At 68.9% G+C, this 57,671-nt stretch carries 42 protein-coding genes and 3 pseudogenes (2 of these 45 cut by a window edge); 32 read left to right on the forward strand and 13 right to left on the reverse strand.

What is annotated here, in order from left to right:
- Window positions 1-188, reverse strand: the beginning of a protein-coding gene (locus tag FS845_RS20640; RefSeq protein WP_144638830.1) for a DUF2214 family protein. The gene continues 265 nt to the left of window position 1, outside the view; 188 of the gene's 453 nt are visible here — the first part of the coding sequence; the start codon lies at window positions 186-188; the stop codon falls past the left edge of the window.
- 57 nt (window positions 189-245) lie between these two features.
- On the reverse strand, window positions 246-1,148 hold the full coding sequence (locus FS845_RS20645) for a LysR family transcriptional regulator (RefSeq protein WP_144638832.1): 903 nt from the start codon (window positions 1,146-1,148) through the stop codon (window positions 246-248).
- Window positions 1,149-1,274: 126 nt separating this feature from the next.
- Between FS845_RS20645 and FS845_RS20650 the strand changes: the two genes are divergently transcribed.
- Genes FS845_RS20650 through FS845_RS20665 form a run of 4 tightly spaced genes read left to right on the forward strand, consistent with a single transcriptional unit; the run spans window position 1,275 to window position 5,999 of the window.
- Window positions 1,275-2,258 (forward strand): Bug family tripartite tricarboxylate transporter substrate binding protein, encoded by a 984-nt coding sequence (locus tag FS845_RS20650; RefSeq protein WP_260986378.1) that lies wholly within the window; start codon window positions 1,275-1,277, stop codon window positions 2,256-2,258.
- 8 nt (window positions 2,259-2,266) lie between these two features.
- Complete coding sequence (locus FS845_RS20655) at window positions 2,267-3,835, forward strand: M81 family metallopeptidase (protein ID WP_144638835.1); 1,569 nt, start codon at window positions 2,267-2,269, stop codon at window positions 3,833-3,835.
- Complete coding sequence (locus FS845_RS20660) at window positions 3,832-4,995, forward strand: DSD1 family PLP-dependent enzyme (protein ID WP_144638837.1); 1,164 nt, start codon at window positions 3,832-3,834, stop codon at window positions 4,993-4,995. Before FS845_RS20655 ends, FS845_RS20660 begins: the two co-directional genes overlap by 4 nt.
- Window positions 4,996-5,006: 11 nt before the next feature.
- Window positions 5,007-5,999, forward strand: a complete 993-nt coding sequence (locus tag FS845_RS20665; RefSeq protein WP_144638839.1) for an ornithine cyclodeaminase family protein — start codon at window positions 5,007-5,009, stop codon at window positions 5,997-5,999.
- Between the two features lie 24 nt (window positions 6,000-6,023).
- Here the strand turns inward: FS845_RS20665 and yfcF are convergent, their stop codons facing one another.
- Window positions 6,024-6,653, reverse strand: coding sequence for a glutathione transferase (gene yfcF, locus FS845_RS20670; protein WP_144638841.1), 630 nt, complete (start codon window positions 6,651-6,653; stop codon window positions 6,024-6,026).
- 614 nt (window positions 6,654-7,267) lie between these two features.
- Between yfcF and FS845_RS26960 the strand changes: the two are divergent.
- A pseudogene (locus tag FS845_RS26960) lies at window positions 7,268-7,914 on the forward strand (RNase A-like domain-containing protein).
- Between the two features lie 9 nt (window positions 7,915-7,923).
- The gene (locus tag FS845_RS20680) at window positions 7,924-8,280 is read left to right on the forward strand and encodes a contact-dependent growth inhibition system immunity protein (protein ID WP_144638845.1); all 357 of its coding nucleotides are present in this window, start codon (window positions 7,924-7,926) and stop codon (window positions 8,278-8,280) included.
- A 206-nt stretch (window positions 8,281-8,486) separates the two neighbouring features.
- Here the strand turns inward: FS845_RS20680 and FS845_RS20685 are convergent, their stop codons facing one another.
- A complete protein-coding gene (locus FS845_RS20685) occupies window positions 8,487-10,769 on the reverse strand; it encodes an NADP-dependent malic enzyme (RefSeq protein ID WP_144638847.1) in 2,283 nt (760 codons plus the stop codon).
- 214 nt (window positions 10,770-10,983) lie between these two features.
- Between FS845_RS20685 and FS845_RS20690 the strand changes: the two genes are divergently transcribed.
- Window positions 10,984-13,017 carry an OPT family oligopeptide transporter gene (locus FS845_RS20690; protein WP_144638849.1) on the forward strand — a complete coding sequence of 678 codons (2,034 nt, stop codon included), beginning with the start codon at window positions 10,984-10,986 and terminating at the stop codon, window positions 13,015-13,017.
- Window positions 13,018-13,129: 112 nt separating this feature from the next.
- Here FS845_RS20690 and mdeB read toward each other — a convergent pair whose 3' ends face one another.
- A complete protein-coding gene (mdeB, locus tag FS845_RS20695; protein ID WP_144638851.1) occupies window positions 13,130-15,829 on the reverse strand; it encodes an alpha-ketoglutarate dehydrogenase in 2,700 nt (899 codons plus the stop codon).
- A 135-nt stretch (window positions 15,830-15,964) separates the two neighbouring features.
- On the opposite strand from mdeB, the gene FS845_RS20700 reads away from it, so the two are divergent.
- The 11 genes from FS845_RS20700 to FS845_RS20750 all read left to right on the forward strand — a co-directional run bounded on the left by FS845_RS20700 (window position 15,965) and on the right by FS845_RS20750 (window position 30,665).
- The gene (locus tag FS845_RS20700; protein WP_144638853.1) at window positions 15,965-16,435 is read left to right on the forward strand and encodes an Lrp/AsnC family transcriptional regulator; all 471 of its coding nucleotides are present in this window, start codon (window positions 15,965-15,967) and stop codon (window positions 16,433-16,435) included.
- A 381-nt stretch (window positions 16,436-16,816) separates the two neighbouring features.
- Complete coding sequence (locus tag FS845_RS20705) at window positions 16,817-19,687, forward strand: 2-oxoglutarate dehydrogenase E1 component (RefSeq protein WP_144638855.1); 2,871 nt, start codon at window positions 16,817-16,819, stop codon at window positions 19,685-19,687.
- A 42-nt stretch (window positions 19,688-19,729) separates the two neighbouring features.
- The gene (odhB, locus tag FS845_RS20710; RefSeq protein WP_144638857.1) at window positions 19,730-20,965 is read left to right on the forward strand and encodes a 2-oxoglutarate dehydrogenase complex dihydrolipoyllysine-residue succinyltransferase; all 1,236 of its coding nucleotides are present in this window, start codon (window positions 19,730-19,732) and stop codon (window positions 20,963-20,965) included.
- Between the two features lie 118 nt (window positions 20,966-21,083).
- Entirely contained in the window at window positions 21,084-22,511 is a 1,428-nt protein-coding gene (gene lpdA / locus FS845_RS20715) for a dihydrolipoyl dehydrogenase (protein WP_144638859.1), read from the forward strand.
- Between the two features lie 218 nt (window positions 22,512-22,729).
- The gene (gene zapE, locus FS845_RS20720) at window positions 22,730-23,824 is read left to right on the forward strand and encodes a cell division protein ZapE (RefSeq protein WP_144638861.1); all 1,095 of its coding nucleotides are present in this window, start codon (window positions 22,730-22,732) and stop codon (window positions 23,822-23,824) included.
- A 170-nt stretch (window positions 23,825-23,994) separates the two neighbouring features.
- The gene (locus FS845_RS20725) at window positions 23,995-24,276 is read left to right on the forward strand and encodes a DUF3649 domain-containing protein (RefSeq protein ID WP_144639177.1); all 282 of its coding nucleotides are present in this window, start codon (window positions 23,995-23,997) and stop codon (window positions 24,274-24,276) included.
- A 113-nt stretch (window positions 24,277-24,389) separates the two neighbouring features.
- Window positions 24,390-26,111: a PepSY-associated TM helix domain-containing protein gene (locus FS845_RS20730; protein WP_260986389.1), complete on the forward strand. Its 1,722-nt coding sequence runs from the start codon at window positions 24,390-24,392 to the stop codon at window positions 26,109-26,111.
- 4 nt (window positions 26,112-26,115) lie between these two features.
- On the forward strand, window positions 26,116-26,442 hold the full coding sequence (locus FS845_RS20735; RefSeq protein WP_144638865.1) for a DUF3325 domain-containing protein: 327 nt from the start codon (window positions 26,116-26,118) through the stop codon (window positions 26,440-26,442).
- Window positions 26,443-26,507: 65 nt separating this feature from the next.
- Window positions 26,508-27,839 (forward strand): tryptophan--tRNA ligase, encoded by a 1,332-nt coding sequence (locus FS845_RS20740; RefSeq protein ID WP_144638867.1) that lies wholly within the window; start codon window positions 26,508-26,510, stop codon window positions 27,837-27,839.
- A gap of 179 nt (window positions 27,840-28,018) precedes the next feature.
- Window positions 28,019-28,681: a transglutaminase gene (locus FS845_RS20745; protein WP_144638869.1), complete on the forward strand. Its 663-nt coding sequence runs from the start codon at window positions 28,019-28,021 to the stop codon at window positions 28,679-28,681.
- 22 nt (window positions 28,682-28,703) lie between these two features.
- The gene (locus FS845_RS20750) at window positions 28,704-30,665 is read left to right on the forward strand and encodes a LapD/MoxY N-terminal periplasmic domain-containing protein (RefSeq protein ID WP_144638871.1); all 1,962 of its coding nucleotides are present in this window, start codon (window positions 28,704-28,706) and stop codon (window positions 30,663-30,665) included.
- A gap of 180 nt (window positions 30,666-30,845) precedes the next feature.
- On the opposite strand, the gene tex is transcribed toward FS845_RS20750, so the two are convergent.
- The gene (gene tex, locus FS845_RS20755) at window positions 30,846-33,308 is read right to left on the reverse strand and encodes an RNA-binding transcriptional accessory protein Tex (RefSeq protein WP_144638873.1); all 2,463 of its coding nucleotides are present in this window, start codon (window positions 33,306-33,308) and stop codon (window positions 30,846-30,848) included.
- A gap of 201 nt (window positions 33,309-33,509) precedes the next feature.
- Here tex and FS845_RS20760 point away from each other — a divergent pair.
- Window positions 33,510-35,624: pseudogene (locus FS845_RS20760) on the forward strand (ATP-dependent DNA helicase); the annotation flags it as partial.
- A gap of 146 nt (window positions 35,625-35,770) precedes the next feature.
- On the opposite strand, the gene FS845_RS20765 reads toward FS845_RS20760, so the two are convergent.
- A complete protein-coding gene (locus FS845_RS20765; protein WP_186332370.1) occupies window positions 35,771-36,562 on the reverse strand; it encodes an outer membrane protein assembly factor BamD in 792 nt (263 codons plus the stop codon).
- A 107-nt stretch (window positions 36,563-36,669) separates the two neighbouring features.
- Here FS845_RS20765 and FS845_RS20770 point away from each other — a divergent pair, with 107 nt between their 5' ends.
- The 10 genes from FS845_RS20770 to FS845_RS20815 all read left to right on the forward strand — a co-directional run bounded on the left by FS845_RS20770 (window position 36,670) and on the right by FS845_RS20815 (window position 46,238).
- Window positions 36,670-37,632: an RluA family pseudouridine synthase gene (locus tag FS845_RS20770; RefSeq protein ID WP_144638877.1), complete on the forward strand. Its 963-nt coding sequence runs from the start codon at window positions 36,670-36,672 to the stop codon at window positions 37,630-37,632.
- The gene (gene pgeF / locus FS845_RS20775) at window positions 37,620-38,390 is read left to right on the forward strand and encodes a peptidoglycan editing factor PgeF (protein WP_144638878.1); all 771 of its coding nucleotides are present in this window, start codon (window positions 37,620-37,622) and stop codon (window positions 38,388-38,390) included. The genes FS845_RS20770 and pgeF overlap by 13 nt, the downstream gene beginning before the upstream one ends.
- 241 nt (window positions 38,391-38,631) lie before the next feature.
- The gene (gene phaC / locus FS845_RS20780; RefSeq protein ID WP_144638880.1) at window positions 38,632-40,257 is read left to right on the forward strand and encodes a class I poly(R)-hydroxyalkanoic acid synthase; all 1,626 of its coding nucleotides are present in this window, start codon (window positions 38,632-38,634) and stop codon (window positions 40,255-40,257) included.
- A 62-nt stretch (window positions 40,258-40,319) separates the two neighbouring features.
- The gene (gene phbB / locus FS845_RS20785) at window positions 40,320-41,057 is read left to right on the forward strand and encodes an acetoacetyl-CoA reductase (protein WP_144638882.1); all 738 of its coding nucleotides are present in this window, start codon (window positions 40,320-40,322) and stop codon (window positions 41,055-41,057) included.
- A gap of 116 nt (window positions 41,058-41,173) precedes the next feature.
- Complete coding sequence (gene phaR, locus FS845_RS20790; protein ID WP_144638884.1) at window positions 41,174-41,737, forward strand: polyhydroxyalkanoate synthesis repressor PhaR; 564 nt, start codon at window positions 41,174-41,176, stop codon at window positions 41,735-41,737.
- Window positions 41,738-41,883: 146 nt separating this feature from the next.
- Window positions 41,884-42,420 carry an iron transporter gene (locus FS845_RS20795; protein ID WP_144638886.1) on the forward strand — a complete coding sequence of 179 codons (537 nt, stop codon included), beginning with the start codon at window positions 41,884-41,886 and terminating at the stop codon, window positions 42,418-42,420.
- Window positions 42,420-42,770: a cupredoxin domain-containing protein gene (locus tag FS845_RS20800; protein ID WP_144638888.1), complete on the forward strand. Its 351-nt coding sequence runs from the start codon at window positions 42,420-42,422 to the stop codon at window positions 42,768-42,770. Before FS845_RS20795 ends, FS845_RS20800 begins: the two co-directional genes overlap by 1 nt.
- A 24-nt stretch (window positions 42,771-42,794) precedes the next feature.
- Entirely contained in the window at window positions 42,795-43,640 is an 846-nt protein-coding gene (locus FS845_RS20805; protein WP_144638890.1) for an FTR1 family protein, read from the forward strand.
- A gap of 48 nt (window positions 43,641-43,688) precedes the next feature.
- Window positions 43,689-45,152, forward strand: a complete 1,464-nt coding sequence (locus tag FS845_RS20810; RefSeq protein WP_144638892.1) for a 4Fe-4S binding protein — start codon at window positions 43,689-43,691, stop codon at window positions 45,150-45,152.
- 213 nt (window positions 45,153-45,365) lie between these two features.
- Window positions 45,366-46,238: a PhzF family phenazine biosynthesis protein gene (locus FS845_RS20815; protein WP_144638894.1), complete on the forward strand. Its 873-nt coding sequence runs from the start codon at window positions 45,366-45,368 to the stop codon at window positions 46,236-46,238.
- 24 nt (window positions 46,239-46,262) lie between these two features.
- Here FS845_RS20815 and FS845_RS20820 read toward each other — a convergent pair.
- Window positions 46,263-46,660 (reverse strand): annotated as a pseudogene (locus FS845_RS20820) (type II toxin-antitoxin system MqsA family antitoxin).
- 177 nt (window positions 46,661-46,837) lie between these two features.
- Here FS845_RS20820 and FS845_RS20825 point away from each other — a divergent pair.
- Complete coding sequence (locus FS845_RS20825; RefSeq protein WP_144638896.1) at window positions 46,838-48,409, forward strand: multicopper oxidase family protein; 1,572 nt, start codon at window positions 46,838-46,840, stop codon at window positions 48,407-48,409.
- Window positions 48,410-48,577: 168 nt separating this feature from the next.
- Here FS845_RS20825 and FS845_RS20830 read toward each other — a convergent pair whose 3' ends face one another.
- The 5 genes from FS845_RS20830 to cphA (FS845_RS20850) form a co-directional block, all read right to left on the reverse strand.
- The gene (locus FS845_RS20830) at window positions 48,578-48,913 is read right to left on the reverse strand and encodes a BON domain-containing protein (RefSeq protein WP_144638898.1); all 336 of its coding nucleotides are present in this window, start codon (window positions 48,911-48,913) and stop codon (window positions 48,578-48,580) included.
- 12 nt (window positions 48,914-48,925) lie between these two features.
- Window positions 48,926-49,087, reverse strand: coding sequence for a DUF1328 domain-containing protein (locus FS845_RS20835; RefSeq protein ID WP_082852992.1), 162 nt, complete (start codon window positions 49,085-49,087; stop codon window positions 48,926-48,928).
- A gap of 33 nt (window positions 49,088-49,120) precedes the next feature.
- A complete protein-coding gene (locus FS845_RS20840) occupies window positions 49,121-49,321 on the reverse strand; it encodes a CsbD family protein (protein ID WP_066126222.1) in 201 nt (66 codons plus the stop codon).
- A gap of 337 nt (window positions 49,322-49,658) precedes the next feature.
- Window positions 49,659-52,259, reverse strand: a complete 2,601-nt coding sequence (gene cphA / locus FS845_RS20845) for a cyanophycin synthetase (RefSeq protein ID WP_144638900.1) — start codon at window positions 52,257-52,259, stop codon at window positions 49,659-49,661.
- An 88-nt stretch (window positions 52,260-52,347) separates the two neighbouring features.
- Entirely contained in the window at window positions 52,348-54,969 is a 2,622-nt protein-coding gene (cphA, locus tag FS845_RS20850) for a cyanophycin synthetase (protein ID WP_144638902.1), read from the reverse strand.
- A 276-nt stretch (window positions 54,970-55,245) separates the two neighbouring features.
- Between cphA (FS845_RS20850) and FS845_RS20855 the strand changes: the two genes are divergently transcribed.
- Entirely contained in the window at window positions 55,246-57,516 is a 2,271-nt protein-coding gene (locus FS845_RS20855) for an ABC transporter transmembrane domain-containing protein (protein WP_144638904.1), read from the forward strand.
- Window positions 57,517-57,526: 10 nt separating this feature from the next.
- On the forward strand, window positions 57,527-57,671 hold the 5' end (the start) of the coding sequence (locus FS845_RS20860) for a DUF1854 domain-containing protein (protein WP_144638906.1). The gene runs 326 nt beyond the window's last position; the window shows 145 of its 471 coding nt (coding positions 1-145); the start codon lies at window positions 57,527-57,529; its stop codon lies beyond the right edge, outside the window.

A 57,671-nucleotide genomic window follows, 5' to 3' on the forward strand; every position in this document is an offset into this window, starting at 1 on the left:
AGGCGCAGCACGCCGGAGGCCAGCACGGCGATGGCCGACAGGGCATACAGGCGGTCGTACACGACCAGCCGCCGCACGGTGGCCGGCTGCATGTCGGGCCGCAGCAGGACCGCCTCGGCGGTCAATACCACGACCAGTACGAACAGGGCCAGGAAATGGAACCAGGCGAGCAGGGCGTCCAGCAGCATGGGGGCTCCGGGAAAAGAGGCGCTGCCTGTTTTACCATGGGGGTGGTGTGCCGGCGCCTACAGCCACGGCGCCCCGTCGCCCATCTCGTGCAGCAGTTTCAGGAACTGCTCGGTGCGCGCCGAGCGCGCCTTGCGCGAGGCCACCAGCGCCACGATGTCGGCATCGGGCAGGCGCCAGCCCGGCAGCAGCGCCACCAGCCGGCCCTGGCGCAGCAAGTCGGCCACGTCCCATTCGGAACGCACCAGCACGCCCATGCCCGCCTGCGCCCATTGCCGCGCGGTGCCGCCGTCGTTGCAGGCCAGCGCGGGCTCGATGCGCAGCGTGGCGGTGGCGCCGTCGTCGTGATGGAAGCGCCACAGCGTGACGTCCTCGTCGTTCTCGCGCAGGGCGATGCAGTCGTGCTGTCGCAGTTCGTCGGGGTGGCGGGGCGTGCCGCGCCGCTTCAGGTAGGCGGGCGCGGCGCAAAGGATGCGCCGGTTGCGCGCCAGGCGGTGCATGACCAGGGCGGAGTCGCGCAGTTCGCCGATGTGGATCAGCACGTCCCAGGTGTCCGCGGCCAGGCTGGCGGGCCGGTCCGACAGCAACAGGGTGGCGGTGATCTCGGGATGCAGGCGGCGAAAGCGCGCGATGACGGGCGCCACGTACTGCTGCCCAAAGCCCAGCGGCGCCACCACCTTCAGGTGGCCGGACACCTGGCCGCGACGGCCGGCCAGCGCATCGGCCAGACCGTGGATGTCGCTGCAGATACGGCGCGCGCGTTCGGCCAGCAGCTCGCCTTCGTCCGTCAGCGCCATGCGGCGGCCCGAGCGGTCGATCAGGCCGATGCCCAGGCGCTTTTCCAGGCCGCTCAAACGCTGCGTGACGGCGGACGGCGTCACGTCCAGCCGGCGCGCCGCGTCGGCCAGCGTGTGGGACGCGGCCAGCGCCAGGAAGAATTGCAGGTCGTCGCTGTTCAGCATGGTTAAGCCATGACTTAATCAATGATTAAGAAGTGATTAAACACCAAAGGTGACGGCAGTCGCATACTGGGCCATCCGAGACTTGTTTTTCCCTGAACCGCCGTATCCACCATCGAGAGACCTATCGTGCGACGCCTGCTTTCCGCAGTCCTGTTCCTGATCGCCACTTCCTGCCTGGCCACGGCCCCCGCGCGCGCGGCCGAGACCGACTGGCCCACCAGACCGGTCACCGTCATCGTGGCCTCGGCCGCGGGCGGCTCGGCCGACGTGCTCACGCGGCTGGTGCTGAACCGGCTGAGCGCGGCCACGGGCGCCACGTTCGTCGTCGAGAACCGGCCCGGCGCCGCAGGCAGCATCGGCATGATGCAGATCACGCGCGCCAAGCCGGACGGCTATACGCTGGGCTACGGCAACATCAACACGCTGGCGGTGAACCCGGCCCTGTTCAACAAGCTGCCGTACGACGCCAACAAGGACTTCGTGGTGGTCGGCCGCATGTTCGACGTGTACAACCTGCTGGTGGTCAGCGCCGACTCGCCCGCGCGCAGCGTGAACGACCTGATCGCGCTGGCCAAGTCCAAGCCCGGCGGCCTGTCGTATGGCGCCGCGGGCATCGGCAGCAGCGGCCACATGGGCGGCGAGCTGTTCAAGCACATGGCCGGCGTCGACGCCATGTTCGTGCCCTACAACGGCGATCCGGCCTCGCTGTCCGACCTGGCGGGCGGCCGCATCGACTACAGCTTCACCAACGCGTCGGTGGCGTGGCCGCTGGTGCAGAGCGGCAAGCTGCGCGCACTGGCCATCACCAGCCGCGACCGCGTGCCGTTCTTCCCCGACCTGCCCACGCTGAACGAATCCGGCCTGTCCGGCTACGAAAACGTCTCATGGGGCGGCCTGGTGTTCCCGCGCGGCACGCCCGACGCCATCGTGCAGAAGCTGTCCGGGCAATTGCAGAAGGTGCTGGCCAGCGACGGCCTGCGCGACGACCTGAGCAAGCTCAGCGCGCGTCCCGGCGAAGGCGACCGCGAGGCGTTCGTGCGCTACATCGCGGCCGAACAGAGGAAGTGGGCCGACCTCATCGATGCCGCCCACATCGAGAAGCAGAACTGACGCCGGCCATGAACACCTCTTCCGCATCCCCACGCATCGCCATCCTGGGCTTTGCGATCGAGTCCAACCGCTTCGCGCCGGTGTCGGACCGTGCCGATTTCGAGTCGCGCGCCTATCTCGCGGGCGAGGCCCTGCTGGCCGACGCGCGCAGCGCCGCGCCCGCCATGACGCCTGAGATTCCCGCCTTCTTGCGCGAGATGGACCAGCGCGGCGCCTGGACGCCCGTGCCCATCCTGTTCGCCAACGCCGAATCGGGCGGGCCGGTGGCGCATGCCTTCTTCGAGGACACGCTGGCGCGCTTCGAAGCGGGCCTGCGGACCGCGCTGCCCGTGGATGCGGTGTACATCTGCGAGCACGGGGCGGCCATCACCACCGAAGAACAGGATCCCGACGGCGTCGTCTTCGAACGCGTGCGCGCCATCGTGGGGCCCGACGTGCCTGTCGTGGCGACGGTGGACCTGCATGCCAACGTGTCGGACCGCATGGTCGAGCAGGTGGACGTGCTGATCTCGTACCGCCGCAATCCGCACACCGACATGGCCGAGCGCGGCGCCGAGGCGGCGCGGGTGCTGGGCGAGCTGATGGCGGGATTGCGGGTCGAGGTCGCGCACCTGCGCATGCCCGTGGTGGCGCCGCCCACGCAGCTGCTGACGGCGCCTGGCACGGGGCCGTACGCCGACATGATCCAGGCCGCCGAGGCCATGACCGATCCGCGCCTGGTCAACGTGTCGGTGGTCGGCGGCTTCGCGTATGGGGATACCTTCAAGAACGGCCTGACGGTGATCGTCACCACGCGCGGCGACGGCGATTTCGCGCGGCGCACCGCCGAGGGCCTGGCGGCGCACGCCTGGCGCGAGCGCGCCGCGTTCACGCCCGAGCTGGTGCCGCTGCCGGATGCCGTCGAGCTGGCGCGCCGCGCGGGCGAGGACGCGAACGCGCCCGCCGTGCTGCTGGCCGACGTGGCCGACAATCCCGGCGGCGGGGCGCGCGGCAATACGCCGTTCATCCTGCAGGCGCTGCTGGCGGGCGGTGTGCGCGAGGCGATCCTCGGCGTGGTGACCGACCCGGCGCTGGCGGCCGAGGCCCACGCGCTGGGCGAGGGCGCCGCGCTGACGGCACGCTTCAACCGCGACGAGACCACCGTGTACTCGGACGCCTTCGAGGCGCCCGCCACCGTGCTGAAGCTGCATGACGGTGGCGGGGTCGGTCGGCGGGGCCAACTGGCCGGCTGCCGCTACAACCTGGGCCCGTCGGTGCTGCTGCAGGTGGGCGGCGTGCGGGTCGTGGTGATCACCCACCGCCACCAGTGCCACGAGCCGAGCTTCTTCGAAATGTTCGGCGTGGACATCGGCGCCGCGCGCACCGTGGTGGTCAAGTCGCGCGGCCACTTCCGCGCGGCCTTCGACGAATTCTTTCCGCCCGCGCAAATCTACAATGTGGATGCCCCGGGCCTGACCTCGCCCTTGCTCAACCGTTTCGATTTCCGCCGCCTGCCACGGCCCGTCGTGCCCATGGATGCCCTGGACGACTGGACGCCGCGGGCGCGCCTGCTGGACCCTGACAGGAAGTTCTCATGATTCAAGACAAGACGGTGCACGCCCCGACGCTGCATTCCCTGGACACGCCCTGCCTGGTGCTGGACGAGCCGCGCATGGACGCCAACATCGAGCGGCTGAAGGCGCGCATGGCGCGGCTGGGTGTGGCGCTGCGCCCGCACCTGAAGACGCCGAAGTCCATCGAGGTGGCGCGGCGCGTGATGGCTTCGCCGGAGGGCCCCGCCACCGTTTCCACCCTGCAGGAAGCCGAGCAGTTCGCCCAGGCCGGCGTGCGCGACATCCTGTATGCCGTGGGCATCTCCGCGTCCAAGCTGGACCGCGTGCTGGCGCTGCGCGCCGCCGGCACCGACCTGACGGTGGTGGTGGACAGCCTGGCCGCCGCGCAGGCCGTCGCCGAGCGCTCGCGCGCCGAAGGCACGCGCATCCCCGCGCTGATCGAGATCGATTGCGACGGCCACCGCGCAGGCGTGCGTCCGGACCAGACCGAACAGCTGCAGGCCATCGGCCGCGCGCTGCACGAGGGCGGCGCCGAGCTGCGCGGCGTGATGACGCACGCGGGCGAGTCGTACAACTCGCGCGACGTGGACGGCATCCGCGCGATGGCCGAGCAGGAGCGCCGCGCGGCCGTGGACGCGGCCCAGGCGCTGCGCGCCGCCGGGCTGCCGTGCCCCGTGGTCAGCGTGGGCTCGACGCCCACCGCCATGTATGCCGAGAACCTGGAGGGCGTGACGGAAGTGCGCGCCGGCGTGTTCGTGTTCTTCGACCTGGTGATGGCCGGACTGGACGTGTGCAGGCAGGAGGACGTGGCGCTGTCGGTGCTGACCACCGTCATCGGCCACCAGCCCGACAAGGGCTGGATCCTGGTGGACGCCGGCTGGATGGCCATGTCGCGCGACCGCGGCACCTCGAAGCAGGCGGTGGACCAGTACTACGGCGTGGTCTGCGACCTGGAAGGCCGGCCGCTGGGCGACCTGGTGCTCAAGGACACCAACCAGGAGCAGGGCATCATCACGCTGCGCCCCGGCAGCCAGGCCGCGGCCACCGACGTGCCGCTGGGCACGCGCCTGCGCATCCTGCCCAACCATGCCTGCGCCACGGGCGCGCAGCACGACGCCTACCAGGTCGTGCGCGGCGCGTCGCCCGAGGTCGTGGGCACGTGGACGCGTTTCCGCGGCTGGTGAATGGGGCGGCCATGACGACGAACGGGCAAGACACGCTGCGGGTCCTGGACATGCATGCCGTGGACAGGCTGCTGGGCATGGACGAGGTGACCGAGGCCGTGACCGAGGCCTTCGTGCTGCACAGCCGCGCGCAGGGCCGCGTGTTCCCGGTGATCCGCGAACCGCTGCACACCGGGGGCGTGTTCGGCATCAAGGCCGGCGACGTCGCCAGCCAGGACCTGCTGGGCTACAAGGCCGCGGGCTTCTGGCCCGGCAACCGCCAGCAGGGCGGCGAGCCGCACCAGGCCACGGTGATGCTGTTCGATCCGGCCACCGGCCGGCCGTACTGCCTGCTGGACGGCAACGCCATCACCACGCTGCGCACGGGCGCGGCGGGCGGCCTGGGCTTGGCCCGGCTGGCGCGGCCCGAGAGCGCGTCGCTGGCCCTGTTCGGCGCGGGCGTGCAGGCGGCCATCCAGTTGCGCTTCGCGTTGCGCACGCTGCCGCATCTGAAGCGTGTGCGCTACATGACCTTCGACGGCAAGCCGGATGCGGCGTTCGAGAAGCGCTTCGACGGGCAGGTCGATCTGCGGCATGCCGTCGATGGCGATGCCGCCGTGGCCGACAGCGACGTGGTGATCACCGCCACGCCGGGCGCCAAGGTGTTGTTCCGCGCCGAGTCGGTGCGGCCGGGCACGCACGTCACGGCGGTCGGCTCGGACACCAAGGGCAAGCGCGAGCTGCCCGAAGGACTGCTGCCGCGTGCGCGCGTGTACGTGGACGACGCGGCGCAGTCGCGCCAGATCGGCGAGCTGCAATGGGCGCCGGATACGGCGTGCGTCGAGATCGGAGCGGTGCTGGATGGCGCGCAAGCAGGGCGTTCGGAAGACCCCGCGGAGATCACCGTATTCGACATGACCGGCATCGCGCTGCAGGATTTGACGGTGGCGCGCATGCTTTATCGGCGGGCGTCGCAGGAGGGTGTGGGCACCGTCATTCCTTGGCCCTGGCGGTCGAGGGGCTGAGCGCCACCTTGGACGGCTAGCTGCCTACAGCGGCGGCCGCTTCATCCCCACCCACTGCTGCACCGACGGGCGCTGCCACTGGCGGGCGGCGTATTCGACCAGCTGCTGCGGCACGGCCTCGCCATTGAGCACCAGGCGGTTCAGCATCAGCGCGAGGTCCGCGTCGGCGATGCTCCATTGCCCGAACAGGTTGGGCTGCCCGTGCGCCAGCAGCGACTCCGCGGCGGCGTACAGCTTCTGCGCGGCCGCCAGCGCGGCGCTGGACAGCGGCGTCTTCTCGGGCCGATAGAACACGACGACGGTGGTGCGCTCCTCGCGGATCGGCATCAGGTCGCTGCGCAGCCAGGCCTGGACCTGGCGCGCGCGGGCCTTCTGCTGCGCCTCGCGCGGATACACGGCGGTGGCGGGGAAGACGTCTTCCAGGTATTCAGTGATGGCGGAAGACTCGGACAGCGAGAAGCCGCCATGCAACAGCGTGGGTACGCGGCGCGTGAGCGAGGCGTCCGCGTAGTCGGGGCGCAGGTTCTCCTGCTTGCCCAGGTCGAGGGTCACGAGGTCGAAGGGCAGTCCTTTTTCCGTCAAGGCTACGAAGGCCGACATGGCGTAGGGGCTGGCGTACTGCGCGTCGACGTAGAGCCGTAGTTTGTCCTGCAAAGCATTCTCCTGGTGCCCGGGCCCGATGCGAGGGCCGGGCCTACTTTACCGGAGCCCGCGGGCGATGGCGCCGCGTCCCCACGACAAAGCGCAAGAATGGACAATCCCGCTTGTCGCGACGTTTCGCCGCCACGCGGCGCGACGGGGTGGCAGAACGGTTCGGCCGCATGAAAAAACGGCCCTGTGAACTGATCCCCGGAGATCTGACCTATGTCCAACTTTCGAAAGTCAGTTCACTGGAGTCCCATTTTGGGGCTTTGCGATCGATGGCAGTAGGACTCGGCCATGCGTCTTGGACATGTTTCAGTGCTTGCACAAGCGATGGCGCCCGGCAGACTTCACATCGCGAATTTTATTACTTGACCGGGCAATTTGATACGTCTGCTGCTGTTTTATTAATGACGTAAGGTGTTATTTTCTTCGACGGTTCTATTCGGTTAATGGGGGCGCTCGTGGACGAGGATGGCTTGACTGTCGTTTTGACACCGCCGCAATTGGCGATGGTTATTTCCAATGGCACCTTCGAGGAGCCAACTTTTTCCAACCGCGCCTGGGGGTCGGCTGGAGCCATTTTCGGGACATTGGAAGTGCTTGGAGGTGGCGCATTACTCTTGATGCCCGAGCCCACTACGCTTACCAAATTCGGCGGGGGCTTGTTGACGGCTCATGGTGCCGACACCTTCCAGGCCGGAGTTCGCCAGTCATGGACCGGACTTGAAACCAATACGTTGACGAACGACGGTGCTGCCGCGCTTGCGGAACTTCTCGGCGTGGATAGAGCCACAGCTGAACGCATCGGATGCGGCGTCGACCTGGTGGTCCCCTTGGCCGTGGCCAGCGGCTTGGCGGCAGCTAGGATTGCCGCAATACGAACCGGCAAGATCAGCTTGGCCGCACATGAAGCTTATGGAGGTCATACGATCGCACGGCACATTGGACTTACTGAAGCGCAACTCAGGGTCAGGCTTCGCGAGTACCCCCGATTGCCTGCGGTATCCAGCTTCGAATCGTTGGCGGATGCAGAAAGGGTGTAGCGTTGGGCTTGAGAGCCAATCGTTCTGCGATCACCAAATGGGCTCGGACTGCGACTCCTGGTTTCCCAGAGCCTTTTGTTTGGACTGCGCCGAGCCGTATAGGGATGGGCATTGTCCGAGAGACGGGCGAATACGTGCCTATGTCAAAGGTTCGTATCGTCTTGGTGAAAAAAGCCATTGATGGCAAGCTTTATTATGTATTGTCGGCATATCCGACTATTTTTTGACGCTTATCCATGAACAAGGCCGAATACGCACGCTTGAATAGCTTGGTGAATGGCTCTTTTTACCCGTACTGGGAAGACGATTACGATACGGAGGCCGAAGTTATCGACCGGTACATTCGAGCCAGCTGGCGAGATGATGTCGAACGGACAATCGAACAGATCGATCGGTATCTGAGCGAGCACCCGGCAGATTTGCTTGCGGCCTTCAATGCAGAGTTTGCTCCGATGTACATCATTGGCCAGACTGACGCCGAAGCCATGGCGTGGCTGCTCGGCGCGCGTGATCAATTACGCGCCCACATCGACCTCGCACCGCGCCGTCCCCCGCGGAGTTGGTTCTCGCGCATGCTGAACGGCAGATACTGAGAGCCCTGCGGCTGCCTCATCGCGGCCAAGCGCGTCGAGACCCCAATTTATAGCGCGTTTGCCTGCCGCCTGGGTGCAGCCCCATCGAAGGCCGGCAATCGGCCGGCCATCCACGATGCCTACCCAGCCTGGGCAAAAAAAGACGACCCGAAGATCGTCTTCCTTGCCGGGCGATCCGCGGCATGCCGCGGGTCATCCTGCCTGCATCACTGGCCCGCGCTTTCCTGCTGCGCGTCGACCACGGCCAGCGCGGTCATGTTGATGATGCGGCGCACGGTGGCGCTGGTGGTCAGGATGTGCACCGGGCGGGCGGCGCCCAGCAGGATCGGGCCCATGGCCACGCCGTTGCTGCCCGTCATCTTCAGCATGTTGTACGTGATGTTGCCGGTGTCCAGGTTCGGCATGACCAGCAGGTTGGCCGGGCCGTTCAGCGTGCTGTCCGGGTAGGCCAGCTTGCGGATCTTCTCGGACAGGGCGGCGTCGGCATGCATTTCGCCGTCGACTTCCAGGGCGGGCACGCGCTTCTGCACGATGCCGCGCGCTTCGGCCATCTTGCGCGAGGAGGCGGTGGGGCGGCTGCCGAAATTGGAGTGCGACAGCAGCGCCACCTTCGGGATCACGCCGAACCGCACCATCTCTTCGGCGGCCTGGATCGTGATGTTGGCGATCTCTTCCGCCGAGGGGTTCTCGTTGACGTGCGTGTCGGCCACGAACAGCGTCTGGTCGGGCAGCATCAGCACGTTCAGCGCGGCGTACGTCTGGCCTTCCTTGCGGCCGATGACCTGGTCGATGTAGCCCAGCTGGTTGTCGTACTTGCTGGCCACGCCGCACAGCAGCGCGTCGGCGTCGCCGCGGCGCAGCAGCATGGCGGCGATCAGCGTGTTGTGCTTGCGGATCATCGCCTTGGCGATCTCGGGCGTGACGCCCTCGCGGCCGCGCAGCTGGTAGTAGCCGTTCCAGGTTTCGTTGAAGCGGTTGTCGTCCTCGGGATCGACGATCTCGATGTTCTGGCCGGGGATCAGGCGCAGGCCGAACTTCTTGATGCGCATCTCGATGACGGAGGGGCGGCCCACCAGGATGGGCTGCGCAAGGCGCTCGTCCACCACGGTCTGCACGGCGCGCAGCACGCGCTCGTCCTCGCCGTCGGCATAGATGACGCGCTTGGGCGCCTTCTTGGCCTGGGCGAACAGCGGGCGCATCAGCTGGCCCGAGTGGTAGACGAAGCCCATCAGCTTCTGGCGGTAGGCCTCGATGTCTTCGATTGGGCGCAGGGCCACGCCGGAGTCGGCGGCGGCCTGGGCCACGGCGGGGGCGATCTGCACGATCAGGCGCGGATCGAAGGGCTTGGGAATGATGTATTCCGGGCCGAAGCTCAGCTCCTGGCCAGCGTAGGCGCGGGCCACTTCGTCGTTCTGCTCCGCCTCGGCCAGCTCGGCGATGGCCTTCACGCAGGCCAGCTTCATCTCTTCGGTGATGCGCGTGGCGCCGGCATCCATGGCGCCGCGGAAGATGAAGGGGAAGCACAGCACGTTGTTGACCTGGTTCGGGTAGTCCGAACGGCCCGTGGCGATGATGCAGTCGGGACGGGCTGCCTTGGCCACTTCCGGACGGATCTCGGGCTCGGGGTTGGCCAGGGCCAGGATCAGCGGCTGGCGCGCCATGGTCTTGACCATATCGCCCGTCAGCACGCCGGCGGTCGAGCAGCCCAGGAACACGTCGGCGCCGTCGACCACGTCGGCCAGCGTGCGCGCGTCGGTGCGCTGCGCATAGCGCTTCTTGTTGGGCTCCATGTTCTCTTCGCGGCCGTCCCAGATGACGCCGCGCGAGTCCGTCACGTAGATGTTCTCGCGCTTGACGCCCAGGTGCACCAGCAGGTCCAGGCAGGCGATGGCGGCGGCGCCCGCGCCCGAGCACGTCAGCTTGATCTCGCCGATGTTCTTGTTCACGACCTTCAGGCCGTTCAGGATGGCGGCGGCCGAGATGATGGCCGTGCCGTGCTGATCGTCATGGAAGACGGGGATCTTCATGCGCTCGCGCAGCTTCTTCTCGATGTAGAAGCACTCGGGCGCCTTGATGTCTTCCAGGTTGACGCCGCCCAGCGTGGGCTCGAGCGCGGCGATGATGTCGACCAGCTTGTCGGGGTCGTTCTCGGCCAGCTCGATGTCGAATACGTCGATGCCGGCGAACTTCTTGAACAGGCAGCCCTTGCCTTCCATGACCGGCTTGGCGGCCATCGGGCCGATGTTGCCCAGGCCCAGCACGGCGGTGCCGTTGGTGATCACGCCGACCAGGTTGGCGCGCGAGGTGTACTTCGACGCCGCGTCGCTGCCCTCGGCATGGATGGCCATGCAGGCGGCGGCCACGCCCGGCGAGTAGGCCAGCGACAGGTCGTCCTGGTTGGCCAGCGGCTTGGTGGGCGTGACGGAGATCTTGCCCGGGGTCGGATAGGCGTGGTAATCCAGCGCGAGCTTGGTGAAGTGTTCGTCCATGGGGTGCAGGGGAGGGTGACGGAGAAAGTCGGGCGCGCGAACGCGCGAGGGGTTCAGCAGGCGGGCGGCGCGCGGCGGGCGCGTCGCGACAGCAACGTATGAGGAAGGCGTATTTCAACAGAAAGCCGGGCATTGTGCTTGCTGCACCGCAGCGAGACGTGACGCAAAGCCCCTTTAGAATCGTTCGAATATCACCGTTGCGGAGTCCCTTTCCATGACCGATTTGCGCATCCCCGACGAGAAGACGCTGCCCGAGCTGACCGTGCGCGGCATCATCCTCGGGGCCTTGATCACCGTTGTGTTCACCGCGTCCAACGTATTCCTCGGACTGAAGGTGGGGCTGACGTTCTCGTCGGCTATTCCCGCCGCGGTCATCTCCATGTCGGTGCTGCGATTGTTTCCCGGCGCGAACATCCTGGAGAACAACATGGTGCAGACGCAGGCCTCGGCCGCCGGCACCCTGTCCTCGGTGATCTTCGTGCTGCCGGCACTGGTGATGCTGGGGCACTGGCAGGGCTTTCCGTTCTGGCAGACGCTGGCCATCTGCGCGGCTGGCGGCGCCCTGGGCGTGATGTTCACCATTCCGCTGCGCCACGTCATGGTGGTCAAGAGCGACCTGCCGTATCCCGAGGGCGTGGCGGCCGCCGAGATCCTGCGCGTGGGCAGCGCGGCGCGCGCCGAAGAGGCGGGCGGCGACAGGCGCGAGGGCGGCACCGGCATGGCCGACATCGTGGCCGGCGGCGGCGTGGCGGCCGTGGTCAGCTTCGCCGCCAGCGGCCTGCGAGTGCTGGGCGACGGCGCCAGCCGGTGGCTGGAACTGGGCGGCGCGGTGTTCCGCCTGCCGATGGGCTTTTCGCTGGCGCTGCTGGGCGCGGGCTACCTGATCGGCATCGTCGCGGGTCTGGCCATGCTGACCGGCCTGGTGATCGCGTGGGGCGTGGCCGTGCCGGTGCTGACCGCGCTGGGCACGCCCGCCGCCGGCCAGTCCATCGAGGCGTACGCCACCGGCCTGTGGTCCTCGCAGGTGCGCTTCATCGGAGCGGGCGTGATCGGCGTGGGCGCCGTGTGGACGCTGGCCACGCTGTTCGCGCCCATGGTCCGCGGCGTGCGCGCTTCATTCTCGGCGTTCGGCAAGCGGGGCGAGAGCCAGGACGGCCTGGCGCCCCGCACCGAGCGCGACCTGGGCGGACGCTGGATTCTGGCGGTGACGCTGGCGCTGGTCGTGGTGCTGGCCGCCGCGTTCTACCTGTTCCTGGCGGGCACGCCGCTGCCGGCAGGCCAGGAATGGCGCCTGGCCGCCTACGCCGTGGCGTTCGCCTTCATCTTCGGCTTCCTGGTGGCGGCCGCCTGCGGCTACATGGCGGGCCTGGTGGGCTCGTCGACCAGCCCGATCTCGGGCGTGGGCATCATGGCCATCGTGCTGGTATCCGTGCTGCTGCTGGCGCTGGGCAACGGTATGTCGGGCGACCAGGGCGCGCGCCAGGCCATCGCACTGGCCATCTTCACGACCTCGGCGGTGGTGGCGGTGGCCTCCATTTCCAACGACAACCTGCAGGATCTGAAGACCGGCTGGCTGGTGGGGGCGACGCCGTGGCGCCAGCAGGTGGCGCTGTTGATCGGCTGTGGCGTGGGCGCCGTGGTGATCTCGCCGGTGCTGGACCTGCTGTACCAGGCCTACGGCTTCGCCGACGCGCTGCCGCGCCCCGACATGGATCCCGACCAGGCCCTGTCGGCGCCGCAGGCCTCGCTGATGCTGGCCATCGCGCGCGGCATCTTCACGCATCAACTGAACTGGGACATGATCCTGATCGGCGTGGCCGTGGGCATCGCGCTGATCGGGCTGGACCAGATCCTGGCGCGCACCTGCCGCGTGGCGCGCATGCCCGTGCTGGCCGTGGGCATCGGCATCTACCTGCCGCCCACGGTGGCCTCGCCCATCGTGGTGGGCGCCGTGCTGGCCTGGTTCCTGGGCCGCGCGCTGAAGCGCCGCGCCGCCGCGCGCGGGCAGGATGCCGAGGAATACGCCAAGGCGCCGGAGCGGCGCGGGGTGCTGATCGCCTCGGGCCTCATCGTGGGCGAGAGCCTGGTGGGCGTGCTGATGGCAGTGCTGATCGGCGCCAGCGGCGGCCAGACGCCGGTGGCCATCGCCGGCGAGGGCTTCGCGGCGACCGCGGCGGGCCTGGGGCTGGCGGTGTTCGCGCTGGTGGCGGTGTGGTTCTGGCGCCGGGTGATGGGGATGGCGCGGTGAGACGCTTTTTGTCCCTGCCAGCGGTGGCGCTGTCCGAGATCGATTCGCCGGGGCCATCACGATCCTGGCCGTCCGGCATGAACGCGAAGACGATTTCTACTGACCGGTGCTGTCACGCCTCCCACGGCGGCACGCCGCGCGGGGCATCGTTCAGCAGGCGGTCGCGCAGGAGCGTGCGCGCGGCCGCGTGGCGTTCGTCGCCGCCGGCCAGCAGGTCCAGCGCCTGCAGCACCATCCAGTCGGCGCTGACCTCGAAGAAATCCCGCAGCCGCGCCCGCGTGTCGCTGCGCCCGAAGCCGTCGGTGCCCAGCACGCGGCAGGGCGCGTCTATCCAGGCGCGGATCTGCTCGGGCACGGCGCGCACGTAGTCGCTGGCGGCCACCACCGGCAGCGCCGCGTCGCCCAGGCATTGCGTGATCCAGGCGGGCTCGGCGCCGTCCGAGCCCAGCAGGCGCGCGCGGTCGGCATGGCGGGCGTCGCGCGCCAGTTCGGAATAGCTGGTGACGCTCCAGACCTCGGCGGCGATCTCGTGGTCGGCGGCCAGCCGCTGGGCGGCCTTCAAGGCTTCGCCGACCATGGGGCCCGCCGCCAGCAGGCGCAGCTGCGCCGCGCCTGCTGGCGCGTGCACGCGATGCATGCCGCGCACGATGCCTTGCCGCGCGTCTTCGTTGGGCAGGTCGGGCTGCGGCAGATTTTCGTTGGTGACGGTCAGGTAGTAGAACTCGTCGCGCTGCTCGTGCAGCATGCGCCGCATGCCGTGCTCGACCAGCACCGCGACCTCGTAGGCGAACGCCGGATCGTAGGCGCGGCAGTTCGGCACGGTGGCGGCGGCCAGGTGGCTGGCGCCGTCCTGGTGCTGCAGGCCTTCGCCGCCCAGCGTGGTGCGGCCCGAGGTGGCGCCGATCAGGAAGCCACGCGTGCGCTGGTCGGCCGCGGCCCAGATCAGGTCGCCGATGCGCTGGAAGCCGAACATCGAGTAGTAGATGTAGAACGGCAGCATGGGCAGGCCGTTGACCGAATAACTGGTGCCCGCCGCCGTCCATGACGAGATGGCGCCCGCCTCGGTGATGCCTTCTTCCAGGATCTGTCCGTCGCGCGCCTCGCGGTAGTACAGCACCGAGCCGATGTCCTCGGGCTCGTACAGCTGGCCTTGCGCGGAGTAGATGCCGATCTGGCGGAACAGGTTGGCCATGCCGAAGGTGCGCGCCTCGTCGGCCACGATGGGCACGATGCGCGGGCCCACGCAGGCGTCCTTCAGCAGAGCGGTCAGCATGCGCACCAGCGCCATGGTGGACGACATCTCCTTGCCGTTGGCGGCCAGCGCGAACTGCGCCCATTGCGTGGCGGGCGGCGTGGGCAGGGCGCAGTCGGGCGCGATGCGACGCGGCACGTGCCCGCCCAGCGCCGCGCGGCGCGCCTGCAGGTGGCGCATCTCGGCGCTGTCGGGGGCCGGGCGGAAGAACTTCAGCGCCAGGCAGTCGGCATCCGAAATGGGCAGGGAGAAGCGGTCGCGGAAGGCCAGCAGCGCGTCGCCGTCCAGCTTCTTCTGCTGGTGCGTGGTCATCTTGCCCTGGCCGGCCGTGCCCATGCCGAAACCCTTCTTGGTCTGCGCCAGGATGACGGTGGGCTGGCCGCGGTGCCGCACCGCGCGATGGTAGGCGGCGTGGATCTTGGCCATGTCGTGGCCGCCGCGGCGCAGCCGGTCGATGGCCTCGTCGGACCAGTCTGCCACCAGCGCCGCCAGCTCGGGGTCGCGGCCGAAGAAGTGCTCGCGGTTGTAGGCGCCGTCATTGGCGGCGTAGGTCTGGAACTGGCCGTCGACCGTTTGCGAGAAGGCGCGCGCCAGGGCGCCGCTGGCGTCGCGGCGCAGCAGGGTGTCCCAGTCGCCGCCCCACACCAGCTTGATGACGTTCCAGCCCGCGCCGGCGTACAGGGTTTCGAGTTCGTCGATGATGCGGCCGTTGCCGCGCACCGGGCCGTCCAGGCGCTGCAGGTTGCAGTTGACCACGAAGATCAGGTTGTCCAGCCCCTCGCGCGCGGCCAGGGTGAGGGCGGCGATGGACTCGGGCTCGTCCATTTCGCCGTCGCCGAAGATGCCCCACACCTTGCGGTCGGACGGCGCGGCCAGCGAGCGGTGTTCCAGGTAGCGCATGAAGCGCGCCTGGTAGATGGCGTTGATCGGCCCCAGCCCCATCGAGCCCGTGGGGAATTGCCAGAAGTCGGGCATCAGCCAGGGATGCGGATAGGACGACAGCCCGCGCAGGCCGCCCGCCTGCGCGGTGATTTCCTGGCGGAACAGGGCCAGTTCGGACTCGTCCAGGAAGCCTTCCAGGAAGGCGCGCGCATACACGCCAGGCGCCGAATGCGGCTGCATGTAGACCAGGTCGCCCTGCGCGCCGTCGCCGGCGCGGAAGAAGTGGTTGAAACCCACCTCGAACAGGTCGGCCGCCGACGCATAGCTGGCGATGTGGCCGCCCAGTTCGCCGTGCGCCTGGTTGGCGCGCACCACCATGGCCAGCGCGTTCCAGCGGTTGATCGACGCGATGCGTTCTTCCAGCGCCAGGTTGCCGGGGAACGGCGGTTCCTCGTCCACCGGGATGGTATTGAGGTAGGCCGTGCGCGTCAGGCCCGGCGCGCGCACGCCCAGCCGCGTGGCGTGGGCCAGCAGTTGCTCCACCACGTACGCCGCGCGGGCCGGGCCGTCCGTCTCGACCAGCGATTGCAGCGCCTCGCGCCATTCGGCGGTTTCGGCGGGGTCGTGGTCGGTCTGGCCGGCGGGCAGGTGGTCCGGCTGGAAGGGGGCATCGCGCATGGATTGTCTCGCTCTGGTCATGGTATTGGCCCATCCATGCTATTCCCGTTGCCGGCGCATGGGTGATCGAAAATGCGTGCCGAAAGCGGCCTAAACGGTGCAAAATTCCGTGAAACCGACGACGAGGAGCACGACATGCCGAAGACGCCGCTGGATGCCATCGACCGGCGCATCCTGGCGCAACTGCAGACCGATTCCAGCCTGACCAACGTGGAGCTGGCCCGACGCGTGAACCTGTCGCCGTCGCCCTGCCTGGCCCGGGTGAAGGCGCTGGAGTCGGCCGGCGTCATCCGCGGCTATGTGGCGCTGGCCGACCCCCTGCAACTGGGCCTGAGCCTGAACGTGTTCATCCAGGTCAGCCTGGAAAAGCAGATCGAATCCGAGCTGGAGCGGTTCCAGAATGCGATGGCCGACTGCCCCGAGGTGATGGAGTGCTATCTGATGACGGGCGACGCCGATTATCTGCTGCGCGTGGTGGTGCCCGACATGCCGGGACTGGAGCAGTTCGTGGTCAGCCGGCTGTCGCGCATCCCCGGCGTCAAGAATATCCGCTCGGGATTTGCGCTGAAACAGGTCAAATACCAGACCGCCTTGCCGCTGGGCTGAAACCGTCCTGAAAAAATGCCCTTGCTGAAGGGGTGTTTTCCACTGCGCGGGCGCGGATGTGGTTGGAAAACCGCGTTCGCGCGCCTGCCCTGTGCCCCTGTCGACAAAAAATTGCAACACTCGATGGAGGCAGTTGACCGCGCGTAGCGTGCATCATCGGCGCCGTTGCGCCCAAGCTGGCGCAGCCCGCGGGTCGCGGCCAGGGCGGTCATCGGCCTGTCGCACGACGTGCCCACACTCAAGGCGCTATACTGCCAAATACGGCTTTCGAGGCTTGTACATCGCCTTCTGCCCCTGCTATCCGCCAACCGGGAAGCCCGTGTCGCGGAAGGTTTTCCTGCATCGTATCGAGTGAAGCACTCGTCTAGGTGAAGCGTCATTATGTCTACGGAATCAGAGTCCCTTTCCACCTCCTATCTTTTCGGGGGTAATGCCCCGTACGTCGAAGAGCTTTACGAAGCCTATCTCGACAATCCGGGCTCCGTTCCGGACAACTGGCGCGAATACTTCGACCAGCTGCAGCATTCTCCCGCCACCGACGGCCAGGACGGCACCCGCGACCAGGCCCACGCTCCCATCGTCCAGTCGTTCGCCGAGCGCGCCCGCGCCAATGCCTTCGTGCACCGGTCGGCCGAGCCCGACCTGTCCGTGGCCAGCAAGCAGGTGTCGGTGCAGACCCTCATCGGTTCCTACCGTTCGCTGGGTTCGCGCTGGGCCGACCTCGACCCGCTCAAGCGCCAGGAGCGCCCGGCGATCCCCGAGCTGGATCCCGCGTTCTACGGCCTGACCGAGTCCGACCTCGACCAGACCTACTCGGCCACCAACACGTACTTCACGACCGCCAGCACCATGACGCTGCGCGACATCCTGAAGGCCCTGCGCGACACGTACTGCCGCTCGATCGGCGCCGAGTACACCCACATCTCCGATCCCGCCGCCAAGCGCTGGATCCAGGAACGCCTGGAAAGCACGCTGGGCGCGCCGTCGTTCAACAACGACCAGAAGCGCCACATCCTGCAGCAGCTGACCGAAGCCGAAGGCCTCGAGCGCTTCCTGCACACCAAGTACGTCGGCCAGAAGCGCTTCTCGCTGGAAGGCGGCGAGAGCTTCATTGCCTCGATGGACGAAACGATCCATCACGCCAGCGAGAACGGCGTCCAGGAAGTCATCGTGGGCATGGCTCACCGTGGCCGCCTGAACATGCTGGTCAACATCATGGGCAAGATGCCCGGTGACCTGTTCGCCGAGTTCGAGGGCAAGCACGCCGAGGGCCTGACCGACGGCGACGTGAAGTACCACAACGGTTTCTCCAGCGACATCTCGGGCCGTGGCGGCCCGGTGCACCTGTCGCTGGCGTTCAACCCGTCCCACCTCGAGATCGTCAATCCCGTGGTCGAAGGCAGCGTGCGCGCTCGCCAGGAACGCCGCGGCGACCACGAAGGCCGCCAGGTGCTGCCGGTGCTGGTGCACGGCGACGCGGCCTTTGCCGGCCAGGGCGTGGTGATGGAGACCCTGAACCTCGCCCAGACCCGCGGCTATGGCACGGGCGGCACGCTGCACATCGTCATCAACAACCAGATCGGCTTCACCACGTCGGATCCGCGCGACTCGCGTTCGACGCTGTATTGCACCGACGTGGTCAAGATGATCGAAGCCCCGGTGTTCCACGTCAACGGCGACGATCCCGAAGCCGTCGTGTACGCCACCAAGCTGGCGCTGGACTACCGCATGCAGTTCCGTCACGACGTCGTGATCGACATCGTGTGTTTCCGCAAGCTGGGCCACAACGAGCAGGACACGCCTTCGCTGACGCAGCCGCTGATGTACAAGCGCATCGGCCACCACGGCGGCACGCGCAAGCTGTACGCCGACAAGCTCGCCACGCAGGGCGTGCTGGGTGAAGGCGAAGCCGATCAACTGGTGAAGGACTACCGCCAGCTGATGGAAGACGGTCAACGCACCATCGAGCCGGTGCTGACCGACTACAAGAGCAAGTACGCCATCGACTGGTCGCCCTTCATGGGCGCCAAGTGGACCGACCAGGCCGATACCGCCGTGCCGCTGGCCGAACTCAAGCGCATCGGCGAGCGCATCACCACGGTGCCGGAAGGCTTCACGGTGCATCCGCTGGTCAACAAGCTGCTGAACGACCGCCGCAACATGGCCAAGGGCGAGCTGAACCTCGACTGGGGCATGGGCGAACACCTGGCCTTCGCCACGCTGGTGGCGTCGGGCTACTCGATCCGCATCACCGGTCAGGATTCGGGCCGTGGCACGTTCACGCACCGCCATGCCGTGCTGCACGACCAGAACCGTGAACGCTGGAACGACGGTACCTACATCCCGCTGCAGAACGTCTCCGAGGGCCAGGCGCCCTTCACGGTGATCGACTCGGTGCTGTCCGAAGAGGCCGTTCTGGGCTTCGAATACGGCTACTCCAGCGCCGAACCCAACACCCTGACCATCTGGGAGGCCCAGTTCGGCGACTTCGTCAACGGCGCTCAGGTCGTGATCGACCAGTTCATCAGCGCTGGCGAAGCCAAGTGGGGCCGCCAGTCGGGCCTGACCATGATGCTGCCGCACGGCTACGAGGGCCAGGGCCCCGAGCACTCGTCGGCCCGCATCGAGCGTTTCCTGCAGCTGTGCGCGGACAACAACATGCAGGTGGTGCAGCCCACCTCGGCCTCGCAGATCTTCCACCTGCTGCGCCGCCAGATGATCCGCGCCTTCCGCAAGCCGCTGGTCATCCTGACGCCCAAGTCGCTGCTGCGCAACAAGGACGCCGGTTCGCCGCTGTCCGACCTGGCCGGCGGCCGCTTCCAGCCGATCATCGGCGAAGTGGACGAGTCGATCAAGGGCGCGTCGGTCAAGCGCGTGCTGGTGTGCTCGGGCAAGGTCTACTACGACCTGATCAACGCACGCACCGAACGCGAAGCCAGCAACGTGGCCATCGTCCGCGTCGAGCAGCTCTATCCCTTCGCGCACAAGTCCTTCGAGGCCGAACTGCGCAAGTACCCGAAGGCCACCGAAGTGGTCTGGGTGCAGGACGAGCCGCAGAACCAGGGTCCGTGGTTCTACGTGCAGCATCACCTGTACGAGAACATGAACGAAGGCCAGAAGCTGGGTTACGCGGGCCGCGCGGCCTCGGCCTCGCCGGCCGTCGGCTACCTGGCCAAGCACCAGGAGCAGCAGAAGGCCCTGATCGAACAGGCCTTCGCTCCCCGGTTCAAAGGCTTCATGCTGACCAAGTAAGCAGCACGTACAGAACACTCTCAATATACGGAATTCATCACCATGGCTATCACTGACGTCGTCGTTCCCCAACTGTCCGAGTCCGTCTCGGAAGCCACCCTGCTGACCTGGAAGAAGCAGCCGGGCTCCGCGGTCGAGGCCGACGAAATCCTGATCGAAGTCGAGACCGACAAGGTCGTGCTGGAAGTGCCCGCCCCGGCGTCGGGCGTGCTGTCCGAGATCGTCAAGGGCGACGGCAGCACCGTCGCCTCGGGCGAAGTCATCGCCCGCATCGACACGGCCGCCAAGGCCGCCGCCGCCCCGGCCACGGCGCCCGCCGAAGCCCCCAAGGCCGCTGCCGCGCCGGCCGCCGCGCCTGCTGCCGCACCCGCCGCGGCGCCGGCCAGCAGCGCCGCCGCCGGCATCGCCTCGCCCTCCGCCGCCAAGATCCTGGCCGAGAAGGGCGTGGACGCCGCCAGCGTGCAAGGCTCGGGCCGCGACGGCCGCGTCACCAAGGGCGACGCCCTGAACGCCGGCGCCGCCGCGCCGGCCGCCAAGGCCGCGGCTCCCGCCGCCGCCCCGACGCTGTCGCTGGACGGCCGTCCCGAGCAGCGCGTGCCGATGAGCCGCCTGCGCGCCCGCATCGCCGAGCGCCTGCTGCAGTCGCAGTCGGAAAACGCCATCCTGACCACGTTCAACGAGGTCAACATGCAGGCCGTCATCGATCTGCGCAACAAGTACAAGGACAAGTTCGAGAAGGAGCACGGCGTCAAGCTGGGCTTCATGTCGTTCTTCGTGAAGGCCGCCGTGGCCGCCCTGAAGAAGTACCCCGTGCTGAACGCCTCGGTCGACGGCAAGGACATCATCTACCACGGCTACTTCGACATCGGCATCGCGGTGGGTTCGCCGCGCGGCCTGGTGGTGCCGATCCTGCGCAACGCCGACCAGCTGTCGATCGCCGAGATCGAGAAGACCATCGGCGACTTCGGCAAGCGCGCCGGCGAAGGCAAGCTGGGCATCGAAGAGATGACCGGCGGCACGTTCTCCATCTCGAACGGCGGCGTGTTCGGCTCGATGCTGTCCACCCCGATCATCAATCCGCCGCAAGCGGCCATCCTGGGCATCCACGCCACCAAGGAGCGCCCCGTCGTCGAAAACGGCCAGATCGTGATCCGTCCGATCAACTACCTGGCCATGTCCTACGACCACCGCATCATCGACGGCCGTGAAGCCGTTCTGGGCCTGGTCGCCATGAAGGAAGCGCTGGAAGATCCGCAGCGCCTGCTGCTGGACCTGTAATCCAGTCCTCGGCCGGCGCGTCAGCGTCCGGCCCGGTCCCGGCCGCTGCCATTCGCGCAGCGGCCAGGCCGCCCACGCGGCCTCTGAAGACCTTTCCCCAATTCATCGCGAGAACCTCATGTCCAAACAATTCGACGTCGTCGTCATCGGTGCCGGCCCTGGCGGCTACATCGCCGCCATCCGCGCGGCCCAGCTCGGCATGTCCGTGGCGTGCATCGACGCCTGGCAGAACGGCGAAGGCGGCGCGGCCCCCGGCGGCACGTGCACCAACGTCGGCTGCATCCCCTCGAAGGCGCTGCTGCAGTCGTCCGAGCACTTCGAGCAGGTCAACCACCACTTCGCCGAGCACGGCATCGAAGCCAAGGGCGTGACCCTGAAGCTGGATACACTGCTGGGCCGCAAGAACAAGGTCGTCAAGCAGAACAACGACGGCATCCTGTACCTGTTCAAGAAGAACAAGATCACCTTCATCCATGGCAAGGGCGCGTTCGCCGGCCAGGTCGAGGGCGGCTGGGCCATCAAGGTCACCGGCACCACCGAGGACGACCTGGTCGCCAAGCACGTGGTCGTGGCCACCGGCTCGTCGCCGCGTGAACTGCCCGGCGTGCCGTTCGACGAGAAGGTCGTGCTGTCCAACGACGGCGCGCTGAACATCGGCGCCGTGCCCAAGAAGCTGGGCGTGATCGGCGCCGGCGTCATCGGCCTGGAAATGGGCAGCGTGTGGCGCCGCCTGGGCGCCGAGGTCACCATCCTCGAAGCCATGCCCGAGTTCCTGGCGGCCGCCGACCAGCAGGTCGCCAAGGAAGCCGCCAAGGCCTTCGCCAAGCAGGGCCTGGACATCCAGACCGGCGTGAAGATCGGCGAGATCAAGACCAGCCCCAAGGCTGTCACCGTGCCGTACACCGACAGTAAGGGCGCCGAGCAGAAGCTGGTGGTCGACAAGCTGATCGTCTCCATCGGCCGCGTGCCCTACACCGGCGGCCTGAACGCCGACGCCGTGGGCCTGAAGCTGGACGAGCGCGGCTTCATCGCCGTGGACGGCGACTGCAAGACCAACCTGCCCAACGTGTGGGCCATCGGCGACGTGGTGCGCGGCCCCATGCTGGCGCACAAGGCCGAGGAAGAGGGCGTCGCCGTTGCCGAGCGCATCGGCGGCCAGCACGGCCACGTCAACTTCGACACCGTGCCGTGGGTCATCTACACCTCGCCCGAGATCGCCTGGGTGGGCAAGACCGAGCAGCAGCTGAAGAACGAAGGCCGCGAGTACAAGGCCGGCTCGTTCCCGTTCATGGCCAACGGCCGCGCGCGCGCGCTGGGCGACACCACCGGCTTCGCCAAGGTGATCGCCGATGCCAAGACCGACGAGGTCCTGGGCGTGCACATCATCGGCCCGATGGCGTCCGAGCTGATTTCGGAAGCGGTCACCATCATGGAATTCCGCGGCGCCGCGGAAGACATCGCCCGCATCTGCCACGCTCACCCGACGCTGTCCGAAGCCGTCAAGGAAGCCGCCCTGGCGGTGGACAAGCGCACGCTGAATTTTTGACCCACCCCCGAAGCGCTTCGCGCCGTCCACCGCGCGGCTTGCAAGCCGCTTGGATTCGCCAGGCACAGGACAGTCCGCGGGGACTGTCCCGTGTCCGGGCTCATCCCCTCAAGGAGGCGACGCAGGCGGACCGGGAAACCCGGATCCGCCGCGTCCTCGCTTGAGCGGCACCTGTCTCATGCGCTGCGCATGCTGCCTGGCTGCGTGCCAAAATCAATATGAACGTCCTCGAGTACTATCAACACACCCTGGCCGAACGCGGCTACAAGCCCGACGAGGCGCAGCAGCGCGCCATCGATCGCCTGCAGCGCTATTACGACGACTGGGTGCGCTTCAAGTCGATGCGCTCGAACGCGCTGAAGAAGCTGCTCAGCCGGCCCGAGGTGCCGCGCGGCGTCTACCTGTGGGGCGGCGTGGGGCGGGGAAAGAGTTTCCTGATGGACGCGTTCTACGCCACCGTGCCGGTGGTGCGCAAGACGCGCCTGCATTTCCATGAGTTCATGCGCGGCGTGCACCGCGAGCTCGACGAGGTCAAGGGCATGCAGGACCCCCTGGACGAAGTCGCGCGCCGCGTCGCCAAGCGCTATCGCCTGATCTGCTTCGACGAGTTCCACGTCTCGGACGTGGCGGACGCCATGATCCTGTATCGCCTGCTGCTCAAGCTGTTCGAGCACGGCACCTCGTTCGTCATGACGTCCAACTACGAGCCGTCCACGCTGTATCCGGAAGGCCTGCACCGCGACCGCATCCTGCCGGCCATCAAGCTGATCCAGGACCGCATGGACGTGATGAACGTCGATGCCGGCATCGACTACCGCCGCCGCACGCTCGAGCAGGTGCAGTGCTATCACAGCCCGCTGGACGAGCGCGCGAAGCAGGCGCTGCAGGAGGCCTTCGACAAGCTGTCGGACACGCCGCCCGAGGCCAACCCCGTGCTGCGCATCGAGAACCGCGAAATCCGCGCGCAGGCGCTGGCCGGCTCGGTGGTGTGGTTCGACTTCACCACGCTGTGCGTCGGGCCGCGTTCGCAGAACGATTATCTGGAGCTGGCCAACCGCTTCCACGCAGTGGTCCTGTCCGACGTGCCACGCATGGGGCCGCGCCAGGCTTCCGAAGCGCGCCGCTTCACCTGGCTGATCGACGTGTTCTACGACCACAAGGTCAAGCTGATCATGTCGGCCGCGTGCCCGCCCGAAGAACTGTACACGGAAGGGGCGCTGGCCAACGAGTTCCACCGCACGGTGTCGCGCATCCTGGAGATGCAGTCGCGCGAATACCTCGAGGCCGAGCGCCGCAAGACGGTGCAGCTGTAGGCCGGGCGACCGGTGCGCCCGCGGGGCCGGTGGCGGGACCGCGGTCCTGCCACGGCGCGCCCATGTGGGAAAGCCCAGCCGGGTAGGCTTTTCTAATTAAGAATGATTATAATTCGTGCGTTTTGTTCGTCGTACGCCGAATTCCAGTGAAACCCGATCCCTCCGCCAGCCTGCTGCGTTACCGTTTCGCCGTCGCTTCACGCGCCGTTGCCGCCATCGGCGGCGGTTATGCCCTGGCCAGCGCCGCCGCGGCCTGCTTCGCCGTCTGGCTGCCCATGGCCCGCGTGGACGCGGTCATCACGGCGCAGATGCTGGCATTCGTGGCCTACGCCTGCGCGGTGATCTGGGTCTTCGCCACGCACAATGCCTGGCGGGCCTGGGCGGGCGTCCTGTTGCCGGCCGCCATCTTCGCCGGCCTGTGGTGGATCGCGCGCGTGCCGGGGGCCGCATGAGCACCGTACACGCCCATGACGCAGCGGCCAGGCCCGCGAAACCCGCCTCCGACGCCGGAGCCGCGAACGGCGGCAAGCCGCGTCCCGCGCAGGCCGAGGGCTTGCGCCAGGCGATGTCCTGGCTGCACACCTGGTCCGGCCTGATCTTCGGCTGGGTGCTGTTCGCGATGTTCCTGACGGGCACGCTGGCGTTCTTCCGTCCGGAGATCACCCGCTGGATGCAGCCCGAGATCTCGGTGCACGCGGTGTCCACGGCGCAGTCCGTCGCGGTGGCCGAACGCTTCCTGCGCGAGAAGGCGCCCGACGCGACGCGCTGGTTCATCTCGCCGTCCAGCCCGCGCGAGCCGGCCATCCTGCTCACGTACCAGATTCCCAAGCCACCGCCCGGCCAGCGCGCCTTCAAGCGCGCGGTGCTGGATCCGCAGACGGGGCAGGAGCTCGCGCTGCGCGACACGCGCGGCGGCGAGTTCTTCTACCGCTTTCATTTCGAGCTGGAAATGGGCTATCCCTGGGGACGCTGGCTGGCCAGCATCGCGGGCATGTTCATGCTGCTGGCCATCATCAGCGGCATCATCACGCACAAGAAGATCTTCGCCGATTTCTTCACCTTCCGGCCCGGCAAGGGCGGGCAGCGCGCCTGGATGGATGGCCACAACGTGCTGTCGGTGCTGGGCCTGCCGTTCCACCTGATGATCACCTTCAGCGGCGTGCTGCTGTTCGCGACCATGCTGCTGCCCGCGGGCATCCTGGCGTCCTACGACAACGAGCGCCAGTTCTTCGACGAGGCCTTCCCCGCATTCGCCGTGAGCAAGGCGTCCGGCAAGCCCGCCGAGCTGCTGCCGCTGGCGCCGCTGGTGGCCAAGGCCCAGGCCGACTGGCAGGGCGGGCGGGTCGGGCGCGTGGTGGTCAGCCAGCCCGGCGACGCGGCTGCCACGGTCAGCATCGGCCGAGCGTCGTCCGAACGCGTGTCCTATGGCCGCCTGGCGCCCACGATCACCTACAGCGGCGTGGACGGGCACCTGATCAGCCGCAACGATGCGCAAAGCGGCGCGGCCACCACGGCCGGCACCATCATCGGCCTGCACCTGGGTCTGTACGCCGAGCCGCTGCTGCGCTGGTTCTATTTCGTGGTCAGCATGGCCGGCACGGCCATGGTGGGCTCGGGCCTGGTGCTGTGGATCGCCAAGCGCCGCCAGAAGCTCAAGGCGGGCGCGCCCGACACTTTCTCGCTGCGCGTGGTGGACGCGCTCAATGCCGGCACCATCGCGGGCCTGGGCGTGGCCTGCGCCGCCTTCTTCTGGGCCAACCGCGTGCTGCCGGCCGGCCTGCCGGACCACGGCAAGTGGGAAACGCGCGCCTTCTTCATTTCATGGGGCGCCTGCTACCTGTATGCCTTCGTGCGCGGCCGCGGCAAGTGGCGCGAGCTGCTGTGGGCCGCCGCCGTGCTGCTGATGGCGCTGCCCGTGGTCAATGCCCTGACGACGTCGCGCCACCTGGGCGTGTCGCTGCCTGCCGGCGACTGGGTCATGGCAGGCTTCGACCTGACCGTGCTGGTGTGCGGCGGCCTGATGGCCTGGATCGCGTACCGCGCGGGCCGCGCCCGTCCCGCGGCTGCGCGGGCCGGGGCCAGGCCCCGCGCGGGAGCGCCCGGGGCCGCCGCTGCCGCACGCGCTGAATCCGCCGGATCATCTGCATCGTCTGCCTCCGCCGCGCCGGCGCGCGCCGCATCGGTTGCTTCCGGCGCTTCCGCCGCGCCAGCGCGCGCCGCTTCCGCCGCTTCCTCCCCGCGCGCCCAGGCCCAGTCCGGCGCGGCACCCGCCTACGAATCGAGGTGATCGCATGAATGCCGCCGCCTTCTGCCTGGCCTACGCCGGATTCTCCGCCCTGTGCCTGGCCATGGATCGCCATTACGAGGACGTGTTCGACCGCGAGATCCCCCGCCCGCACCGCCTGCTGCTGCGCCTGTTGGGGTGGCTGGGACTGGCCTTGTCGCTGGGCGCGTCCGCGGCGGCCTGGGGCTGGAGCTATGGCACCATCGAATGGGTGGGCATCCTGAGCCTGGCCGGGCTGTTGCTGATCTGGTTCCTGACCTATTGGCCGCGCGCGGCCCTGGCCACCGGAGGCGCCTGCGCGCTGGCCGCGCCGGTGCTGGCCTGGGCGGCCTGACGCCTTTTCGGGGCGGCATGGCGGAGTACACTGCGGCTTCCGTCCACTCGCCTCCCGCCGCAGTCATGAATACCCGCGTCCTCACCGGCATCACCACCACCGGCACCCCGCACCTGGGCAACTATGCCGGGGCCATCCGTCCGGCCATCCAGGCCAGCACGCAACCCGGCGTCGACGCGTTCTTCTTCCTGGCCGACTACCACGCGCTGATCAAGTGCGACGATCCGGCGCGGGTGGCGCGTTCGCGGCTGGAGCTGGCCGCCACGTGGCTGGCCGCGGGATTGGACCCCGAGCGCGTCACGTTCTACCGCCAGTCCGACGTGCCCGAGATTCCCGAGCTGTGCTGGCTGCTTACCTGCGTCACGCCCAAGGGCCTGATGAACCGCGCGCACGCCTACAAGGCCTCGGTCGACCAGAACACGGCCAAGGGCGTGGAGCCGGACGACGGCGTCACCATGGGGCTGTTCTCGTATCCCATCCTGATGGCGGCGGACATCGTGATGTTCAACGCGCACAAGGTGCCGGTGGGCCGCGACCAGGTGCAGCACCTGGAGATGGCGCGCGACATCGCGCAGCGCTTCAACCACCTGTACGGCAGCGATTTCTTCGTGTTGCCCGAGGTGGTGATCGAAGAGGAAGTGGCCACGCTGCCCGGCCTGGACGGCCGCAAGATGTCCAAGAGCTACAACAACACCATCCCGCTGTTCGAGGGTGGCGCCGCGGCGCTGCGCGCGGCGGTGATGCGCATCGTGACCGATTCGCGCCAGCCCGGCGAACCGAAGGATGCCGAGAACTCGCACCTGTACACCCTGTACCGGGCGTTCGCCACGCCCGCCGAAAGCGCCGCGTTCCGCGCGCAGCTCGAGAGCGGCATGGGGTGGGGCGAGGCCAAGACGGCGCTGTACGAGCGCCTGGAAGGCATCCTGGCACCCATGCGCGAGCGCTACGACGCGCTGATGGCCCATCCCGAACGCATCGAGGAGATCCTGCAGCAGGGTGCGCGCAAGGCCCGCGCCATGGCGGCGCCCGCCCTGCAGGTGCTGCGCGAGGCCGTGGGCCTGCGCAACCTGGGCGCGCAGGCGGCCGACAGGAAGGGGGCCAAGGCCAAGGCGGCCAAGGGGGCGCGCTTTGTCAGCTTCCGCGATGCGGACGGCAGCTTCCGCTTCCGACTGCTGGCTGCCGACGGCCAGGAGCTCCTGACCTCGCAGGCCTATGCCGACCCCAAGCAGGCGGGCGCCGCCATGAAGCGACTGCCCGCCGAGGCGCAGTTGCGCGCCACCGGCGAGGCCTCGTATGCCGTCCAGCTGGACGGCGCGGACGTGGCCGCCAGTCCCGCAGGCAGCGTGGCGGGTACCCTGGACCGTGCCCGCGAGGCGCTGGCCGAACTGGCGCAATGAGCCATCGGCAGCGGGGCGAGGTTCGCGAAACGAACCCGTCCCGTTTTTTTATGCCATAAGTTTGCTCAAAAATTGAGCGCAGACATTTTGTTTCGATAGACAACTCTTGTGGTAATTTCCGACTCCGTCGGAGGCCGTTTTCTGCCTTCAGGCCGTACTACCTGTCTCAAGCGAGCATCATGTCCATTCCCCTGTATCCGGCCATGCGGGCCGGCTGGGCTGTATTGCTGTGCCTGGCCTGCTGGAGCGGCGCCGCCGGCGCATTGGAATTGAATCCCGACCGGCTGCGCCACACAGCCGAGAGCCGCTATGGCCCGCAGGCGGTGCAGGCCGTGGCCGACTGGCTGCTGCAATTGCACAACGATGCGGCGTTGCCGGAGCGCGACAAGATCGACCGCGTCAACGACTTCTGGAATCGCAGCCTGCTGCCGGCCGAGAGCATCGCGCGGCCTGCGATGGACTGGGCCACGCCGCTGGAGATCCTGGCCCGGGGGCGCGGCGCGTACGCCGACTATGCCATCGGCAAATATTTCTCGCTGGCGGTGCTGGGCGTGCCCGTGGACCGCCTGCGCTTCATCTACGTCGAGGCCCGGCCCGAAGGCGGACGGCCGCTGCCGCACATGGTGCTGGGCTATTACCCCACGCCCAGCGCCGAGCCGCTGGTGCTGGACAACCTGGCCCAGGCCGTGCTGCCCGCCACGCAGCGCCCCGATCTGATCCCCGTGTTCAGTTTCAGCGCGGGCGGCGTCTATCTGGACGACGGCCGCGCCGCCCCGGCCGATCGCGTCGGCCGCTGGCGCGCGCTGCTGCTGCGCATGCGGCGCGAAGGCCTGGAACCCTGATTGGAGTGTGTAGGAAGTGCCCATGTCGATTTTTCGGCGATTGCTGCTGAGTATTTCCCTGGTGATAGCCGCCATCCTGGTAGGCGTGCTGGCCCTGAGCCTCTCGTCCGCGCGCGAATACCTGTCCGGCCAGTTGCAGATGCAAGGCCGCGACGCGGCCGTGTCCCTGGCGCTGGCGCTGTCCCAGCCCGGCAGCGCGGATCCCGCCGTGCAGGCGCTGCTGGTCAGTTCGCTGTTCGATGGCGGCAACTTCCGGGAAGTGAGTTTCGAGGACGCGCAGGGCAAGCCCATCGTGCAGCGCCGTCACGACCAGGCCGAGCAGCCGGCCGTGCCGGCCTGGTTCCGCACCTTGGTGCCCCTGCATGCGCCCGCCGTCAGCCACGCCGTGAACAACGGCTGGCGCCAGATCGGCTCGGTCACGCTGGTGGCCGATGACGCCTATGCCTGGGAGACGCTGTGGAGCAGCTGCCTGCGCATGATGGGGCTGGTGCTGGCGGCCGGGCTGCTGTGGAGCCTGTTCGCCTGGTGGCTGGCCCGCTGGCTGCGCGGCGGCGTCATGTCCGAGCTGAGCGAGCACGTGCGCACGCTGGGCCGCGGCCAATGGAATCGCGCGCCCGCAGTCCCGCGCGTGGCCGAGATGAGCGACGTGGCCGACGCCGTGAACGAAGCGCGCGAGCAGCTGCGTTCGACGGCCGAGGCGCAGGCTGCCCGCGCCGAGTCCATGCGCGTGGAGCTGGACCGCGACGTGGTCACCGGCGCCGCGAGCCGCAAGGCCTTCCTGCAGGACCTGGAGTCGGCCCTGGCCGAGTCCGTCGAGGACGCCGAGGCGCGCCAGCGCTATCCCATGGGCCACGTGCTGGTGTTCCGCCAACGCGACCTGGCGGGCATCAACCGCCACATGCATCGCGCCCTGGCCGACCAATGGCTGCGCATGGTGTACGAGCGGCTGCACAGCGTGGTGTCGGCGCGGCGCCAGCCCGGCGCCGTGCTTGGCCGCCTGAACGGCTCCGACTTCGCGCTGTTGTTCCCGAATTCCACCACGCCGGTGGCCACGCTGCTGGCCGAACGCCTGCGCGCCGAGCTGCGCCACCTGCGCATCCCGGTGGGCGAGGGCGCGCTGTGCCGCTGGGCGCTGGCGCTGACGAACTACCTGCCGGGCGCGCAGCCCGGCGACGTGCTGGCGCGCCTGGACCATGCGCTGATGCAGGCCGAGAGCCTGGGCGACGACCAGCCGCAGTTCGCGCCCGAGGACGCGCCGCAGGGCCTGGCGATGGGCGAGACGGCCTGGAAGGAAGCGATCCAGAACGGCGTGCGCCTGAGCCTGTATTCGCTATCGGTGGACCCGCTGGTGGACCTGCACGGCCAGGTCGTGCGCCACGAGGCGCAGCTGACCCTGCAGGCCAACGGCGCGCAAGAGGCGATACCCGCCCATCTGTTCATTCCCGCGGCGGTGCGCCTGAACCTGTCGGCCGACTGCGACCTGCAGGCGGTGCGGCTGGGGCTGGACTGGCTGGCGGAAAATGCCGGCGACCTGACGGTGCGCCTGTCGCTGCCGTCGCTCAAGCAGGCCAGTTTCCTGACGCAGCTGCACAAGCTGCTGTCCGAGTCGCCCCCCCTGGCGCGCCGCCTGTTCGTGGAGATCGATGCGCACGGCCTGGTCGAGCAGTACGCCACCGTGGAAGACCTTTGCCGGCTGGCGGCCCGCCTGGGCACGCGCGTGGGCCTGCGCCGCCTGGCGCAGCAGTTCAGCGCGCTGACGCGCCTGCATGGCCTGCCGCTGGCCTACGTGAAGCTGGGCGGCGGCTTCGTGTCCGGCCTGGCGAAGAGCCCTGGCAGCCAGGCGCTGGCCGCCACGGTGATCGACCTGGCACACCAGCGCGACATCGACGTGTGCGCCGAGGACGTGCCTGACGCGCAGACACGCCAGGCGCTGGAGGCGCTGGGGATCACGCTGATGCGGGGTCCGGGGGTGGTGGCGGCCTGAGCGGCCCGTGGGCCGATGGGGCAATGCAACGGGCCGTCCGGCCGCTGGCCCGGCACGGCCCGACCTGACCTGGCTCGGGCGGCAACGGGTCGACGTCCGGAACGGACTGGCCGAATCCCGCGTCACGGCGAAAAAAGCGGCGGTCCATGGACCGCCGCTTTTGCGTCGAATGCCCGCGTATCAGCGCTTGAGCTTGGCGAACGCGTCCGCCATCGCGCTGTTGGACGGGGCCGCCGCGCCGCGGCCGCCATCCTGGCCCGGACGACGCGCGCCGCGATCGCCGCCGCGCGGCGCCGGCGCCGCGCCCGAGCCACCGCCGCGTCGCGCCGGCTCCGCCGCGTCGTTCAGGCGCATCGTCAGCGCCACGCGCTTGCGCGCCGCGTCGACTTCCAGCACCTTCACCTGCACCGTCTGGCCCACGCGCACCACGTCGCGCGGATCCTTGACGAACTTCTCGGCCAGCGCCGAGATGTGCACCAGGCCGTCCTGGTGCACGCCGATGTCGACGAAGGCGCCGAAGTTGGCCACGTTGGTGACCACGCCTTCCAGCACCATGCCGGGATACAGGTCGTTCAGCGTCTCGACGCCTTCCTTGAACTGCGCCGTCTTGAATTCCGGACGCGGATCGCGGCCCGGCTTCTCCAGTTCGCTGAAGATGTCGCGCACGGTGGGCAGGCCGAAGCGTTCGTCGGTGAAGTCCGCGGGCGATACGCCCTTCAAGGCCTCGCGCTGGCCGATGATCTGCTTCACGTCGGCCTTGATGCGCGCCACGATGCGCTCGACCACCGGATAGGCTTCGGGGTGCACCGACGAGGCGTCCAGCGGATTGTCGCCGTTGGGGATGCGCAGGAAGCCCGCCGCCTGCTCGAAGGCCTTGTCGCCGAAGCGCGGCACGTCCAGCAGCTTCTTGCGCGTGGGGAAGGCGCCGTTGGCGTCGCGCCAGGACACGATGTTCTTGGCCAGTGTCGTGTTCAGGCCCGACACGCGCGCCAGCAGCGCGGCCGAGGCGGTATTCACGTCCACGCCCACGGCGTTCACGCAATCCTCGACCACGGCGTCCAGCGAGCGCGCCAGTTCGCGCTGGTTGACGTCGTGCTGGTACTGGCCCACGCCGATGGCCTTGGGATCGATCTTGACCAGCTCGGCCAGCGGGTCCTGCAGGCGGCGAGCGATGGACACGGCGCCGCGCAGCGTGACGTCCAGGTCGGGAAATTCCAGCGCGGCGGTTTCCGAGGCGGAGTACACCGAGGCGCCGGCCTCGGACACCACCACGCGCGTGAGCGCCAGGTCGGGGAAGCGCGCCATCATGTCGGCCACCAGCTTCTCGCTTTCGCGCGAGGCGGTGCCGTTGCCGATGGCGATCAGCTCGACCTTGTGGCGCGCGGCCAGCGCGGCCAGCGTGGCGATGGTGCCCTCGCGGTCGCGGCGCGGTTCGAAGGGATAGACGGTGGTGGTGTCGACCACCTTGCCGGTGCGGTCGATGACCGCGATCTTGCAGCCGGTGCGGATGCCGGGATCCAGGCCCAGCACGGCCTTGGGGCCGGCCGGCGCGGCCAGCAGCAGGTCCTTCAGGTTGGCGGCGAACACGCGGATGGCCTCGGCCTCGGCGCTGTCGCGCAGGCGGCCGAACAGCTCGCTCTCGAAGGCCGTCAGCAGCTTCACGCGCCAGGTCCAGCGGCACACCTCGCCCAGCCAGCGGGCGCGGGGCGGGGCGTCGGGGGCGAACAGGCTGCCGCCGGGCCGCCCCAAGGCAGCCTGCGCCCCCCTGGGGGGCAGCGAGCCGCCAGGCGCGGCGTGGGGGCCCTCTTCGCCGCCAAGTTTCAGGAACGACGCCACGCGCGCCACGCACGGATGGGGCGTCAGCGCCTCCTGGTCGGCGTCCAGCCCCACGCGCAGCTCCAGCACGCCCTGCTGGCGGCCGCGCAGCAGCGCCAGGATGCGGTGCGAGGGCAGGGTGCGCAGCGTCTCGTTGAAGTCGAACCAGTCGCGGAAGTTGGCGCCTTCGGCCTCCTTGCCGTCGCCCACCTTGGAATACAGCACGCCCGTGTTCCACAGGTGCTCGCGCATGTCGGCCAGCAGGTCGGCATTTTCGGCGTAGCGTTCGGCCAGGATGTCGCGCGCGCCGTCCAGCGCGGCCTTGGCATCGTTGATCGAGGCTTCGGGATTCAGGTATTGCGCGGCCAGCGCGGCCGGATCGCAGGCCGGGTCGGCCAGGATGGCGTCGGCCAGCGGCTCCAGGCCCGCCTCGCGGGCGATCTGGGCGCGCGTGCGGCGCTTGGGCTTGTAGGGCGCGTACAGGTCTTCCAGTCGCTGCTTGGTGTCGGCCGAGGCGATCTCGCCCTGCAGCTCGGGCGTCATCTTGCCCTGCTCGGTGATCGACTGCAGGATGGCGCCGCGGCGCGTTTCCAGCTCGCGCAGGTAGCCCAGCCGCACCTCCAGGTCGCGCAGGACGGTGTCGTCCAGGGCGCCGGTGGCTTCTTTGCGGTAACGGGCGATGAACGGCACCGTGGCGCCGCCGTCCAGCAGCTCGACCGCGGCCGCCACCTGCGTGGCGCGCACCTGCAGTTCGGTGGCCAGTTGGGCGATGATCCGGGCCTGGTCGACCCCGGGCGCGGCGTTCGTGGTGGAAGAGATCTCAGGCATCTTTCGCGACGTCGGCAAAGGAAAACAAGGGGCGGATTTTGCCATAAGCCGCCGCCGCGACCCGTCTCCAGACGTGACGCACCTGGCACGGCGCCCCGGGAGGGGCGGGTATCATGATGGTCTGCGCGGCGCTGCCCGCGCCTCATCCGCTTCCGTTCGCGCCCGTGCGGCGGCCCGGCCTTTCCCCTGCGCACGCTTCCCATGCTGGACCTGGACATCACCGAATTCTTCGCCGACGACGGCCCGCTGGCCCGCGCCTTGCCCGGCTACCTGCGCCGGCAGTCGCAGGTCGACCTGGCCCAGGCCATCGAGCGCACCATGGCGCGGCGCGGCACGCTGGTGGCCGAGGCGGGCACCGGTATCGGCAAGACCTGGGCCTACCTGGTGCCGGCCTTCGCGCGCGGCGAGAAGGTGCTGGTTTCCACCGGCACACGCACGCTGCAGGACCAACTCCATGCCCGCGACCTGCCGCGCGTGCGCGCCGCGCTGGCGCTGCCCGTGACGGCCGCGCTGCTCAAGGGCCGCGGCAACTACGTGTGCCACTATCACCTGGACCGCCTGCAGGGCGACGAGCGCGCCCTGAAATCGCGGGCCGAGATCACCCAGCTGCGGCAGATCCAGGTGTTCGCCGGCATCTCCAAGACCGGCGACCGCGCCGACCTGGCCCAGATTCCCGAGGACGCGGACATCTGGCAACGCGTCACCTCCACCCGCGAGAACTGCCTGGGACAGGACTGTCCGCGCATCCGCGACTGCTTCGTGGTCAAGGCGCGCCGGCAGGCGCAGGAGGCCGACGTGGTGGTGGTGAACCACGCGCTGTTCATGGCCGACATGGTGCTGCGCGAAGAGGGCGTCACCGACCTGCTGCCCGAAGTCGACACGGTGATCTTCGACGAGGCGCACCAATTGCCCGACACGGCCACGCGCTTCCTCGGCAACAGCGTGTCCACGCACCAGCTGCTGGACTTCGGCCGCACCATGGAGGCAGCCGGCCTGGCCTACGCGCGCGAGGCCGCCAAGTGGGGCGACATCTCGCGCGACGTCGAGACCGCCGCGCGCGAGCTGCGGCTGGCCTGTGCGTCGCTCGAGCGCGTGCCCGGCCGCAAGGCCACCTTCGAGGCCATGCCCGAGCCCGAGGTGTTCGACGCCGCGCTGGCGGTGCTGCGCAAGACGCTGGACGCCGCCACGCGGGCCCTGGCCGGCGTGGCCGAGAAGCATCCCGACCTGATGGCCGCCGCGCGCGGCGGCGCCGACCTGGTCACCCGCCTGTCGCGCTGGGCGTCGCCGGGGCGGCCGGGCGCATCGGAAGAACACCTGGACCCGGGCTGGGGCACGGACGCCAATGGCCCCGAGGCCCAGGCGGTGGCCGAGGCCGCCGCGCCCGAGGTCGCGGCCGCGCGCGAGGCGGCCCAGGCCGTGCTGCGCGAAGCCGCCGCCGAGGTCTCCTGGACCGGTCCGGCCGTGCGCTGGGTCGAGCACGGCCAGCATCACGTGCGCCTGCACGCCGCGCCGCTGTCGGTGGCGCAGGCCTTCTCGCGCAACCGCAAGCCCGGGCAGGCGTGGATCTTCACGTCCGCCACGCTGTCGGTGCACGGCGATTTCAACCACTTCACCAGCCAGCTGGGCCTGGACGATGCGGAAACCGGCCGCTGGGAGTCCCCGTTCGACTATCCCAACCAGGGCCTGCTGTATGTGCCGCAGGGCATGCCCGAGCCGCAGTCGCCGCATTTCACGGAACGCTTCGTCGACACCCTGATGCCGCTGCTGCAAGCCAGTCCCGGCGGCGCGCTGGTGCTGTGCACCACGCTGCGCGCCGTCGACCGCGTGGCCCAGGGCCTGAAGGAAGCCTGCGAGGACGCCGGCCACGAGTGGCCCATCCTGCGGCAGGGCGAGGCCACGCGCCGCGACCTGCTGGAGCGCTTCATCAAGCTCAAGCATCCGGTGCTGGTGGGCAGCGCCAGCTTCTGGGAAGGCATCGACCTGCCCGGCGACGTGCTGACCCTGGTGGCCATCGACAAGCTGCCTTTCGCACCGCCCGACGACCCCGTCATCGAGGCCCGCCTGCGCGCCTGCCGCGCGCGCGGCGGCAATCCGTTCGAGCAATACCAGCTGCCCGAGGCGGCCATCGCCCTCAAGCAGGGCGCGGGGCGCCTGATCCGCACCGAAAGCGACTGGGGCGTGCTGGTGGTGGGCGACGCCCGCCTGGTCGAGAAACCCTACGGCAAGCGCCTGTGGCGCGGCCTGCCGCCGTTCGCGCGCACGCGCGACATGGACGCCGCGCTGGCGTTCTTCGCGCGGCGATCGGCGGGCGATCCCGCGGCGGGCGATCCCGCGGCGGGCGGCCCCGCGGCGGGCGGCCCCGCGGCGCTCCAGGAAGAACCCTGAAATGCCGACGGCCCGCGTGCAGCGGGCCGTCGTGGGCATTCAGCGCAGGGGCGGCCGGAGGGCCGCACCGCGTGGCATCAGCGCGAGAAGGGGTTCCACCAGCTCTTTTCGGCGGACAGGCCCTCGGTCTTGAACTTGCTGTTGGGATAGTTCTGGGCCAGCACGCGGCTGGCATCGGCTTCCAGGTCCTTCATGCCCAGCTTGCCGTAGGACTGCTGCAGCAGGTACAGCGCTTCCTCGGCGGCGGGCACGCCTTCGAAGTCGGTGATGACGGTCTGGGCGCGGTTGGCCGCGGCCAGGTAGGCGCCGCGCTCGTAGTAGTAGCGCGCCACGTACACCTCGTTCATGGCGATGGCGTTGACCAGCCAGGTCATGCGCTGCTGCGCGTCGGGCGTGTAGCGGCTGTTGGGATAGCGCTTGATCAGTTCGGAGAACGCGTCGTAGGACGCGCGCAGGCCCTTGGGATCGCGCTCGGCCGGGTCCTGGCCGGTGATGTTCGTCATGAACGCGCTGGCGGGCGTGAAGTTGATCAGGCCCTTCAGGTACAGCATGTAGTCGGTGCCCGGATGGTTCGGATACAGCTGCTGGAAACGGTCGATGGCGGCCAGCCCCTGCTCGTTCTCGCCGTCCTTCCAGTTGACGTAGGCCAGCTCGATCAGGGCCTGCTGGGCATGCACGCTGAACGGATAGCGGCTTTCGATGGAGGTCAGGCGGGTACGGGCGTTGTCCCAGTTGCCGGCGGAGACTTCCTCCTTGGCGTCGGCGTAGAGCTGTTCGGCGCTCCAGCCCGCGGTGGGGTCGTAGTCGCTCTTGGCGCCGCCGCAACCGGCGATCAGGAGCAGCGCCGACAGCGCGATCGCCGCGCGCAGGGCCGGCCCGCGTCGGATGGCGGAAGACGAGGGAGCAGCGGTGCGGTGAATCACGAGGCGAATTTCCTAAGTGGTAGCATGGCAGGCCGATTATATGATTTGTCTCCATGTCCGACACAGCCGTCTGCCCAGACCCGCTTTCCGACGATGAACCGTTCGTGATCGCGCTGCCGCTGCGGACCCAGGCCGACCGGCTGGACAAGGTGCTGGCGGGGCTGCTGCCCGGCCATTCGCGCAGCCGGCTGCAGGGCTGGATCGAGGCCGGCCACGTGCACGTCAACGGCGCCCCGGCCAAGGTGCGCCAGATCGTCGGTCCCGGCGACCGCCTGGCCGTCTGGGAGCAGCCCGCTCCCGAAGACCTGGCCTTCTCGCCCGAACCCATCGACTTCACCGTGGTGGCCGACGGCCCCGACTGGATCGTGGTCGACAAGCCCGCCGGGCTGGTCACCCATCCCGGCGCGGGCAACTGGAGCGGCACGCTGTTGAACGGCCTGCTGCACCGCTATCCCGAACTGACGCGCGTGGCGCGCGCCGGCATCGTGCACCGCCTGGACAAGGACACCTCGGGGCTGATGGTCGTGGCGCGCAACGAACTGGCCCAGACCCACCTGGTGCGCCAGCTCCAGGCCCGCACCGTGGGCCGGGAATACCTGGCGCTGGCGCAGGGCCATCTGCGCGCCGAGGGCACGGTCGACCGCGCCATCGGCCGCGACGCGAAGGTGCCCGTGCGCATGAGCGTCGAGCGGCCCGTGGCGCCCAAGCCCGCCATCACGCACTACCGCGCCGAGCGCCAGGGCGCGACGGCCGACGCGCGGCCCGTCTCGCAGGTGATCTGCCGGCTCGAGACCGGCCGTACCCACCAGATCCGCGTGCACCTGGCCAGCCTGGGCCATCCGCTGCTGGCCGACGTGCTGTACGGCGGCCAGGCCCTGGCCGGCGCGCGGCGCCAGATGCTGCATGCGCGCGCGTTGCGCTTCGACGACCCCGGCGGCGCCGGCCTGGTCGAATTCCAGTCGGCGCTGCCCGCCGACATGACCGCCGTACAGGATGCGATTCAATGGACTACGTGATCGGTGGGCTGCCCGTGGTCGGCGGCCCGCGCTGGCAGGGGGTGCGGTACTTCTGCACCACGCGCGGCGGCGGCGTCGGCGCGGCCCCGCACGACACGCTCAACCTGGGCATCCGCGCGGGCGACCGCCCCGAGGCCGTGGCCGAGAACCGCCGCCGCGTGCGCGCGGCGGTGCCGTCCGATCCGCTCTGGCTGCGCCAGGTCCACAGCGCCGACGTGATCGACGCGGACGGCGACGTCGCGGACGACACGCCCGGCGATGCCAGCGTCACCACGCGGCCCGGCCGGGTGCTGGCCGTGATGGCGGCCGATTGCCTGCCGGTGATCCTGGCCGACGATCAGGGCACCGTGCTGGGCGCGGCCCACGCGGGCTGGCGCGGCCTGGCTGGCGGAGTGCTCGAGAACACGCTGGCCGCCATGCGCGCCAAGGCGCCGCAGGCGTCGGGATGGCGGGCCTGGATCGGTCCCGGCATCGGCCCGTCGCACTTCGAGGTCGGCCACGATGTGCTGCAGGCGTTCGCCGACGGCGATGCCGAGGCCGCGGCGTTCTTCTTGCCGCGCCCCGGCATCGCGGACAAGTGGCTGGCCGACCTGCCCGGCCTGGCACGCTTGAAGCTGCAGCGCGCCGGCGTGGCCGAGCCCGACGTCAGCGGCCTGTGCACCGTGAGCGACCCGCGCTTCTTCTCGTACCGCCGCGACAAGGAGACGGGCCGCATGGCCGCGCTGGCGTGGCTGGCTCCGCGCGGCACCGCGGCATAGATCGCGCCGCTGCGGCCGCATCCGGATCCGGCCGCAGCAAGGCGGATGAGCCTGCCGCGGGCCCGATCCGACGCGCCTGCTGCCATGGTCGCTGCCCATACCGCGCGGCCGCCTCATGCATACTGCGCTGCAGCATGAAACTGCGCCGCGTTCCCCGTATCCTTACTGAATTCCCCGCATTGACAGTGTTTGGTGTGCCATGCACCATCGACTCGCGCAGTTCCGATAACAAGGTGTCGCAGTGACCGCTCATCTATCCGCTACATGGCCCGTTCCGGTGAGCGTGGCGCCGGACGCCCTGGCACAGATCCAAGCCGATTTCTCGCGCGACTGGCTGCGCCTGTGCGAAGACGCCAAGCGCGGCACGCTGGCGCCGCCGACCGACCGCCGCTTCGCCAGCGCCGCCTGGAGCGCCAGCGCGCAGCACACGCTGATCGCGCATGCCTACCTGTTGTCGGCCCGCGCCATGGGCCGCATGGTCGATGCCGCGCAGGTCAGCGAGCCGCTGCGCGAGCGCCTGCGCTTTTCCATCATGCAATGGGTCGACGCGTTGTCGCCCGCCAACTTCCTGGCGTTCAACCCCGACGCGCAGCAGTCCATCGTCGAGACCGCCGGGCGCGCGCTGTCGGCCGGCATGTCGAACCTGCTGAACGACCTGCAGCGCGGCCGCATCAGCCAGACCGACGAGACCCAGTTCGAGATCGGCCGCAACGTGGCCACCACGCCGGGCGAGGTCGTGTACGAGAACCGGCTCATGCAGCTGATCCAGTACGCGCCCGCCACGTCCAAGGTCTACCAGCGGCCGCTGGTGGTGGTGCCGCCCAACATCAACAAGTACTACATCCTCGACCTGCAGCCCGACAACTCCTTCGTGCGCCATGCCGTCGAGCAGGGCCACACGGTGTTCATCGTGTCGTGGCGCAACCCGGTGCCGGCCGACGCCGACGGCGTCGACACCGCCACCTGGGACGACTACCTCGACGAGGCCGTGCTGCGGGCGCTGGCCGTGGCGGCCGACATCACCGGCCAGCCGCAGGTCAACGCGCTGGGCTTCTGCGTGGGCGGCACCATGCTGGCCTCGGCGCTGGCGCTGGCGCATGCGCGCGGCGAACATCCGGCCGCCTCGCTCACGCTGCTGACCTCGCTGCTCGATTTCCACGACACCGGCGTGCTCAAGGTCTTCGTCGACGAAGGCCACGCGCTGCTGCGCGACCATCAGCTGGGCCGCGGCGGGCTGATGCCCGCGCGCGACCTGGCCACCACGTTCTCGTTCCTGCGGCCCAACGAACTGGTCTGGAACTACGTGGTCGGCAACTACCTGAAGGGGCAGACGCCGCCGGCCTTCGATCTGCTGTTCTGGAACGCCGACAGCACCAATCTGCCGGGGCCCTTCTTCGCCTGGTACTTCCGCAACACGTACCTCGAGAACAACCTCAAGGTGGCGGGCCGCACGCAGGCGCAGGGCGTGCCGCTGGACCTGACGCGGCTCGAGCTGCCCACCTATCTGTTCGGCTCGCGCGAAGACCATATCGTGCCCTGGACCTCCGCCTACGCGTCCACGCAGCTGCTGCGCGGACCCAGGCGCTTCGTGCTGGGCGCATCGGGGCACATCGCAGGCGTGGTCAATCCGCCGGCGCGCAAGAAACGCAGTTACTGGGTGGGGGCGGACGACGCGACCCTGCCCGGCGATCCCAACGCCTGGCTGGCCGATGCCGTCGAGCATCCCGGCAGCTGGTGGACGGACTGGGCCCGATGGCTGGGCACGCAGGGCGGCCCGCAGGTGCGCGCCCGCGTCAAGCTGGGCAACGCGCGGCATCGGCCCATCGAGCCGGCGCCGGGCAGATATGTGAAAGTCAGGGCCGTCTGATCGTCCGCCGCAGTGGCGAACCAGGTATCGGCGTACAACGTGCGGCACAACGGAGAATTCTCATGAGCGGCAAAATTGCATACGTGACAGGCGGGATGGGCGGCATCGGGACGGCGATCTGCCAGCGCCTGGCCAAGGACGGCTTCGTCGTCGTGGCGGGTTGCGGCCCCAGCCGCAACTACCAGCAGTGGCTGGACGAGCAGGCGGCGCAGGGCTACACGTTCCATGCCTCGGTGGGCAACGTGGCCGACTGGGATTCCACCAAGGAGGCCTTCGAGCGCATCGTGCAGGACCACGGTCCGGTCGACGTCCTGGTGAACAACGCCGGCATCACGCGCGACGGCCTGTTCCGCAAGATGTCGGTGGACGACTGGCGCACCGTCATCGACACCAACCTGAACAGCCTGTTCAACGTCACCAAGCAGGTGCTGGACGGCATGGTCGACCGCCAGTGGGGCCGCATCATCAACATCAGTTCGGTCAACGGCCAGAAGGGCCAGTTCGGCCAGACCAACTATTCCACCGCCAAGGCCGGCATCCATGGCTTCACCATGGCCCTGGCGCAGGAAGTGGCCAGCAAGGGCGTCACGGTCAACACCATCTCGCCGGGCTACATCGGCACCGACATGGTCCGCGCCATCCGCCCCGACGTGCTGGAGAAGATCGTCGCCACCATCCCGGTGCGCCGCCTGGGCACGCCCGAGGAAATCGCCTCGATGACGTCGTGGCTGGCCTCCGACGAATCCGGTTTCGCCACCGGCGCCGACTTCTCGCTCAACGGCGGCCTGCACATGGGCTGAGCGCGGCTGCCGCGTAGCGATCACGCCGCCGGGCGGCCGTTCGAGGAGGGCGGCCGCCCGGCGGTACACTGCAAACCAATGCGATTAGAAGAGATCACCCGATCTTGGGGACAGTCATGACGCAAGCACAGAACGGCGCCACTTTGCGCCTGATCAAGAAGTACCCGAACCGCCGCCTGTACGACACGCAGACCAGTACCTACATCACGCTGGCCGACGTGAAGCAGCTCGTGCTTGCCAACGAGGAATTCCAGGTGGTCGACGCCAAGAGCAGCGAAGACCTGACGCGCAGCATCCTGCTGCAGATCATCCTGGAAGAAGAGAGCGGCGGCATGCCGATGTTCTCGTCCACCATGCTGTCGCAGATCATCCGCTTCTACGGCCATGCCATGCAGGGCATCATGGGCTCGTACCTGGAGAAGAACATCCAGGCCTTCATGGAGATCCAGCAGCGCATGGCCGAGCAGTCCAAGGGCCTGTACGGCAGCCAGTTCGGACCCGAGGCCTGGGCGCAGTTCATGAACGTGCAGACCCCCATGCTGCAGAACATGATGAACAACTACATCGACCAGAGCAAGAACCTGTTCGTGCAGATGCAGGACCAGATGCAGGACCAGACCCGCGCCATGTTCTCGACCTTCCCGTTCCCGCCCGGAGGCACGCCGGGCGGACGCAAATAAACCGGGGACGCCTTCGGGTTTGCCCGTCGTGGCCACATGACGATTCAGTGAAACGTCAGTTCAACGCGCTAACATTAATGAAAACGGTTCTTGTTTAAACCTGCGCGGCGCGCTCCGGGGCGCGTTGAAAAACTGAGGAAGCACTGATGATGAAACACGGCGTGGCGCTGGCCATGGGATTGGGTCTTTCGTTTGCCGTCCACGCGGCGGAATATCCCATCGGCAAGCCTGTCCAGAAGGGTGGCATGGAGATCGGCGCGGTGTACCTGCAGCCGATCGAGATGGATCCTCCGGGCATGATGCGCGCCGCGAAGGAGTCCGACGTGCACCTCGAGGCCGACATCCACGCCACCGCCGACAACAAGAGCGGCTTTCCGGAAGGCGAGTGGGTGCCCTACCTGACCGTGAAGTTCGAACTGCAGAAGGCCGGCAGCGCCAACGTCATCAAGGGCACCTTCATGCCCATGGTCGCCAACGACGGGCCGCACTACGGCGACAACGTCAAGCTCGAAGGCCCGGGCAAATACCACCTGAAATACACCATCCTGCCGCCGGGCGCCGACGGCATGGCCCACTTCGGCCGCCACACCGACAAGGAAACCGGCGTGGCCGCATTCGCCGCCGCGTTCGACGTGGAATACGACTTCGTCTACGCCGGCACCGGCAAGAAGGGCGGCTATTGATGCGCGGGCTGCTGGCTGCCGCATACGGCGCGGTGTTGGCCACCGCGCTGCTGGTGTTGCCCGCAGCCGCCGGCGCGGCCGAGCTGCCGACCTTCACGCTCACATTCAAGCCCAACGGCACCTTCGAGCCCGAGCGCCTGGAAGTGCCGGCCGGCCGCTTCAAGATCGAGCTGATCAACGAAAGCAACGAGCCGGTCGAGTTCGAGAGCATTCCGCTGCGCAAGGAGAAAGTGCTGGGGCCCGGGGTCAAGTCCTTCGTGGTGATCACCATCTCGCGCCCCGGCGAGTATCCCTTCTTCGACGATTTCCACCAGCAGGTGCGCGGCACGCTGGTGGTCAAGCCCGAGTAGCGGCAACACAGGGCATTTCTGCACATGGAACAGGTTCTCTTCATCGTATGGCGTGAAAGCGTCGAGGCGCTGCTCGTGGTGGGCATCCTCTATTCGTGGCTGCGCGCCTCGCCCGAGGGGCGCCGCGGCATGCCTTACCTGTGGGGCGGCGTGGCCGCCGGCCTGGGCCTGGCGCTGGCCCTGGCGCTGGTGCTGCTGGGCGTGTCGTCCTGGCTTAGCGACGAGGGGCAGGAGTGGTTCCAGGCGGGCATGTCGCTGGTGGCGTGCGTGTTGGTGGTGCAGATGGTCGTATGGATGAAACGCCACGGCCGTACCCTGAAGCGCGAACTGGAAGGCGGCGCCCGCGATTCGCTGGCGCACGACAACTGGTGGGGCCTGCTGGTGCTGGTGATGATCGCCGTGGCCCGCGAAGGCAGCGAGACGGTCGTGTTCCTGTACGGCACGGTGTCGGCGGCGCAGGGCGAATCGCCCTGGATGCTGGCGCTGGCCGGCGTGGCCGGCCTGGGCATCGCCCTGCTGACCTTCTGGCTGCTGCAGCTGGGCGGCAAGCTGATCACGTGGCGGCGTTTCTTCAAGCTGACCGAAGTGCTGCTGCTGCTGCTGGCCGGCGCGCTGCTGATCAGCGGGCTGGACCGCCTGATCTCGCTGGCGGTGGTGCCCCCCATCGTCGATCCCATCTGGGACAGTTCGTGGTTGCTGGACGACAGCAGCGGCATCGGCAAGGTCCTGGCCGATTTCGCGGGTTATCGTGCCTACCCCGCGCTGGTATCGGTGCTGGTCTGGATCGCCTACTGGGCCGTGGTGTGGGCGCTGCTGCGCCGCGCCGACCGGCACTCGGCCGGCGTGCCGGCCCGTCCGGCGCCGCAATAAACCAAGGCTTGAACGCGCGCCCGCAGGCGCAATGCAAGGTTCGAACACATGGCTGCCGCACTCGGACGGGCAACTGTCCGCATCGCCGATTTTCTCCGTGACCATGCCCCGTTGCTGCGCAAGCTGCAATGGGGCATCGTCGTCATCTACGCCTTCCTGCTGATCGTGCCGCCGCTCTTGCCGCTGCCTGACAACGCGGCCTCGGTGTTCAACAACCTGACGGTGGTGGCTCAGTTCGCGTTCTGGGGCGTCTGGTGGCCGTTCGTGCTGGTGTCCATGCCGATCCTGGGCCGCGCGTGGTGCGGCTGGCTGTGCCCGGAGGGCATGCTGACAGAATGGGCCAGCGAGCGCGGGCAGGGCCATGCCATCCCGAAGTGGATGCGCTGGGGCGGCTGGCCCTTCATGGCCTTCGTCATCACCACCGTGTACGGCCAGCTGGTCAGCGTGTACCAGTATCCGCTGGCGGTGCTGGCCGTGCTGGGCGGCTCCACGGTGGCCGCCATGATCGTGGGGTGGCGCTACGGGCGCAGCAAGCGCGTGTGGTGCAAGTACCTGTGCCCCGTCAACGGCGTGTTCACGCTGCTGGCCAAGCTTGCGCCGTGGCACTTCAAGGTCGACGAAGAGGCCTGGCGCCATCCGGTCATCCGCATCGAGCCCGTGAACTGCGCGCCGCTGGTGCCGCTGCGCCACATGAAGGGCGCGGGCGACTGCCACGTCTGCGGACGCTGCAGCGGCTACCGTGGCGCGATCGCGCTGACGCCGCGTTCGCCCGAGGAAGAGATCGTGCACGTGGCCGACGGCGATCCGTGGCAGACCGTGCTGATCTGCTTCGGGCTGATGGGCGTGGCCATGGGTGCGTTCCTCTGGAGCGCGAGCCCTTGGTACGTCACGCTGAAGCAGGCGGTGGCCACCTGGCTGGTCGAGCGCGACATCCTGTGGCCGCTGATGGACAACGCGCCCTGGTTCATCCTGACGCATTATCCCGAGGCCAACGACAGCTTCTCGTGGCTGGACGGCAGTGCCATCCTGGCCTTCTGCGTGGGCGCCACGGTGGTCATCGGCGGCGCCTCGTTCCTGTCGCTGTGGCTGGCCGACCGGTTGGCGCCGGTGTCGGCGCGGTTGCCGGCGCAGTTTTCGGATATGGCGGCGACGGACGTGTCCAGGTCGGCCGGCGCGCGGCCGGGCGCCACCACGCCGCCGGCGGCCACGCGCTTCGGCGGCCTGCACAAGCTCGCGCAGGCGCTGATCCCCACCGCCGGCATCGGCGTGTTCCTGGGCCTGTCGGCCACCACCATCACGCTGCTGCAGCACGAGGGCATGGGCACGCACTGGGTCGCGCCGGTGCGCTTCACGCTGCTGGCCCTGGCGGTGCTGTGGTCGCTGCGGCTGGCGTGGCGCGTGCTGGGGCTGCGTCCGGGCGGCCTGTTGCGCCGCGCGGCCGCCTGGGTGGCGTTCGCCGCCGGCCTGGCGCCGTTCTGCTGGGCCTGGGTGCTGTTCTTCGCACTCTGGTGACGTGATGAATGAGGGCCTGCCCGCGCCGGCCGGCCCGGGCAGGCATGCGGCCATGCTGCAATGCGCCGCCTGACGCGCGCGCCGTACGCGCCGCGGCCCCTGCGCGAGATTCCCGCGCCAGCATGCCCATGCCCCCGAACAGCACAGATCCGCCCACGCCGACCGGAACAGACATGCGGTAAGGTGTCGGGCATTCGTCGTCAGGAGCCCGCCATGCCGTCCTATGCCTACCATCTGGTCAACGTGTTCGCCGAAAGCACCTTCGGCGGCAATCCGCTGTGCGTGTTCGAGGATGCGCGCGGCATGGACGATGCGTTGATGCAGAGCCTGGCGCTGCAGTTCAACCTGTCTGAAACCACCTTCGTGCTGCCTTCTGATCAGGCCGACGCGCGCGTGCGCATCTATACGCCGGGCTACGAGATGCGCTTCGCCGGCCATCCCACGCTGGGGACCGCCCACGTGGTGAGCCAGGTGCGCGGCGCGGGCGAGGCGTTGACGCTGGAAGTGAAGGCGGGCCTGGTGCCGGTGGCGGCCGAGGGCAACCTCTGGACCCTGACCGCGCCCACCGACGGCGCACCGCGCACCGAGCGGGTGTCCGCGTCCCGGGCGGACGTCGCCTCGCTGCTGGGCCTGTCCGAGGACGACCTGCTGGACGATCCGCTGCGCGTGGACACCGGCAACGACCAACTGCTGATTCCGCTGAAAAGCTTCGACGCCGTGCGCCGCGCGATGCCCAATCCCGCGCGCGCCGATTGGCCGCAAAGCAGCGTGGGGCGCCGCACCGCCTACGTGTTCTCGATCGGCGACACGGCGGCCGACGGGCGCCAGGCGGCGCTGGCCCGGCATTTCTTCGTCAAGCCGGGCGGCGGCGTGGTGGAAGATCCGGCCACGGGCTCGGCCTGCGCCAACCTGGGCGGCTGGCTGCTGACCCGTGGCCATCCGCTGCCGGCGCGCCTGGTGGTCAGCCAGGGCGAGCAGGCGGGCCGGCCCAGCACGCTGTACCTGGACGTGACGGAGGATCGCAAGATCCGGGTCGGCGGGCGCGTGATCGCGCTGGGGAAGGGCGAGGTGACGGTGGGGGGGTAGGGAGCTGCCAAGACCTCGTGTGCATCACGCTTCGCGGATCTCGGCCAGCAGCTCGGGATGCCGGTCCAGCACCTTGAGCAACTTGATCAGAGCTTGCGGCGGACGCGTGTTGCCGTTCTCGTATCTGGAGAAAGCATTGACGCCGCCGAAGATCTCCGCAGCTTCACGCTGATCCAAGGAAAGCTTTTTTCGCACGGCGGCAATGTAGTCCGGATCTACGGCTGCCCCGTTGACTGTTTATTGAATGCGAGCATGGCGGCGCTGACCCGGGATGCTTCGGCGGCTTCCAACACGCTCTCCCCGCATCTTGGACAAAACTGGCCGGATACTTTCTCGATGACCGTGACATGGCCCTTGTAGGTATACGGCATATCGCGTACTTGCCGCTGCAACGGTGACTGGGCACAGATCGGGCATTTCATTTCACAGGTCCTTGAACGTGTAATCGCCGCGTGCTTTCCGCATGATGGCTCCTGCTTCCAAGTCCCTTGGCGATCCATCCTGCAAAGCAGCTCAGTCCGACGCCACGCCGTCTCCGCTTGACCTTCCCACCATGGCAAGCCTTATCGTTGCGCGCATCGATTCGGATGGAGAGGGCGATGTATCGGCGGACCTTCCTGGGGGCGGCGCTTGCGGGGCTGTACGCGGCGCACTCGCGGGCCTGGGCGCAGGCCGGCATGGACATGCACCACGGACACGGCATGCCGCATGGCGCGGCCATGGGTCACGGCATGGCCATGGACCACGGCGCGATGGGGCAGGGCGCGATGGACGCCGCTGCCCAGGCCGCGCCGCGCAGGGTCGTCCCGCTGCCGCAGGGCCAGCCGCTGCGCGAGCTGCCGCGCCTGGCCAATGCGTCGGCCGAACCCGGCGTGTTCGAGGCCACGCTGACCGCGGCGCCCGCCGTGGTGCACTACGCGCCCGGCCTGTCCACCCCCGTGCTGGCCTACAACGGCGCCAGCCCCGGCCCCCTGATCGAGGCCTACGAAGGCGACCGCGTTGCGATCACCTTCGCCAACCGCATTCCCGGCCAGGACAGCACCGTCCACTGGCACGGCATGCCGGTGCCGGCCGACCAGGACGGCAATCCGATGGACGCCGTCGCGTCGGGTGCGGACCGGCCGTACCGGTTCACGCTGCCTGCGGGCAGCGCGGCCACCTACTGGTATCACCCGCATCCGCATGGCCGCACCGCCGAGCAGGTCTACCGCGGCCTGGCAGGCGTATTCATCGTGCGGTCGCGGCACGATCCGATTCCCGCCGAGTACGGCGACACGGTGCTGATGTTCACCGACCTGCGCCTGGCCGAGGACGGCACGCACGCGCCGCCGACCGAGGCCGACGCGATGAACGGCCGTATCGGCGACCACGTGCTGGTCAACGGCCAGAAGCAGCCCGTGATGGACGCGGTGGCCGGCGCGCGGCGCCGCCTGCGCCTGATCAACGCGACCAACGCGCGCTATCTGCGCCTGGCGTTCGAGGGCGCCACGATGACCCTGGTCGGCAGCGACGGCGGCCTGCTGGAGAAGCCGGTGGATGCGGCCGAACTGCTGCTGGCGCCCGCCGAACGCGCCGAGGTCGTGGTGACGTTTCCCGTCGCGGGGCCGGCCGCGCTGCGCACGCTGGACTACGACTCGGGCTGGATGGGGCCGGGACGGCCGCGGTCGGCGGGCCTGACCCTGCTGGACGTGCAGGTGGCGGCCGCCTTCGTCGCGCCGAAGATGTCGCCGGTGCCGGCCACGCTGCGTGCCATTGCGCCGCTGTCCAAGCCCGTGCGGCAGCGGCGTTTCGTCTTCACGGAGACCATGTCGCACGGGCCGCACGGCATGGCGATGCAGTTCCTGATCAACGGTGCAGCCTTCGACATGAAGCGCATCGACGTGACCATGCAGGCGGGGCAGGTCGAGCAGTGGGAGATCGAGAACCAGGCCGACATGGACCATCCCTTCCACGTGCACGGCGTGCAGTTCCAGGTGACGGCGCGGCGCCGCGGCGGCGGGGCATTCCAGCCCGAGCCCTGGCGCACGTGGAAGGACACGGTCAACGTGCCGCACGGCGAAGCGGTGCGCATCTCGCTGCGCCAGGACACGCCGGGGCTGCGCATGTATCACTGCCACATCCTCGAGCACGAGGACCAGGGCATGATGGGGATGGTGAAAGTGGAGGGTTGAATCCCGCTACGCGAACCGCTATGCGAGCTGGGCGGTGGATATCGCACGCACGATGCGGCGCCCACTCGGGCGCCACGAAAAACGCCCCTGGACCGACCCTCGGGGCCAGACCGGGGTCCGGATGCCGAAGGCCCGTTCAGGGGCGTCGTTGGAGAGGACGTAGCGGCCTTACTTGGCCTTGCTCGGATCCACCTTGATGTCGTTCTTGACCTGCTTGACGCCGTCGACGCCGCGCGTCACGTCAGCCGCATGGCTGACCTGCTCGCTGGTGGCGACGCTACCCGTCAGGGTGACGACACCGTCGTTGGTCTCCACCGCGATGTCCAGGGCGCTGAGCGACTTGTCCGCCACGAACGCCGCGCGCACCTTGGTGCTGATCGTGGCGTCGGTCACGTACTCGCCGACAGACTGTTTCTCGCCCGTGCCGTCCGCCGCGTGGACCGGTCCGGTCAGCGCGGCGCCGGCGCCGATCACGGCCGCGGCCATCCATTTACGGGTAATCATGGGTGACCTCCGCTATCGTCGGAAGGCGCCGCCCAGGATCGACAGCAGGGCCAGGACCAGGAAGACGAAGAACAGGATCTTGGCGATGCCCGCCGCGCCGGCAGCGATGCCGCCGAAGCCCAGGACCGCCGCGATGATGGCGATGACGAAGAAAACTACCGCGTAGTACAGCATCGTGATTCTCCTCGAAAGGCGTCGAGCGCCGCGTTAGGGGTTACGGTCGAAGAATTCGCGGACTTCGCGTTGCGCGTCTTCGCGCGTCTTGCCGTAGCGTTCCTGGACCAGGCCGGCCAGACGTTCGGCGTTGCCCTCGGTGCGGGTCAGTTCGTCGTCGGTCAGGTCACCCCAGGCCGCCTTGGCCTTGCCCTTGAGCTGCTTCCACTTGCCAGCAACGATGTCGTTGTTCATGACGTCTTCTCCTAGCGAATTTGCGGCGTTTCGCCGATGGCCATCGGGTGGCGCCGCGAGGGATATGAAAGCTGATCAGCTTGCCGTGAAGCCACTACACCAGTCGGGCCCAGGGGGTGTCAAACAGGCGGTGTGGGCAAATGTAAACGCGCCAAGTGCCCGTTTTAAGGGGCTGTTCGAGCGACGGCGGGCACGGCGCGGCGGGCCGTATAGGAGAGTGTTCCGGGATTGCCGGGCGGGCGCCCGCAGGGGAAGAAAAGAGTCACCCAGGTGCTTGTTACACCTGGGTGACCATTTGACCGGCTTTGAGGGGAGTACGTAACCGGGGCTATCGGGCCTATCGCGCCGGGGCGGCGGCGATGGCGGCGTTGCGCTCGGCCACGCGCTGCGCGATGTGGGCCAGCGCCTCTTCCACCTGGTCCACCAGGATCAGGCACAGGTCGCCCGCCGCAAGGCGCGCCAGGGCGGTGTCGATGGCCAGGAACTCGCCGCGGATCTCTTCGATCCGGCTGGCGCGCCTGGCATTGGCCAGGCCTTCGCGCAGCAGCGCCAGCACCTCGCCGTCCTCGCGGCCGCGCTGGCACTGGTCTTCGTACAGCACCAGTTCGTCGAACGCATCGCCCAGGATCTCGGTCTGGCGGCGCAGGTCCTCGTCGCGGCGGTCGCCCGCGCCGCTGATCACCACGCTGCGGCGCTGCGCGGGCAGGGCATCCACGGCCTTCACCAGCGCCAGGATGGCGTCGGGGTTGTGGCCGTAGTCGGCGATCAGCGTGGCGCCGCCGTAGTCGAACATGTTGAAGCGGCCGGGCGCCGTGGCGGCGTCGTTGACGAAGCCCGCCAGGCCCGACCGGATCGTGTCCCACGGCAGGTCCAGCGCCCACGCGGCCGCGACGGCGGCCATGGCGTTGTCGACCTGGAACACGATGTCGCCGCCGCGCGTCAGCGGGATGGCCGACAGCGACAGCTCGACGCGCGTATCGGCCTGGTGCGCCACGATGGCGTCGTTCTGTCGGTACACCACGCGATGGCCCTGGGCGCGATGCGTGGCGATGATGGGATTGTCCGGGTCGGCGGCGAAGAAGGTGACCGAGCCGGGGCAGGCGCCGGCCATCTCGGCCACGATGGGGTCGGCCGCGTTCAGCACGGCCATGCCGCCGGGACGCACGTACTGCACGATCACGCGCTTGACCACGGCCAGGTCTTCCACCGTGCTGATGTAGCCCAGGCCCAGGTGGTCGCCCTGGCCGATGTTGGTGACGATGGCGACGTCGCAGCGGTCGAAGGCCAGGCCTTCGCGCAGGATGCCGCCGCGGGCCGTTTCGAACACCGCCGCGTCCACGGCGGGGTGCAGCAGGATGCGCCGCGCGCTGCGCGGGCCGCTGCAGTCGCCGGTGTCGATGCGCTGCGACTGCACGTAGACGCCGTCGGAGTTGGTCATGCCCACGCGGTTGCCCGCGCAGGACAGCAGGTGCGCGGTCAGGCGCACGGTGGTGGTCTTGCCGTTGGTGCCGGCCACGGCCACCACCGGGATGCGGCCGTCCTGGCCGTCGGCGAAGATCTGGCCGACGATGGCCTCGCCCACCGGGCGGCCCTTGCCGAACGACGGGTTCAGGTGCATGCGCAGGCCGGGCGCGGCGTTCACTTCCACCACGCCGCCATGCTGCTCTTCCAGCGGCAGGTGCACGGTCTCGGCCACCACGTCCACGCCGCAGATGTCCAGGCCGATCATGCGGGCGGCCGTGACGGCGCGCGCGGCCAGGTCGGGGTGGACCTCGTCGGTCACGTCGGTGGCGCTGCCGCCGGTGCTGAGGTTCGCGTTGTTGCGCAGCACGACCAGCGTGCCGGCCGGCGGCACCGTGTCGGCGTCGTAGCCCTGCTTGGCCAGCGTGGCCAGCGCGATGTCGTCGAAGCGGATGCGGGTGAGCGACGTGGCGTGGCCGTCGCCGCGCAGCGGATCGGCGTTGACCTGCTCGACCAGCTGGCGGATGGAGTGCACGCCGTCGCCGGTGACCTTGGGCGGGTCGCGCCGCGCCGCCGCCACCAACTGGCTGCCCACCACCAGCAGGCGGAAGTCGTGGCCGGGAATGTAGCGCTCGACGATGACGTCGGAGCTGATCTCGCTGGCGGCCTCGTAGGCCTGGAAGACGCGTTCGCGCGTGTCGATGTTGACCGCCACGCCGCGGCCCTGGCTGCCGTCGCGCGGCTTGACCACGACCGGGCCGCCCAGTTCCTGCGCGGCCTCCCAGGCGCCTTCGGCCGAGTCGGCCACGCGCCCGTTGGGCACCGGCACGCCGGCCGCGTCCAGCAGCATCTTGGTCAGGTCCTTGTCCTGCGCGATGGACTCGGCGATGGCGCTGGTGTTGTCCGTTTCGGCGGCCTGGATGCGGCGCTGGCGACTGCCCCAGCCGAACTGCACCAGGCTGCCCTGCGTCAGGCGGTGATACGGGATGCCGCGCGCCACGGCGGCCGCCACGATGGCGCCGGTGCTGGGCCCCAGGCGGATGTCCTCGTCCAGCTCGCGCAGCCTGGCCAGCGCGTCGGCCAGGTCGAAAGGCTGGTCGTCCACGGCGGCCTGCAGCAGCGTGCGCGCCAGTTCCAGCGCCAGCTTGCCGACCGATTCCTCGCTGTATTCCACCGCGATCTGGAAGACGCCCGGCTCGATGGTGGCCTGCGTGCGGCCGAAGGTGACCGGACAGCCCGCATGGGCCTGCAGGCTGACGGCGACCGATTGCAGCACGTGGGCCATCGACAGCGCGCCCTGGTGGCCCTCGGGACGCAGCAGGCCGATCAGCGGAAAGCGGGCGCGCAGGCGCGCCTCGAAATCCGGCGTGTCGTCGATGGAGCATTCGGTGTCGCTGCAGGCCACGATGGCTTCGATGGCCGTGTTGCGGCTCCAGAGATTGGGGCCGCGCAGGGCGCGGATGCGGGAGACTTCCATGGCGGATTTTTCCTATTCTTGACGGAAAAAAGGGGTACTGAAAAACTCGGGCCGTCCCAACGCCTCTGGAACGGCCCGATCAATGGAATCAGGATTGCGGTTGCTGGATCCAGCGCCGCACCATCTCGGTGACCGGCCCCGCGTTGGCCTCGTCGGACTGCAGCAGCACGAATTCGCCCGGCCTGGCCTGGGCCAGCACCTGGCCGATGGCGGCGGCGTGGTCGGGTTCGTCGTCCACCTGGCGCGCGCGGCCGCCCTGCAGGGCGCCCTGGCGCAGCAGCGCGCGGGCCTGGCCGGCGGGCCGCTTGGTCGAGATGGTGGCGTCGTCGTAGAGCACCACGCGGTCGAAGGCCTGGCCCAGCAGGGCGCCTTGCTCGACCAGGGCGTCGTCGCGGCGGTCCACGCCTGCGCCGTAGACCACGGTGCGTTGCGAGCCGCCGAAGTGGGCGATGGCCGCCACCAGCGCGCGCAGCGCGGGGGCGTTGTGCGCGCCGTCCACCACCACGGTGACGCCGTCGCGCTCGAACACGGTGAAGCGCCAGGGCGCGTCGTTCTGGTCCATGCCGAAGGTCTCGACGCCGGCGCGGATGACCTCCAGCGGGATGTCCAGCGCCCAGGCCGCGGCCACCGCGGCCAGCACGTTCTCGGCCTGGAAGTCGACGCGGCCGCCGCAGGTCAGGGGCACCGCGGCGATGTTGGCCACGGCCTGTTCCTCGCGGCCGCGCGCCAGCACGATCTGGCCGTCGCGCAGCGTGACGGCGCGCTTGCCCAGCGCCAGGTGCGAGGCCAGCGCCGGCAGGGCGGGATTCAGGCCGAAGTACACGACCTCGCCGTCGCACAGGTCGGCCATCTCGACCACGCGCGGATCGCGCGCGTTCAGCACGGCGGCGCCGCCGGGCAGCACCACGTCGACCTGCGTGCGGAACACGCCGTACAGGCGGTCGGCGTCGTTGATGTCGAAGTCGCCCAGGTGGTCGCCTTCGTCGATGTTGGTGACCACGCCGACCTGGCAGCGGTCGTAGGCCAGGCCCTGGCCCAGGATGACGCCGCTGTCGTTCTCGATGACGGCGGCGTCCAGCGAGCGGTTCATCAGCAGGCGGCGGCTGGCGGCCCAGTCGGCGCGGTCGCCCGGCTGCACCTGGCGGCGGTCGATGTACAGGCCTTCGCTGCAGGCCAGGCCGGTCTGGCGGCCGGACAGTTGCAGCAGGCGAGCGATCAGGCGCGACACCACGGTCTTGCCGTTGGTGCCCGTGACGCCCACCAGCGGGATGCGGCCGTCATCGTCGGGCGCGAAGAGATGGTCGACGATGGCGCGGCCCACCGGCTGAGGCTGGCCGTCGGCGGGCTTCAGGTGCATCAGCAGGCCGGGGCCCGCGTTCACTTCGACGATGGCGCCGCGCTGGGCGTCCAGCGGGCGCGAGATGTCCTCTGCCACCAGGTCGACGCCGGCGATGTCCAGGCCCACGGCGCGCGCGGCCAGCACGACGGCGGCGGCGGTGGCGGGATGCACGCGGTCGGTGACGTCGAAGGCCACGTTGCCGCTGCGCTGGATGAGCACGCGGCGGCCCGCGGTGGGCACGGTCTGGGCCGTCATGCCCTGGCGCGCGATCTCCAGGCGCGCCGCGGAATCCAGCCGCACCGGGTTCAGCGGGCAGGTCTCGGCGCGGCCGCGCCGCGGGTCGGTGTTGATCTGGATGTCGATCAGGTCCTCGATGGTCGACTTGCCGTCGCCCGTGACCCAGGCCGGCTCGCCAGCGGCCGCGGCCACCATGCGGCCGCCCACCACCAGCAGGCGGTGTTCGTTGCCCAGCACGAAGCGCTCGACCATGACGCCGCTGCCTTCCTCGACCGCCACGGCGTAGGCGGATTCGACTTCCTTGCGGGTCATCAGGTTGGTGAAGACGCCGCGGCCATGGTTGCCGTCATAGGGCTTGACCACCACCGGCAGGCCGATGTCCTCGGCCGCCTGCCAGGCGTCCTCCACGCTTTCGACCAGGCGGCCCTCGGGTACCGGCACGCCGCAGGTCTCCAGCAGCGACTTGGTCAGGTCCTTGTCGCGCGAGATGCCTTCGGCGATGGCGCTGGTGCGGTCGGTCTCGGCCGTCCAGATGCGGCGCTGGCGCGCGCCGTAGCCCAACTGCACCAGGTTGCCGTCGAACAGGCGGATGTAAGGGATGTCGCGGTCGTCGGCGGCATCCACGATGCAGGCCGTGCTGGGACCCAGGCACAGCGAATCGACCATGCCGCGCAGCCGCGAGATGGCGCTGTCCACGTCGAACGGCCGGTCCTCGATGGCGGCCATGACCAGGTCGCGCGCTTCCTGCAGCGCCGCGCGGGTGACGTCCTCCTGCCAGGCGCGCACCACGACCTTGTACACGCCGCGCGTGGAGGTCTCGCGCGCCTTGCCGAAGCCGCCCGGCAGGCCGGCGAGGTTCTGCAGTTCCAGCGTGACGTGTTCCAGGATGTGGCCGGGCCAGGTGCCCTCTTTCAGCCGCATCAGGAACCCTCCGCGCACCCCCGGGCTGCAACGGTGCTCGATCAGCGTGGGCAGCCACGTCGAAAGCCGTTCGTAGAAACCGGGGATAAGATTGGAGGGGAAATCTTCCAGTTCGCCGATGTCCACCCATGCTTCCAGGACCGGGCGATATGTCCAGATGTTGGGGCCGCGCAGAGCCACGACATCAAGGAATTCAATGTCTCGTTTCTTCATGGATATACAGAGAAAGAACACAGGCTGGCATGACAGGCATATCCCCGGACTTGTTGTGCGTTATGGGGGGTGTGTCGTGAGGAACGGAGCCGGTGCGTCGCTGGGCGGTTGTCCTAAGGGGGGAGAGGGGCGTTTCCGGCGCTACTATACGCCGCCTTTTTGCGCGTATAAACTCGCGCCCTCGTGTACGTGCCCAAGCCTGTTGCTGCGAGGGGACAGATTAACCCACGGTGGGGCAGGGGCGGTTTTCCTTCCCGGAACCCGCCGGAGCAAGCGATGAGCACTGCCCACCCTCCCACCGGCCTGCCCGGCCCCGCGGACGCCGCCCTGGAAACGGGCGAAACCGTGCTGGCGCGGCTCGATACCGACCTGGACGAGCGCCTGCGCTATCAGCCCGGCGTGGTCCTGGTCACCGACCGCCGGCTGCTGGCCCGGGCGCCGGGCCAGTCCGCCTGGCAGTCCTGGCGCCATGGCCCGGGCCTGAAGCTGCAATTGCACGATCACGCGGGCGCCGCCTGCCTGGAACTGGACGACGGCCAGGCCCGGGTCGGCGCGTGGCGCTTCACGCTGGGCCGCTCGCCGGCCGCGCTGCGGCTGCTCACGCAGTTCGAGCAGCGCCAGGCGCGCGCCGCCGGCCTGGCCGCCGAGCCTTCGCCTGAGGCACTGCGCACCTGCCCCGAATGCCAGGCGCCCATTCCGCCCGACAGCGACGAATGCCCGGCCTGCGCGGAGGAAGAAAGCCCCCGGCCGGTGTCCTCGTGGGCGCTGCTGCGCCTGTGGCGCTTCGCGCATCCCTACCGCGCCGCCCTGATCGCGGGGTTCGTGCTGACCCTGCTGTCCACCGCCGCCACCCTGGTGCCGCCGTACCTGACCATGCCGCTGATGGACGACGTGCTGATCCCGTTCCAGAACGGCCAGGAGATCGACTACGGCATCGTGCAATGGTATCTGCTGGGCCTGCTGGCCTCGGCGCTGGCGGCGTGGGGGCTGGGCTGGGCGCGCACCTACATCCTGGCCTGGGTCAGCGAGCGCATCGGCGCGGACATGCGCATCGCCACGTATTCGCACCTGCAGCACCTGTCGCTGGAATATTTCGGCGGCAAGCGCACGGGCGACCTGATGTCGCGCATCGGCAGCGAGACCGACCGCATCTGCGTGTTCCTGTCGCTGCACCTGCTCGACTTCGCCACCGACGTGCTGATGATCGTGATGACCGCGGCCATCCTGTTCTCGATCAATCCCACGCTGGCGGTGGCCACGCTGCTGCCGCTGCCCTTCATCATGTGGCTGATCCACCTGGTGCGCGACAAGCTGCGGCACGGCTTCGAGAAGGTCGACCGCGTGTGGGGCGAGATCACCAACGTGCTGGCCGACACCATCCCCGGCATCCGCGTGGTGAAGGCCTTCGCGCAGGAGAAGCGCGAAGTGCAGCGCTTTCGCGAAGCCAACATGCGCAACCTGGACGTGAACGACCGCGTCAACAAGGTGTGGTCGCTGTTCTCTCCGTCGGTCACGCTGCTGACCGAGATCGGGCTGCTGGTGATCTGGGTGTTCGGCATCTGGCTGGTGGCCGAGCACGACGTCACGGTGGGCGTGCTGGCGGCGTTCCTCGCCTACATCGGGCGCTTCTACACGCGCCTGGATTCCATGAGCCGCATCGTGTCCTTCACGCAGAAAGCGGCGGCCGGCGCCAAGCGCATCTTCGACATCCTGGATCACGTGTCCAGCGTGCCCGAACCCCAGTCGCCGGTGAACCTGCCGCAGGTGCAGGGCCGCATCGAACTGCGCGAGGTGGGGTTCCGCTACGGCAACCGCTCGGTGATGCGCGGCATGAGCCTGTCGATCGCGCCGGGCGAGATGATCGGCCTGGTCGGGCACAGCGGCTCGGGCAAGAGCACGCTGATCAACCTGATCTGCCGCTTCTACGACGTGGCCGAGGGCGCCGTGCTGGTCGATGGCGTGGACATCCGCGCGCTGCGCGTGGCCGACTACCGCAAGCACATCGGCCTGGTGCTGCAGGAGCCCTTCCTGTTCTTCGGCACCATCGCCGAGAACATCGCCTACGGCAAGCCCGACGCGACGCACGAGGAGATCGTCGCGGCGGCGCGCGCGGCGCATGCGCACGAGTTCATCCTGCGGCTGCCGCACGGCTACGACTCGCTGGTGGGCGAGCGCGGCCAGGCCCTGTCGGGGGGCGAGCGCCAGCGCATCTCCATCGCGCGCGCGCTGCTGATCGACCCGCGCATCCTGATCCTGGACGAGGCCACCTCGTCGGTCGACACCACCACCGAGAAAGAGATCCAGAAAGCGCTGGACAATCTGGTGCGCGGCCGCACCACCATCGCCATCGCGCACCGCCTGAGCACGCTGCGCAAGGCCGACCGCCTGGTCGTGATGGACCGCGGCAAGGTGGTGGAAGAGGGCACGCACGAAACGCTGATGGCGCGCGAAGGCGCCTATTACGAGCTGTACCGCGCGCAGATGCGGCAGGCCGAGATCGCCGACTCGCCGTCCGAAGCCGGCGATGGCGAAGCCGACCTGGACTGACGGAGCATCGATGAACACCGCCTCCTTCACCTTGCAGCGCAATGCCCTGGGCCGGCTGGTCTACGTGGGCGCCGACGGCGTCAGCCACGAGGGTGTGGTTCCCGTGCGCGCCTTTCCCATCTCGCGGCCCGGCCAGGGCCTGTCGCTGGTGGCCA

It is taken from the genome of Bordetella genomosp. 13 (assembly GCF_007679965.1).
GTDB lineage: Bacteria > Pseudomonadota > Gammaproteobacteria > Burkholderiales > Burkholderiaceae_B > Bordetella.

Coding starts and splice junctions, on each gene's coding strand:
- FS845_RS20645 (WP_144638832.1), bottom strand. CDS start 1,148: ATGCTGAACAGCGACGACCTGCAATTCTTCCTGGCGCTGGCCGCGTCC.
- FS845_RS20655 (WP_144638835.1), top strand. CDS start 2,267: ATGAACACCTCTTCCGCATCCCCACGCATCGCCATCCTGGGCTTTGCG.
- FS845_RS20660 (WP_144638837.1), top strand. CDS start 3,832: ATGATTCAAGACAAGACGGTGCACGCCCCGACGCTGCATTCCCTGGAC.
- FS845_RS20665 (WP_144638839.1), top strand. CDS start 5,007: ATGACGACGAACGGGCAAGACACGCTGCGGGTCCTGGACATGCATGCC.
- FS845_RS20680 (WP_144638845.1), top strand. CDS start 7,924: ATGAACAAGGCCGAATACGCACGCTTGAATAGCTTGGTGAATGGCTCT.
- FS845_RS20685 (WP_144638847.1), bottom strand. CDS start 10,769: ATGGACGAACACTTCACCAAGCTCGCGCTGGATTACCACGCCTATCCG.
- FS845_RS20690 (WP_144638849.1), top strand. CDS start 10,984: ATGACCGATTTGCGCATCCCCGACGAGAAGACGCTGCCCGAGCTGACC.
- mdeB (WP_144638851.1), bottom strand. CDS start 15,829: ATGCGCGATGCCCCCTTCCAGCCGGACCACCTGCCCGCCGGCCAGACC.
- FS845_RS20700 (WP_144638853.1), top strand. CDS start 15,965: ATGCCGAAGACGCCGCTGGATGCCATCGACCGGCGCATCCTGGCGCAA.
- FS845_RS20705 (WP_144638855.1), top strand. CDS start 16,817: ATGTCTACGGAATCAGAGTCCCTTTCCACCTCCTATCTTTTCGGGGGT.
- odhB (WP_144638857.1), top strand. CDS start 19,730: ATGGCTATCACTGACGTCGTCGTTCCCCAACTGTCCGAGTCCGTCTCG.
- lpdA (WP_144638859.1), top strand. CDS start 21,084: ATGTCCAAACAATTCGACGTCGTCGTCATCGGTGCCGGCCCTGGCGGC.
- zapE (WP_144638861.1), top strand. CDS start 22,730: ATGAACGTCCTCGAGTACTATCAACACACCCTGGCCGAACGCGGCTAC.
- FS845_RS20730 (WP_260986389.1), top strand. CDS start 24,390: ATGTCCTGGCTGCACACCTGGTCCGGCCTGATCTTCGGCTGGGTGCTG.
- FS845_RS20735 (WP_144638865.1), top strand. CDS start 26,116: ATGAATGCCGCCGCCTTCTGCCTGGCCTACGCCGGATTCTCCGCCCTG.
- FS845_RS20740 (WP_144638867.1), top strand. CDS start 26,508: ATGAATACCCGCGTCCTCACCGGCATCACCACCACCGGCACCCCGCAC.
- FS845_RS20745 (WP_144638869.1), top strand. CDS start 28,019: ATGTCCATTCCCCTGTATCCGGCCATGCGGGCCGGCTGGGCTGTATTG.
- FS845_RS20750 (WP_144638871.1), top strand. CDS start 28,704: ATGTCGATTTTTCGGCGATTGCTGCTGAGTATTTCCCTGGTGATAGCC.
- tex (WP_144638873.1), bottom strand. CDS start 33,308: ATGCCTGAGATCTCTTCCACCACGAACGCCGCGCCCGGGGTCGACCAG.
- FS845_RS20770 (WP_144638877.1), top strand. CDS start 36,670: ATGTCCGACACAGCCGTCTGCCCAGACCCGCTTTCCGACGATGAACCG.
- pgeF (WP_144638878.1), top strand. CDS start 37,620: ATGGACTACGTGATCGGTGGGCTGCCCGTGGTCGGCGGCCCGCGCTGG.
- phbB (WP_144638882.1), top strand. CDS start 40,320: ATGAGCGGCAAAATTGCATACGTGACAGGCGGGATGGGCGGCATCGGG.
- phaR (WP_144638884.1), top strand. CDS start 41,174: ATGACGCAAGCACAGAACGGCGCCACTTTGCGCCTGATCAAGAAGTAC.
- FS845_RS20795 (WP_144638886.1), top strand. CDS start 41,884: ATGATGAAACACGGCGTGGCGCTGGCCATGGGATTGGGTCTTTCGTTT.
- FS845_RS20800 (WP_144638888.1), top strand. CDS start 42,420: ATGCGCGGGCTGCTGGCTGCCGCATACGGCGCGGTGTTGGCCACCGCG.
- FS845_RS20805 (WP_144638890.1), top strand. CDS start 42,795: ATGGAACAGGTTCTCTTCATCGTATGGCGTGAAAGCGTCGAGGCGCTG.
- FS845_RS20810 (WP_144638892.1), top strand. CDS start 43,689: ATGGCTGCCGCACTCGGACGGGCAACTGTCCGCATCGCCGATTTTCTC.
- FS845_RS20815 (WP_144638894.1), top strand. CDS start 45,366: ATGCCGTCCTATGCCTACCATCTGGTCAACGTGTTCGCCGAAAGCACC.
- FS845_RS20825 (WP_144638896.1), top strand. CDS start 46,838: ATGTATCGGCGGACCTTCCTGGGGGCGGCGCTTGCGGGGCTGTACGCG.
- FS845_RS20830 (WP_144638898.1), bottom strand. CDS start 48,913: ATGATTACCCGTAAATGGATGGCCGCGGCCGTGATCGGCGCCGGCGCC.
- FS845_RS20835 (WP_082852992.1), bottom strand. CDS start 49,087: ATGCTGTACTACGCGGTAGTTTTCTTCGTCATCGCCATCATCGCGGCG.
- FS845_RS20840 (WP_066126222.1), bottom strand. CDS start 49,321: ATGAACAACGACATCGTTGCTGGCAAGTGGAAGCAGCTCAAGGGCAAG.
- cphA (WP_144638900.1), bottom strand. CDS start 52,259: ATGGAAGTCTCCCGCATCCGCGCCCTGCGCGGCCCCAATCTCTGGAGC.
- cphA (WP_144638902.1), bottom strand. CDS start 54,969: ATGAAGAAACGAGACATTGAATTCCTTGATGTCGTGGCTCTGCGCGGC.
- FS845_RS20855 (WP_144638904.1), top strand. CDS start 55,246: ATGAGCACTGCCCACCCTCCCACCGGCCTGCCCGGCCCCGCGGACGCC.